This is a genomic window from Martinezella sp. CNPSo 3959, from assembly GCF_057784355.1.
On the sequence record NZ_JBXSOV010000017.1, the window covers coordinates 57,672 to 113,151 of the forward strand.

General features: G+C 59.1%; 56 protein-coding genes (2 of these 56 only partly in view). 30 read left to right on the plus strand and 26 right to left on the minus strand.

The genetic code is table 11. The features are described 5' to 3' along the window. The 4 genes in view from AC13RE_RS25645 to AC13RE_RS25660 are tightly spaced (at most 44 nt apart) and all read right to left on the minus strand, a layout consistent with a single transcriptional unit that may run on beyond the window. Positions 1-1,313: the 5' portion of a SpoIIE family protein phosphatase gene (locus AC13RE_RS25645; RefSeq protein WP_488565023.1), read on the minus strand. The gene continues 1,048 nt to the left of window position 1, outside the view; the window shows 1,313 of its 2,361 coding nt (coding positions 1-1,313); it begins with the start codon at positions 1,311-1,313; its stop codon lies beyond the left edge, outside the window. Further along, complete coding sequence (locus AC13RE_RS25650; RefSeq protein WP_488565024.1) at positions 1,310-2,485, minus strand: methyltransferase domain-containing protein; 1,176 nt, start codon at positions 2,483-2,485, stop codon at positions 1,310-1,312. The genes AC13RE_RS25645 and AC13RE_RS25650 overlap by 4 nt, the downstream gene beginning before the upstream one ends. After that, complete coding sequence (locus AC13RE_RS25655; protein WP_488482086.1) at positions 2,482-2,988, minus strand: ubiquinone biosynthesis methyltransferase UbiE; 507 nt, start codon at positions 2,986-2,988, stop codon at positions 2,482-2,484. Before AC13RE_RS25655 ends, AC13RE_RS25650 begins: the two co-directional genes overlap by 4 nt. Before the next feature lie 44 nt (positions 2,989-3,032). Further along, positions 3,033-4,730, minus strand: a complete 1,698-nt coding sequence (locus AC13RE_RS25660; RefSeq protein WP_488565025.1) for a putative bifunctional diguanylate cyclase/phosphodiesterase — start codon at positions 4,728-4,730, stop codon at positions 3,033-3,035. Positions 4,731-5,290: 560 nt separating this feature from the next. On the opposite strand from AC13RE_RS25660, the gene AC13RE_RS25665 reads away from it, so the two are divergent. From AC13RE_RS25665 to AC13RE_RS25680, 4 genes are all read left to right on the plus strand, one after another. Continuing rightward, positions 5,291-5,965 (plus strand): hypothetical protein, encoded by a 675-nt coding sequence (locus AC13RE_RS25665; RefSeq protein ID WP_488565026.1) that lies wholly within the window; start codon positions 5,291-5,293, stop codon positions 5,963-5,965. A 240-nt stretch (positions 5,966-6,205) separates the two neighbouring features. Next, complete coding sequence (locus AC13RE_RS25670) at positions 6,206-6,934, plus strand: MgtC/SapB family protein (protein WP_132720383.1); 729 nt, start codon at positions 6,206-6,208, stop codon at positions 6,932-6,934. Positions 6,935-7,002: 68 nt separating this feature from the next. After that, entirely contained in the window at positions 7,003-7,551 is a 549-nt protein-coding gene (locus tag AC13RE_RS25675) for a BON domain-containing protein (RefSeq protein ID WP_488565027.1), read from the plus strand. Between the two features lie 9 nt (positions 7,552-7,560). After that, on the plus strand, positions 7,561-7,707 hold the full coding sequence (locus AC13RE_RS25680) for a hypothetical protein (protein WP_165915298.1): 147 nt from the start codon (positions 7,561-7,563) through the stop codon (positions 7,705-7,707). A gap of 10 nt (positions 7,708-7,717) precedes the next feature. Here the strand turns inward: AC13RE_RS25680 and AC13RE_RS25685 are convergent, their stop codons facing one another. Next, on the minus strand, positions 7,718-8,146 hold the full coding sequence (locus AC13RE_RS25685; protein WP_488565028.1) for a hypothetical protein: 429 nt from the start codon (positions 8,144-8,146) through the stop codon (positions 7,718-7,720). A 270-nt stretch (positions 8,147-8,416) separates the two neighbouring features. Between AC13RE_RS25685 and AC13RE_RS25690 the strand changes: the two genes are divergently transcribed. Further along, positions 8,417-8,773, plus strand: coding sequence for a hypothetical protein (locus AC13RE_RS25690; RefSeq protein ID WP_488565029.1), 357 nt, complete (start codon positions 8,417-8,419; stop codon positions 8,771-8,773). Between the two features lie 109 nt (positions 8,774-8,882). Here the strand turns inward: AC13RE_RS25690 and AC13RE_RS25695 are convergent, their stop codons facing one another. Next, positions 8,883-9,140 carry a DUF2934 domain-containing protein gene (locus AC13RE_RS25695; protein ID WP_488565030.1) on the minus strand — a complete coding sequence of 86 codons (258 nt, stop codon included), beginning with the start codon at positions 9,138-9,140 and terminating at the stop codon, positions 8,883-8,885. Positions 9,141-9,281: 141 nt separating this feature from the next. On the opposite strand from AC13RE_RS25695, the gene AC13RE_RS25700 reads away from it, so the two are divergent. Both AC13RE_RS25700 and AC13RE_RS25705 read left to right on the plus strand, forming a co-directional pair. Further along, positions 9,282-9,743 (plus strand): YbhB/YbcL family Raf kinase inhibitor-like protein, encoded by a 462-nt coding sequence (locus AC13RE_RS25700; RefSeq protein WP_132720387.1) that lies wholly within the window; start codon positions 9,282-9,284, stop codon positions 9,741-9,743. A 61-nt stretch (positions 9,744-9,804) separates the two neighbouring features. Further along, on the plus strand, positions 9,805-9,993 hold the full coding sequence (locus AC13RE_RS25705) for a DUF3008 family protein (RefSeq protein WP_488482092.1): 189 nt from the start codon (positions 9,805-9,807) through the stop codon (positions 9,991-9,993). 22 nt (positions 9,994-10,015) lie between these two features. Here the strand turns inward: AC13RE_RS25705 and AC13RE_RS25710 are convergent, their stop codons facing one another. From AC13RE_RS25710 to AC13RE_RS25725, 4 genes are all read right to left on the minus strand, one after another. Next, positions 10,016-12,391: a phosphoketolase family protein gene (locus AC13RE_RS25710; protein ID WP_488565031.1), complete on the minus strand. Its 2,376-nt coding sequence runs from the start codon at positions 12,389-12,391 to the stop codon at positions 10,016-10,018. A 19-nt stretch (positions 12,392-12,410) separates the two neighbouring features. After that, positions 12,411-13,583 carry an acetate/propionate family kinase gene (locus AC13RE_RS25715; RefSeq protein ID WP_488565032.1) on the minus strand — a complete coding sequence of 391 codons (1,173 nt, stop codon included), beginning with the start codon at positions 13,581-13,583 and terminating at the stop codon, positions 12,411-12,413. A gap of 158 nt (positions 13,584-13,741) precedes the next feature. Then, positions 13,742-14,119 carry a hypothetical protein gene (locus AC13RE_RS25720; protein WP_047631528.1) on the minus strand — a complete coding sequence of 126 codons (378 nt, stop codon included), beginning with the start codon at positions 14,117-14,119 and terminating at the stop codon, positions 13,742-13,744. Between the two features lie 184 nt (positions 14,120-14,303). Beyond that, positions 14,304-14,528, minus strand: a complete 225-nt coding sequence (locus AC13RE_RS25725; RefSeq protein ID WP_015343778.1) for a hypothetical protein — start codon at positions 14,526-14,528, stop codon at positions 14,304-14,306. Positions 14,529-14,822: 294 nt separating this feature from the next. On the opposite strand from AC13RE_RS25725, the gene AC13RE_RS25730 reads away from it, so the two are divergent. After that, on the plus strand, positions 14,823-16,463 hold the full coding sequence (locus AC13RE_RS25730; protein WP_488565033.1) for an FAD-binding dehydrogenase: 1,641 nt from the start codon (positions 14,823-14,825) through the stop codon (positions 16,461-16,463). 755 nt (positions 16,464-17,218) lie between these two features. On the opposite strand, the gene AC13RE_RS25735 is transcribed toward AC13RE_RS25730, so the two are convergent. Continuing rightward, on the minus strand, positions 17,219-18,952 hold the full coding sequence (locus tag AC13RE_RS25735; protein WP_488565034.1) for a phospholipase D-like domain-containing protein: 1,734 nt from the start codon (positions 18,950-18,952) through the stop codon (positions 17,219-17,221). Between the two features lie 361 nt (positions 18,953-19,313). Here AC13RE_RS25735 and AC13RE_RS25740 point away from each other — a divergent pair, with 361 nt between their 5' ends. The 10 genes from AC13RE_RS25740 (at position 19,314) to AC13RE_RS25785 (ending at position 29,779) form a co-directional block, all read left to right on the plus strand. Further along, a complete protein-coding gene (locus AC13RE_RS25740; RefSeq protein WP_488565035.1) occupies positions 19,314-20,360 on the plus strand; it encodes a LacI family DNA-binding transcriptional regulator in 1,047 nt (348 codons plus the stop codon). Positions 20,361-20,454: 94 nt separating this feature from the next. Further along, entirely contained in the window at positions 20,455-22,062 is a 1,608-nt protein-coding gene (locus AC13RE_RS25745; RefSeq protein WP_488565036.1) for an ABC transporter substrate-binding protein, read from the plus strand. Between the two features lie 11 nt (positions 22,063-22,073). Next, positions 22,074-23,042 carry an ABC transporter ATP-binding protein gene (locus tag AC13RE_RS25750; RefSeq protein WP_488565037.1) on the plus strand — a complete coding sequence of 323 codons (969 nt, stop codon included), beginning with the start codon at positions 22,074-22,076 and terminating at the stop codon, positions 23,040-23,042. After that, positions 23,035-23,901, plus strand: coding sequence for an ABC transporter ATP-binding protein (locus AC13RE_RS25755; RefSeq protein WP_488565038.1), 867 nt, complete (start codon positions 23,035-23,037; stop codon positions 23,899-23,901). The genes AC13RE_RS25750 and AC13RE_RS25755 overlap by 8 nt, the downstream gene beginning before the upstream one ends. Positions 23,902-23,912: 11 nt before the next feature. Next, positions 23,913-24,839, plus strand: coding sequence for an ABC transporter permease (locus AC13RE_RS25760; RefSeq protein ID WP_488565039.1), 927 nt, complete (start codon positions 23,913-23,915; stop codon positions 24,837-24,839). Positions 24,840-24,863: 24 nt separating this feature from the next. Further along, positions 24,864-25,754 (plus strand): ABC transporter permease, encoded by an 891-nt coding sequence (locus AC13RE_RS25765; protein ID WP_488565040.1) that lies wholly within the window; start codon positions 24,864-24,866, stop codon positions 25,752-25,754. Between the two features lie 38 nt (positions 25,755-25,792). Continuing rightward, the gene (locus AC13RE_RS25770; protein WP_488565041.1) at positions 25,793-26,590 is read left to right on the plus strand and encodes a glycerophosphodiester phosphodiesterase; all 798 of its coding nucleotides are present in this window, start codon (positions 25,793-25,795) and stop codon (positions 26,588-26,590) included. 375 nt (positions 26,591-26,965) lie between these two features. Beyond that, a complete protein-coding gene (locus AC13RE_RS25775; protein ID WP_488565042.1) occupies positions 26,966-27,940 on the plus strand; it encodes a mannonate dehydratase in 975 nt (324 codons plus the stop codon). A 37-nt stretch (positions 27,941-27,977) separates the two neighbouring features. Beyond that, complete coding sequence (kdgD, locus tag AC13RE_RS25780; RefSeq protein WP_488482105.1) at positions 27,978-28,886, plus strand: 5-dehydro-4-deoxyglucarate dehydratase; 909 nt, start codon at positions 27,978-27,980, stop codon at positions 28,884-28,886. Positions 28,887-29,353: 467 nt separating this feature from the next. Continuing rightward, on the plus strand, positions 29,354-29,779 hold the full coding sequence (locus tag AC13RE_RS25785) for a DUF4168 domain-containing protein (RefSeq protein WP_132720400.1): 426 nt from the start codon (positions 29,354-29,356) through the stop codon (positions 29,777-29,779). Positions 29,780-30,002: 223 nt separating this feature from the next. Here the strand turns inward: AC13RE_RS25785 and AC13RE_RS25790 are convergent, their stop codons facing one another. Next, positions 30,003-30,872: an SDR family oxidoreductase gene (locus tag AC13RE_RS25790; protein WP_488565043.1), complete on the minus strand. Its 870-nt coding sequence runs from the start codon at positions 30,870-30,872 to the stop codon at positions 30,003-30,005. 106 nt (positions 30,873-30,978) lie between these two features. On the opposite strand from AC13RE_RS25790, the gene AC13RE_RS25795 reads away from it, so the two are divergent. Next, positions 30,979-31,869, plus strand: coding sequence for a LysR family transcriptional regulator (locus tag AC13RE_RS25795; RefSeq protein WP_488482107.1), 891 nt, complete (start codon positions 30,979-30,981; stop codon positions 31,867-31,869). Positions 31,870-32,104: 235 nt separating this feature from the next. Here AC13RE_RS25795 and AC13RE_RS25800 read toward each other — a convergent pair whose 3' ends face one another. Then, positions 32,105-33,328, minus strand: coding sequence for an MFS transporter (locus AC13RE_RS25800; protein WP_488565044.1), 1,224 nt, complete (start codon positions 33,326-33,328; stop codon positions 32,105-32,107). A 98-nt stretch (positions 33,329-33,426) separates the two neighbouring features. Between AC13RE_RS25800 and AC13RE_RS25805 the strand changes: the two genes are divergently transcribed. Together AC13RE_RS25805 and AC13RE_RS25810 are read left to right on the plus strand one after the other, a co-directional pair. Further along, positions 33,427-34,407, plus strand: a complete 981-nt coding sequence (locus AC13RE_RS25805; RefSeq protein WP_488565070.1) for an AraC family transcriptional regulator — start codon at positions 33,427-33,429, stop codon at positions 34,405-34,407. Between the two features lie 141 nt (positions 34,408-34,548). Then, positions 34,549-35,646 carry a MerR family transcriptional regulator gene (locus AC13RE_RS25810; protein WP_488565045.1) on the plus strand — a complete coding sequence of 366 codons (1,098 nt, stop codon included), beginning with the start codon at positions 34,549-34,551 and terminating at the stop codon, positions 35,644-35,646. 351 nt (positions 35,647-35,997) lie between these two features. On the opposite strand, the gene AC13RE_RS25815 is transcribed toward AC13RE_RS25810, so the two are convergent. After that, the gene (locus tag AC13RE_RS25815) at positions 35,998-36,612 is read right to left on the minus strand and encodes a TetR/AcrR family transcriptional regulator (RefSeq protein WP_488565046.1); all 615 of its coding nucleotides are present in this window, start codon (positions 36,610-36,612) and stop codon (positions 35,998-36,000) included. 101 nt (positions 36,613-36,713) lie between these two features. On the opposite strand from AC13RE_RS25815, the gene AC13RE_RS25820 reads away from it, so the two are divergent. Beyond that, the gene (locus AC13RE_RS25820; protein ID WP_488565047.1) at positions 36,714-38,144 is read left to right on the plus strand and encodes an MFS transporter; all 1,431 of its coding nucleotides are present in this window, start codon (positions 36,714-36,716) and stop codon (positions 38,142-38,144) included. 244 nt (positions 38,145-38,388) lie between these two features. Further along, complete coding sequence (locus tag AC13RE_RS25825) at positions 38,389-38,748, plus strand: hypothetical protein (RefSeq protein ID WP_488565048.1); 360 nt, start codon at positions 38,389-38,391, stop codon at positions 38,746-38,748. A 272-nt stretch (positions 38,749-39,020) separates the two neighbouring features. Here the strand turns inward: AC13RE_RS25825 and AC13RE_RS25830 are convergent, their stop codons facing one another. Next, positions 39,021-39,599 (minus strand): TetR/AcrR family transcriptional regulator, encoded by a 579-nt coding sequence (locus AC13RE_RS25830; protein WP_488565049.1) that lies wholly within the window; start codon positions 39,597-39,599, stop codon positions 39,021-39,023. Between the two features lie 141 nt (positions 39,600-39,740). Between AC13RE_RS25830 and AC13RE_RS25835 the strand changes: the two genes are divergently transcribed. From AC13RE_RS25835 to AC13RE_RS25845, 3 genes are all read left to right on the plus strand, one after another. Next, positions 39,741-40,103, plus strand: a complete 363-nt coding sequence (locus AC13RE_RS25835; RefSeq protein WP_488565050.1) for a DoxX family protein — start codon at positions 39,741-39,743, stop codon at positions 40,101-40,103. A gap of 188 nt (positions 40,104-40,291) precedes the next feature. Next, positions 40,292-40,870, plus strand: a complete 579-nt coding sequence (locus tag AC13RE_RS25840; RefSeq protein ID WP_488565051.1) for a flavodoxin family protein — start codon at positions 40,292-40,294, stop codon at positions 40,868-40,870. A 174-nt stretch (positions 40,871-41,044) separates the two neighbouring features. Next, the gene (locus AC13RE_RS25845; RefSeq protein WP_488565052.1) at positions 41,045-41,689 is read left to right on the plus strand and encodes a glutathione S-transferase family protein; all 645 of its coding nucleotides are present in this window, start codon (positions 41,045-41,047) and stop codon (positions 41,687-41,689) included. Positions 41,690-41,814: 125 nt separating this feature from the next. Here the strand turns inward: AC13RE_RS25845 and AC13RE_RS25850 are convergent, their stop codons facing one another. After that, positions 41,815-42,708: a LysR family transcriptional regulator gene (locus tag AC13RE_RS25850; protein ID WP_488482116.1), complete on the minus strand. Its 894-nt coding sequence runs from the start codon at positions 42,706-42,708 to the stop codon at positions 41,815-41,817. A gap of 110 nt (positions 42,709-42,818) precedes the next feature. Here AC13RE_RS25850 and AC13RE_RS25855 point away from each other — a divergent pair, with 110 nt between their 5' ends. The 4 genes from AC13RE_RS25855 to AC13RE_RS25870 are packed head-to-tail and all read left to right on the plus strand — an operon-like array spanning position 42,819 to position 46,552. Beyond that, on the plus strand, positions 42,819-43,901 hold the full coding sequence (locus AC13RE_RS25855; protein WP_488565053.1) for a 4-oxalomesaconate tautomerase: 1,083 nt from the start codon (positions 42,819-42,821) through the stop codon (positions 43,899-43,901). Positions 43,902-43,948: 47 nt separating this feature from the next. Next, positions 43,949-44,950, plus strand: coding sequence for an ABC transporter substrate-binding protein (locus AC13RE_RS25860; RefSeq protein ID WP_132720409.1), 1,002 nt, complete (start codon positions 43,949-43,951; stop codon positions 44,948-44,950). A gap of 11 nt (positions 44,951-44,961) precedes the next feature. Continuing rightward, positions 44,962-45,795 carry an ABC transporter ATP-binding protein gene (locus tag AC13RE_RS25865; RefSeq protein ID WP_112338120.1) on the plus strand — a complete coding sequence of 278 codons (834 nt, stop codon included), beginning with the start codon at positions 44,962-44,964 and terminating at the stop codon, positions 45,793-45,795. Then, positions 45,779-46,552, plus strand: coding sequence for an ABC transporter permease (locus AC13RE_RS25870; RefSeq protein ID WP_112400135.1), 774 nt, complete (start codon positions 45,779-45,781; stop codon positions 46,550-46,552). The genes AC13RE_RS25865 and AC13RE_RS25870 overlap by 17 nt, the downstream gene beginning before the upstream one ends. Before the next feature lie 110 nt (positions 46,553-46,662). Here the strand turns inward: AC13RE_RS25870 and AC13RE_RS25875 are convergent, their stop codons facing one another. The 10 genes from AC13RE_RS25875 to AC13RE_RS25920 form a co-directional block, all read right to left on the minus strand. After that, positions 46,663-47,574, minus strand: coding sequence for an ABC transporter permease (locus AC13RE_RS25875; protein WP_488565054.1), 912 nt, complete (start codon positions 47,572-47,574; stop codon positions 46,663-46,665). Beyond that, a complete protein-coding gene (locus tag AC13RE_RS25880; protein ID WP_488482120.1) occupies positions 47,571-48,671 on the minus strand; it encodes an ABC transporter permease in 1,101 nt (366 codons plus the stop codon). Before AC13RE_RS25880 ends, AC13RE_RS25875 begins: the two co-directional genes overlap by 4 nt. Further along, positions 48,668-50,191: an ABC transporter ATP-binding protein gene (locus AC13RE_RS25885; RefSeq protein ID WP_488565055.1), complete on the minus strand. Its 1,524-nt coding sequence runs from the start codon at positions 50,189-50,191 to the stop codon at positions 48,668-48,670. The genes AC13RE_RS25880 and AC13RE_RS25885 overlap by 4 nt, the downstream gene beginning before the upstream one ends. Positions 50,192-50,198: 7 nt before the next feature. Next, positions 50,199-51,299 (minus strand): BMP family ABC transporter substrate-binding protein, encoded by a 1,101-nt coding sequence (locus tag AC13RE_RS25890; protein WP_112338127.1) that lies wholly within the window; start codon positions 51,297-51,299, stop codon positions 50,199-50,201. A 21-nt stretch (positions 51,300-51,320) separates the two neighbouring features. Continuing rightward, positions 51,321-52,700 (minus strand): amidohydrolase, encoded by a 1,380-nt coding sequence (locus tag AC13RE_RS25895; RefSeq protein ID WP_488565056.1) that lies wholly within the window; start codon positions 52,698-52,700, stop codon positions 51,321-51,323. Between the two features lie 4 nt (positions 52,701-52,704). Continuing rightward, the gene (locus tag AC13RE_RS25900; protein ID WP_488565057.1) at positions 52,705-53,361 is read right to left on the minus strand and encodes a glutathione S-transferase family protein; all 657 of its coding nucleotides are present in this window, start codon (positions 53,359-53,361) and stop codon (positions 52,705-52,707) included. Further along, positions 53,358-54,203, minus strand: coding sequence for an aromatic ring-hydroxylating oxygenase subunit alpha (locus tag AC13RE_RS25905; RefSeq protein WP_132720418.1), 846 nt, complete (start codon positions 54,201-54,203; stop codon positions 53,358-53,360). Before AC13RE_RS25905 ends, AC13RE_RS25900 begins: the two co-directional genes overlap by 4 nt. Then, complete coding sequence (locus AC13RE_RS25910; RefSeq protein ID WP_132720419.1) at positions 54,200-54,844, minus strand: Rieske (2Fe-2S) protein; 645 nt, start codon at positions 54,842-54,844, stop codon at positions 54,200-54,202. The genes AC13RE_RS25905 and AC13RE_RS25910 overlap by 4 nt, the downstream gene beginning before the upstream one ends. Positions 54,845-54,982: 138 nt before the next feature. Continuing rightward, positions 54,983-55,267, minus strand: coding sequence for an acylphosphatase (locus AC13RE_RS25915; RefSeq protein WP_132720420.1), 285 nt, complete (start codon positions 55,265-55,267; stop codon positions 54,983-54,985). Between the two features lie 119 nt (positions 55,268-55,386). Continuing rightward, on the minus strand, positions 55,387-55,480 hold the end of the coding sequence (locus AC13RE_RS25920; protein WP_488565058.1) for an ABC transporter substrate-binding protein. 1,421 nt of this gene lie beyond the right edge of the window; the window shows 94 of its 1,515 coding nt (coding positions 1,422-1,515); its start codon lies off the right edge, out of view — the gene reads right to left on this strand; its stop codon occupies positions 55,387-55,389.

The following is a 55,480-nucleotide window of genomic DNA, read 5'->3' on the forward strand; positions in this document are numbered from 1 at the left end:
GCCATGATCTGATAGAGCAGAATGCGGTTGGTCGCCCGCGATATTTCATCCTTGGCAGCGATGAGCGAGGCGTAGATCTCGCGCTCGGGCACCACGATTCCGAGCGACATGACCTCGTTCTTGACCGGTCCGTCCACCCAGAGATTGGTCGGGCGCAATTGCTTGACGACCGCGAGATAGGGAACGTCCTCTCCCTGTTCGCGGAGGCTGATGTGCTGGATCACGCCGTCGGCGTCGAGCGGTAGCTTGGTAATGGCCGTTTGCGTGCTGTTGCGCAACGATCGGTCGAGGCCGGTAACCCCCTTGGCGGCGGCATCGTTGGCGGCGCGCAAGCCGATGACCTTTTCCCCTACGGGATTGATTGCGACCACATTCCCATTCGACATGGCGAGAAAGCCGAAGCCGGTTTGAGCGACTTTCACATGTTCCACGATCTCGGCAAGCTGCGTGAGTGTAATATCTGCGCCGGCCGCACCGGCCACCTGATGTCTATCGGGCGTCCAGAGCGGATGGAAAAAGCTGACGATCAGCTTGCCGGTGATAGCGTCGGTATAGGGAGCCGTCTGGGTAATGTAATCGGCAACGGGGCGGGATGAGGGGTTGGAGGCCCATTGCTGCCAGGATTCGTATAGGCCTGGAAAGAAGAATGTCCAAAAATCGGAGCTGTTGTGGCCGGGATAGAGCCGGTCAAAGGTCTGCGCCTGCGTCGTATAGGGAGCAGTCCGGAAAATCGGACGCTCCCTCGGGCCGATATAGTACATCTGCAGCTTCGATGCGCCGTTGTGCAACAGGGAAGGAGCAACCAGATCGAGCACCGCGCTCCATTCTATGTCTGCCTGCACCTGGGGCAGGGGATGATGATCCTTATCAAGCAGGTAACCCCAGACGCTGACGACCGAGGGTGTGCCGGGCAGGTTTTGTGACCACTGGCCGGCTTGGTCGTAGGTCACTGTTACAGCGCCTGGAGACGCTCTGCTCATGGCAGCACCGACATCGACACTCCGCGCCGGATTGTCGATCTGTCCCTGCAGCACGCCTGCCAGCGCCTTCACATCGGAATGGACCTGGTCGATCAGCAAACCGACCTCTGCGGCAGTCGAATCCGCATAGGAGCCGATATAATCCTGGCTCGCTTTCTCAAGACCTTGTCCCACTTCCGTCGTGGCGTTGCGCGATAGGCGCTGGACGTTCCATAAGGCAAGGCCGCCGCTGACGAGCAGGTCGAAGAGAACGGCTCCGCCGACGACGAGGAGAAACTTGGCGCGAAATGAGCGCAGTCCGAGCCGTTGCTTGGCGATTGGCGCGTCCGTCATAGCGGTTTCTGTCCCGAAGAAGCCCAGATCGGCCAGCCGGCATAGCCTCTTGGGTGGAGCGCGGCAAAAATATGATCGGCGAAACCTTGCTTGAATCGCTCGATAAATGCGGCCGAATCCCCTCTTTTGACCGCCATTTCATCGGCATAGACATTCTGCCATGCCGTGATGATGTCAGCGAAATCCTGGGGATCGCCATCGAGATTCGTGACCATGAAGCTTTCCATGCGCACATCCTTGAAGCCGGCATCCAGTAGCATGCGGCGGCCTTTGGGACCCATTTCGACATCCATATCGAAATGCGCGAACAGTTTCGCGACCTCGTTATAGGTCCATTGAATGCTTTCGGCTCTGGGCTCGCCAAGACAATGGGAGTTCTTCTCGTTGGTGATGTAGACCCTGCCGCCTGGCTTGCATATGCGATAGAGTTCGCGAAGCAAAACATCCGGGCGGTCGAAGATCTGCAACGAGTGCCTGCAGGTCACGAAATCGAACTGGTCGCTCTCGAACAGCATCTGGGATGCATCGCCGTAGGTATATTCGATGTCGTGGACATTGAAGTCCTCCGCCACCTTGCGGGCATATTCCAGGCTGGGGATCGAATGGTCGAGGGCAACGATCCGCGCGGGTTTGAAATCCTTCCACAGCAGCATGGCGAAATCGCCGATGCCGCAGCAGATGTCGGCGATATGCAAACCTTCTCGAAGGCCGTGCCGCGGCAATATCTCGCGCTCGTGCCGCCAAGTCATCTTCGTCTGGGTTCGCAGGATCGGGATGAAGCTCTGATTCTCCACGAATGTCTGCCCGGGATAGAAGGCGGAATCATAGATCTCGACGACGATGTTGGGTGACAGATCGCTCAAATGGCGAAACAGTCGCGATGCCCATGCAACGACGCTGGAAGCTACGACCGTTAGTTTGAGATCCGGCCTCGATCGCGTGGCATCGAGCAGGACACGCGTCAGGGCACGGAACGCCGTATTGTTCATGTGGATGACGCGTTTCAGATTGACGTAGCAGACGCCGTTCACCGTTTCGATGCCGTTGCGCAGCAGGGCGAGATCATCGGCAAGCTCGGCAACTGAATGTGGTCTCAGAACTCCGGATAGGGAGAATTCTTGATTGTTGGCATCGAATTGCGCTGTGAAACGGCCAGAGGAGCGGTTGTTCAATTGAGTAGCCTTTCGAGCGCGAGGTCCACCACGAAAGTCGTTGTTCCCTTATCCCGAACGGACAGCTCGATGTTGGCATCGTAATTGACGGCAAGGCCGAGAAGGATCGCCTGCTCGGCACGCGCGGTGTCATCGGTGATGACATCGAGATAGTTTGCGAGCGCCTGGCCGCTTCCAATGCGCTGGACGATGGTTTCATATAAATTGCGCTGCTCGGCCGAGCAGGGAAAGGCCAGTTCGATCCGTTCGATCGAGCCATTCCGGTAGACGCGAAAGGTAAGGGTGCCGCCGCTTTCTCTTGTGTGGAACGACATTTCGAAAAGCTCGTTCAAGGCTGCCGAAAGCAGGTTCGCATGACGGATGGGATCGTGCCGATCGTGGCTGACCATGCGAGCCACGTAAGCGGCACATTGATCGCAATTCGACCAGTCTGCCACAAGGGTCGCCATCTCCATTTCCAGTTCAAGCAATGGCTCGAAAGCCGCGTCCACCTGCACCCGCATGGTATCCTCTAGAGAAATTCCCGAATGAAATGCGCTTCAAAAACTCACGGACTTGCGTGAAATTCGTCGAATGTCGCGGCCGACTGATCGCGTGCACCCTGCCTTATGAAATCATCAAGCTTGTCGGCGCTCAGCGGAGGGCTGATGCTATAGCCTTGCAGGCGGTCGCAGCCCTCCTGCTGGAGCCAGGCCGCCTGTTGCCGCGTCTCGACACCCTCTGCCGTCACCCGCATGCCCAGGCCATGTGCAAGGCCGATGACGGAGCGCACAATGGCCTGGCTTTTGCCGTCCTGCAAAAGATCCCTGATGAAATAGCGATCGATCTTGATCGTATCGAAGGGGAAATTCTTGAGATAGCTGAGCGAGGAATATTCCGTGCCGAAATCATCGAGGGAAATCTGAATGCCAAGCACGTTCAGCGTGTTCAGCGTGTCGAGATTGTTGATGGTCCGCTCCAGAAGCACGCCTTCGGTGATTTCCAGCTCCAGGCGTTCGGCTGGAAATCCGACGATATCCAGCGTTTGAGAAACACGATCGGTGAGGCCCGGCGTCAGGAACTCCGCCGGAGAAAGATTGACGGCAAGCGTATAGTGCTCCGGCCATGCCAAGGCCTCGCGGCAGGCTTCCTCCAGCATCCACTGGCCGATTTCACGCATGAGACCATCGGCTTCGGCCATGGGAATGAAAGCTGCCGGCGGAATGACCCCGAGGGTTGGGTGCCGCCAGCGTAGGAGTGCCTCGAAGCCGACCACATTGGACGGAGGCTCCACCAGCGGCTGATATTCGATGAAGAATTCATCGCGCTGCAGTGCCACGCGCAGGCTGCGCCGCAGCAGCTCTCTTTGTTCGACCACGATCAGCATGGCCGGATCGAACGTCCGCGCCCGCCGACGCCCTTCCTTCTTAGCGGCATAAAGGGCGACATCGGCAGCCTTCATCAGCTGTTCTCCCTCGTTGCCGTCGCGCGGCGCGATTGCGATCCCCACGCTGACGCCGACGAAAAGTGAGATGCCGTTGACCGTGAACGGCTTTTTGAATTCAGTCACCAGCGCGTCTGCCAACCGTTCCGCCTCCAGGGCCCGCTGCGGACCGACCTGGATGATGGCGAATTCATCGCCAGCGAGACGGTAGGCCGTTCCGCCGCGGCCGAGTGCTTTCGTAATCCTCTCGGCAGCGAGTTTCAGTACGATATCGCCGGCTCCGTGGCCAAGTGTGTCGTTGACGGGCTTGAAATCATCGAGGTCGAGCTGCATCAGCGCCGGCCCGATCTTGCCGGTAACCGGAAGCAATTGCGTCAGAGCCGCGCTGAATTGGCGGCGATTGGGCAGTCCGGTCAGGACGTCGTGCGTTGCCTGATGGATGAGCTGTGCTTTTTCATTGTCTTCGGACGATGGGCTTTCATGTGCCCCATTGGTTTCGACGATCAGAAGCCCCACTCGGATGCGGGAGGCGAGCAAGCGGCGCTTTCCCTGCGTCGGATCGTCGAACTGGATCGTGCAAGGTTCGCCTGTGTCTATGACCTTATGAATAAGCTCGGCAAGCGTCGGTTTCGCAAGCGCGGGATAGGCCTCCCACAAGGATACCCCGCTCCGGGGCGCAAGACCGATACGCTCTTTGAATCGCTTCGAGCAATCAAGCAGTTTGAAATCCAGATCCCAAAGCGAGACTGTCGCCTCTAAACCATTATCGGATTCGGACCCGTAGAGAGTTTGCTGCGACCGATCCACTCGGTTCTCGGGCATATGGCCTCGTCCTCCCCAAGCCGGCCGCGCAAAATCCGGGCATTGTATAGTTTGAACTGGTCCGCTCGCATCGGAGCACGCCAATCAATGATCGCAATCTCATCGAGCGTGCGCGCGCAAGTGATAACTTACCAGAAGGCGGCAGCCGCTTTAAGCGAATATATTACGAGATCTTCATATTTAGCAATGATTGCTAAGACATATGCAGTGTAAACGGACTGCCACGACCTCGTTTGTTTCATTTTGAATGCACTGAGATTGTATTGTCGCGGTAAAGGCATTGCAGTGGTTGTGGTGCGTATCGGATGGTCCGATTATACGATCGTTGATTCGCAGACACGAGTGCCGTTAAAGCGACCTCCGCGGTGATCGTCCCGATTTGTGCCATACGCCCGTGACGCAGATCAGGCCGCAATGCATTGATGCCCATTTGGGATGAGGCGGGGGTGGAGATTGCTTCATCAAGCGGTTTGGTGTAGGGCCTAGGCCTTCAATATTCGCGGACGATCGCCATGCTGCGGTGTTGCTCCCAGAGAATGCCAGCCTCTTATTCATAGTGATTGTCCATCAACTGCGCTCCATCATCGGGCACATATCAAAGCATCATGGTTAAACAGACAAAGCCCTTTATTATCGAAGTCAAAACCTCCCGCCGGATGAAAGCAAGATCGGCTGAATCGTCGAGATCCATCTGGGGAGAACTTGCCGCCGACCTCAAGCAGACCTTGGCTTTGCAGCAGGAGACACAAGCAGGTTCGTCCGTGGATGAGGCCCAGAATAAGGACGGTGCGGAGCGCCTGGATATCGATTCCGCGGCTCTAATGGAGCGCGATGAAGCGATAGCGCCGCAGCCCAGCTCTCAGCTTCTTGAAAAATGGCTGTCAAGGAAGGCGGAAAGGCCGAAGGCCGGCTCACAGGATGTGGTTGAGACATTCCTTGCGCGGCTTGATCAGCAAAAGATGCTGCTCGCGGAGTTTCAGTCGGACCCCGATGGTTTCAAGCGCTGGCGTTCGGCATGGTTTCGCAAGGTAGCCAACGGCTTCGGCGTCAGCATCGGCCACGATCTGATCGATGCCGGCGGTGGTCTGCGATATGTCGTCGTCGATACGCTCGAAGATATCTCTCGTTTTCTCGACGACCTCCGTCACCATGCGACAATCGACCTCGATTTTCGACGGGCGCTGGATGCCAACCGAAGACAGCGTGCCGCTCGCCTGTCCTCACGGGCAATGTGATATATTTCGCGATGCGGCAGGGAAAAGCAAAGGCCTGACGCGTGGGAGGCGGCTCGCGGCGAAATCCGGCAGGCGGCCCATGGGCTCCGGCGCTTTTCCCGAGGCGACAATGAAGCCGTAGAGCATCGTGCTGCTTCTATTATGTTTTTCACGCGCACCTTCCATCGAAGGTGGAACGAAATGCCGTTTGCGATGTTCCCCCACTGAAATTTGCTGGTGACGCTCCCTTGGGAGGACATCGTGCCTGACCTGACCGACACTATGCCAATAGACGCGGACTGGCTGGATATCGCCCTCCGTCTGCTGCTGGTCGTCGCAGCCGGAGGGCTGATCGGGATTAATCGGGAAATGGGCGGTCATGCCGCCGGGTTTCGCACGACGATCCTGGTCGGGCTCGCCGCATGCCTGTCGATGATCCAGGCCAATCTGCTTCTATCCACTCTGGGCAAGACGTCGCAATCATTCGCCTCGATGGATGTGCTGCGCTTTCCGCTCGGCGTGCTGACGGGCGTCGGCTTCATCGGCGGTGGCGCCATTCTCAAGCGGGGCGACTTGGTCACCGGCGTAACGACGGCGGCGACCTTGTGGATCATGACGGCAGTCGGCCTGTGCATCGGCGGCGGTCAAGTGATCGTGGGTTCCGCCGGGGCCATTATCGCCTTCATCGTGCTATCGCCTTTCAAACAGTTCGACAGGCTGATGCCACGCAAGCAGAAGGCGCGCCTCGTGATCGAGTTGCCTCGCGATGCAGGCGTTGCGATCGCCGATGCGCAAGCAGCGCTGGAACCGCTCGGATATGCTTTCTCCTTTATTGGCTGCAGGACAGGGCCGAGCGACGCGACAACGCATATTTCCTACGAGGCGCGATGGCGGCAGGCGGGGCCGGATGGCGGTGGTGCGCAACTGCTTGCGTCCCTTGAGGAACATTACAAGGTGGTATCCTTCGAAATGCTGACGACAGGGGCCTGACGCAAGCCCTGAGACCGGAACATTCCGGAGCGGCAAAGGTTAAGCCCTCATCGAACAGGGAGAAAACCATGACCAAAATCAGCGATAGAACAAACGCAAGGGGTTCCCCGCATCGTGGCGATCCGCGCACCGTGCAGGCACTCGACCAGGCAGCCGGTGGGTCCGGGGATATCGAGTCCGAACAGCGGGCAGGAGAAGCCTCGCCAATAGAGCAACGACCCGAAAATGGTACCGACGATGCGCGCTGCGAAGATTCGGCGACATACGATGTATTGCGCAGGCAGATGGCCGACGACATTTCCGGCAAAATTTCGGACGTAAGGGCCGCTTCCGGATCAGAAGAGGCGAGCGGAGATACGCGACCCGAAACCCCTTATGCATCGACGCCGGAGAGAACGGACGTCGAAATACGAACGGAAATCGAGAGCAGGCTGAAAGCCGATCAACTGCTCGACGAGACCAGTATCTTCGTGACCGTCAGTCACGGGCGCGTCGTTATTGAAGGATCCGTTGAAAATCACGAGGCCAAGCAGCGTGCGGAAGCGATATCCCGGCAGGCGGGCGGGATTATCGGGCACGACAGCAACCTTGCCGTCCGCAAATCGCAGCGGGCTTAAGGCTCCCAGATGAGGATGTTGTTGCTCGTCATCTTCGGCCTGATGGTCGCGTCCGTTCTGGCGATTCTCGTCATCAAGCCGTTTACGTCAAGCGACGGCCGAGATAGCGGCGCCGTTAAGAACGGCCCCATCGAGCAGCCCGAACCCAAACCCTGACGGATCATCATCATTTGCCCTGCTGTTGATTGTTCTGCTGTTGTGTGTCGCCAGGCTTGATGACGGGAGTGTTGCCGACCTGCGGCGCAGGCTTTTCCATCTTGCTGTCGCCGACTGCCGGCGGTTTCAGCACACCGTCGCAATCGGAGAGCTTACGACTGGGATTGTTCGCTGCCGGCGGTGCCTGTTCGCCTTGCGCCTGCTGGCCGTCAGTTTGCCGGTTGGTTTCTTCCGCTTTGCAGCGATCATCGTTCGATTGCTGTGCGAAGGCAAAATTCCAGGACATGGCAGCCGTTATCGTCGCAATCAACAGCGCGCGGCCGCTTTTCGTCAGGCTCCGACCATTCCGATGACGCAGTCGATCAGGCTTCGGGCGAGACGACGATGCCGGGGTCGACAATTTCTTCGGCCTCCGGGCGTTGACGATACTTGTGAGCACTTTTTACCCTCCTCAAATGTTGGAGGGGCTGCAGGTCGGATGGATAGGAAGCTCGACTGCCGTTTCGTTGGCTATGGAGAGAAAGCGGAAAAATCTCCATATTCTTCAGCACCATCGCGTCCGCTTGGCACGATCTGCAACCTCATGAGACTAACGCTGGGCTCTGCCTGTTGTTCCGCCTCGACCCAATTCCTTGGCGCTCCTCAATGGAACCATCGCCCGGTGTTTTGGTTAGGTCGATATGCAATTTTTAATAGATGGAGGCTTGCTATGACGTTCGACGAACAGAAGAGGCCCCGGGAACAGACGAAACCACTATCCGCGACTGAAGCCCGGCAGGGCGTTCGGGGAACACATTTGTTCACCGTGCTGGTGACAGCGCTGGTTCTGGCGGCAATCGTATGGGCTGGCGTGGAAATCTGGGGTCGTTACATCGAACCAGGAGCACCTCAGAGTTCGTCACCGACGATCAGCTCCTCCAGCGGACAGCCGCAGGCGGGCACGGTAGACAACACGCCGCCAGCCGGTCAAACGGCCCAGCCAGCTCCGACCGATCGCACGGAAAATAATCAGCAGGGCACGAAGAGCACGCCGGCCCAGCCGAACCGTGACGGAACGCAGAATTAGGGGCGGCTTTTGAATTGCGGATGAAATCGCAGGATCAATGAGTCCGTCGCCAGGTGAGCTCCTGGCGCATCTGCCTGTTGGCCTTATCCAGCAAAAAAGAGGATGTCTATTATCCGGCGCGCCGGGCGCCGGATTGCGTTTTTTGCTCGGGTTCCTGATCGCCGTCATCAGGCTGATGCTTCGCGGGGGCTTTTCTGAATCTTGCGAGTATTTCCTCGCCATCTGCCGATGCGCGCGTCCTCTCCATGATCTCGCGTTCCTTCGCTGCCTGCTCCCAATGATGCTGGCTGCAGCCCCAAGGACGTCCCGCTGCTTCCCAAATCGCATAGGCCCGTCTGCTGATCCACTCGAACCGTTCATCCGCCATCTTTTCCTCCTTCGTAGATCCTCCGAACAACTGGGGCGAGCAATGGTTCCCCTGGGGGGAACAATAGTGATTCTGATGTGTTCCACCTTAGATTCAGAGGTTCACAGGCTCATGAATCAGCGATGATAAAAGGAGGATCGAATGACTTTGACATTGATCAGCAAGGCCTTTGCTGAGGGTACGCCCATACCGCGCAAATATGCCCTGGAAGGGGAAAATATATTCCCGCCTCTTGCCTGGGGCGGCGCGCCGGAGAAAACCCAAAGTTTCGCGCTGATCGTCGAGGATCCGGATGCGCCCAGCGGAACATTCCGTCACTGCGGCATCGCCAATATCCCTGCGCAATGGAGCGCCCTCATTGAAAGCGTAGACACGATGCAGGAGCAGGCGCTGCGTTTCTACAAGAATGATTTCGGCAATGCCCGCTACGATGGTCCGCGGCCCCCGGCGGGCGACCCACCCCATCGGTATATTTTCCGGCTTGCCGCCCTCGATGTACCGAGGGTGACCCTTCCCGAGGCCGCCGGCGCGGAAGCCATGTGGCAGAAGGTGAAGAAACACACGCTTGCAGAAGCAAGCCTTACCGGCAGCTACCAAGCGTAAGTCCCGCCTTGCAAGGGGACACGATCGGCGGCGGCAAATTTCAACCTAAGGAGATGTCATCATGCCAGCAAAGTCGAAATCACAGCAGATGGCTGCCGGTGCGGCGCTCGCCGCCAAACGCGGCGAAAGAAAGAAGAGCGAACTGAAGGGTGCGTCGAAGAGCATGGTCGACTCCATGAGCGAGAAGGAGCTTCACGACATGGCCTCTACCAAGCAAAAGGGAAAGCCGGAGCACGCGTCCAAATCGTAAGGTTGGGCCGTTCAGGCCAGTTCTATCGTTTCCACCGCCAGTCGAGAACTTCCGGCATATCCTCGCCGTGACGCCGGACGTAGTCGTGATGCCTGACGAGCTTTGCCTTCAGGCCATCCACGACCTCCGGTACTTTTTCCGACAGGCCAGGGATACGGTTGATCGCCTCCAAGGCGAGGTGATAGCGATCCAGCTCGTTCAGCACAGTCATATCGAATGGTGTGGTCGTCGTGCCCTCCTCGATAAAGCCGCGAACATGGATGTTGTCGTGGTTGCTCCGACGATAGGTCAGGCGATGAATCAGGTAGGGATAGCCGTGATAGGCTAAGATCACCGGCTTGTCGGTCGTGAAGATCTGATCGAATACCTCATGATCAAGGCCGTGCGGATGCTGTTGCGGGTCCTGCAGGGCCAGAAGATCGACCACGTTGACCGTGCGGATCTTGAGATCGGGGATCGCCTCGTGCAGTAGCATGACGGCGGCGAGCGTTTCCATGGTCGGGACATCGCCTGCGCAGGCCATCACGACGTCGGGGGCGATCGTGTTGTCTTCGTAACTCGCCCAATCCCAGATACCGACGCCGGCCTTACAATGGGCGGCCGCCTCGTCGATGTTGAGCCACTGCGATTCCGGTTGCTTGCCGGCAACGACGACGTTGATCCGGTCGTAGGTCCTGAGGCAGTGATCGCAGACCCACAGCAGCGTATTGGCGTCCGGCGGCAGATAGATGCGCACGATGTCGGCCTTCTTGTTGGCGACGAGATCGACAAAGCCGGGGTCCTGATGGGAAAAGCCGTTATGATCCTGCCGCCAGACATGCGACGTCAAAAGATAGTTCAGCGATGAGATCGGCTTGCGCCACGGCAATTCGCGCGAAACTTTCAGCCATTTGGCGTGCTGGTTGAACATGGAATCAACGATGTGGATGAAAGCCTCGTAACATGAGAACAACCCGTGCCGGCCGGTAAGCAGATAGCCTTCCAGCCAGCCCTGGCATAGATGTTCGCTGAGCACTTCCATCACCCGTCCGTCGCGCGAAAGATGGACGTCGTAATCTTCGATCTCCTCCATCCAGACCCGGTTTGTGGCTTCAAAGACGCTGCCGAGCCGGTTCGATTCCGTCTCGTCGGGACCGAAGATGCGGAAATTCTGCTTGGCCTCATTGAGCTTCAGCATGTCGCGGAGATAGTGACCGAGGATTTCGGTGGACTGCACCTGCTTGCTGCCGCGCTCGCCGATCTCAATGGCATAGTCCTCGATGGAGGGAGCCAGAAGCTCCCGGCGCAGCAGGCCGCCATTGGCGTGGGGATTGGCGCCCATGCGCCTTTCGCCGCGCGGCGCCAGCGCCTGCAGCTCGACCTTCAGTCGCCCTTCGTGATCGAAGAGATCGTCCGGATCATAGCTGCGCATCCAGTCTTCCAGGATCTTTCGATGACCCTCGTCGCCTCGACAATTGGCGACCGGCACCTGATGCGCGCGCCAGAAGCCTTCGACCTTCTTGCCATCGACTTGCTTGGGGCCGGTCCAGCCTTTCGGGCTTCGTAACACGATCATGGGCCAGCGCGGCACCCCTTCGGACGAGATCTTTTCGCGTGCGTTTTTCTGTATGTCGCGGATGCGGTCGAAGACGCGGTCGAATGCGTCGGCCATGGCCTGATGCATGGCGCCGGGCTCATGGCCTTCGACAAAGAAGGGTTCATAGCCATAGCCCCAGAACAGCTTGCGTAGATCGTCATCGCTTGCCCGGCCGAGGATCGTCGGATTGGCGATCTTGTAGCCGTTGAGATGGAGGATGGGCAGGACTGCGCCGTCGCGCGCTGGATTGAGGAACTTGTTGGAATGCCAGCTTGCCGCCAGAGGTCCGGTTTCGGCCTCGCCATCGCCGACCACGCAGGCAACGATCAGATCGGGATTGTCAAAAGCGGCGCCATAGGCATGCACCAGCGCATAGCCGAGCTCGCCGCCCTCATGGATGGAGCCGGGCGTCTCCGGTGCGGCGTGGCTCGGAATGCCGCCGGGGAAGGAAAACTGCTTGAACAGCCTTTGCATTCCCTCCGTCGTCCCGGAAATGTCCGGATAGATTTCGCTGTAAGTGCCCTCGAGGTAGGTATTGGCGACCATGCCGGGGCCGCCATGTCCGGGGCCGCATATGTAGATGACGTCGACATCGCGCGCCTTGATGATGCGGTTAAGGTGGGCATAGATGAAATTCAATCCGGGCGTTGTGCCCCAATGGCCGAGCAGTCTCGGCTTGATATGCTCAGGCTTGAGCGGTTCGCGCAGCAGCGGATTGTCCATCAGATAGATCTGACCGACCGACAGATAATTGGCCGCTTTCCAGTAACGGTCGATCAGGGAGAGTTCTTGGGGCGAAAGCGGTGTGGCAACGGCATTCATCTGCGTCTCCTCGTTTTCGTCACGCGATCAGGGCAACGGCCTCTTCAGCGATCACACGTTCCTCGTCGGTCGGGATCACGAACAGCTTCACGCGGCTGGATGCCGCGTTGATCGAGGTCAAATTGCTGCTGTTTGCATTTTCATCAATCTCGATACCCAACCACTGCAACCTTTGTGCGACGCGCGTCCTGATCTGCGGCTGGTTCTCGCCGATGCCGGCGGTGAAGACGATGGCGTCGAGGCCTTGGATCGTTGTGCATAGCCGCCCGATCTCGCCTGATATGCGCAGGCAGAAAAGATCTATGGCCTCGGCCGCTTCCAAGCTCTCATCATCGAGCAGAGCCCGTGTATCGCCGCTGATGCCCGAGACGCCGAGCAGGCCGCATTGATGGTAGAGGAAATCCTCGATCCGCTCGGGTTGAGGCATTCCCGTCCTCATGAGGTAGAGCAGGGCGCCTGGATCCAGCCAGCCCGGACGCGTTGCCATGGGGATGCCGTCGAGCGCTGAGAAACCCATGCTCGTATCGCGGCTGATGCCGTTTTCCATCGCGCACAGGCTGGCGCCGCTGCCGAGATGGCAGGCGACGACCTTGCCCTTCGCTGCTCCCGGATCGATCTCTCGAAGCTTCGCGGCGATATATTTGTAGGAGAGCCCGTGAAAGCCGTAGCGGCGCACTCCGTCGTCATGCATGGCGCGCGGTATCGCCAGCCGTCGCACGACGTCGGCTTGCGACGAATGAAAGGCCGTGTCGAAGGAGGTGGTCTGAAGAACATCCGGACGCAGCGTTTTCACCGACCGAATGGCACGCAGGGCCTGAGGCTGGTGCAGGGGCGCTAGGGGTACTAGCTTCTCGATCCGCTCGATCGCAGCGTCATCCAAGAGGATAGCCTCTTGAAACATCATGCCGCCGTGGACGACACGATGGGCAACCGCCCGGAGCCTGCCGGGAAGGTGGGCCAGCAAATGATCCAGCGTTTCGGATATGACGGAGACGAACTGCCCGCTATTATCGCCCCGGATCGCCTTCTCGTATCGATCCTGACCTATGGAATAGCGGAGCATCAGCGGGCTCTGATCGAAATCGATCTTGCCGCGGCCGACATTCCTTGGCCCATCGGTCGCCAGCTCGAAGACCCCGATTTTCAAGGTCGAGGAGCCGGCATTGAATGTCAGCAAGACATCGTCGGGCATGTCAGCCTCAAATGAAGAGTATCGACTACCGTAAGTTAGCGCGCTCCAGCCCGGAGGCAACCGGGCATAGGGCCGCATGCCATCCTTATCGACATGGCTCCGCGGCGCGGTACTTCCGTCGCCGCCCGTTCAGAAGGTCCGCCGGCTTCCGCGCGGCGTCAGACCTCCATCACATCTTCGAATGCTTCGGGGAAGCTTTCGCGCGCCACTTTCTCGTTGATGATGAGCATGGCTTCATAGGAGAGCGGATCGAAATCCTTGTCTGCGGGCAGCACCTCGCGCTCGAAGAGCAGGTTAAGCCGTGCAGCGTCGAGATTGCCGCGCTCGAAAGGTTCTGCTCCGAAATAGTGCCAGAGCGCATGCAGGAATGCGGCGTCGATCCGATGTTCCTGCGTTCCCGGCCGCGCGCGGCGTGGCAGTTTCTTGATCGGCGTCACGCCCTTGGGATTTGCGCGGCGAATGGTGAATTGCACGCCCGTACCCGGCATGCCGGAAGGAAAGCCGCGATGTTTCGTCATGTCGGGAAGCTTGCCCATGGCTGCTGCTCCTCTCCTGTTAAGCAATCGGGTATTGCCTTTTCCGATGTCAGGCAAGCCGATGCGGTGGAGAAGGCCGTGTGGGCATCTACTCTGTCGTGATTTCCCTCCGCCAGTCAATTGCGGGGCGAGGCTTTCGTTATGCCGAAGGGGCGCCATTTGCTTCGACCACCCAAGGTAAAGATTACCGCTCGCGAGTAAGGGGCGCCACTTGTGGAGAAGAGTCATGCACCGAAAAGTTCGGTTCCACGTCAACCAAATGATACATCAGCGCGGCGAGCGCGACAAAAAAGACAGTGCCTAGAATGAAACGAAGGAATGTCGGCCACAGGTAAACCATGATGATCGGTGCCAGACGCGCCAACATGAAAAGCCAATCGATAAGCGTGGGCGACTTCTGTTTGTACATGATGTTTCCCTTGAGAGGCTGCCGATGTCGCTCGTCAACTATCTCCGTTCGCTCGGAAGCCCATGCCTGCTGAGGGTTCCTTTCCTGTCGACAGCGGCAACCGCATCAACAAAAAGGGCGATTGATTGCTGTCAGTGTCGGAAGACAACATGAACATCGTGCAGATTTCGTGGAGACGGAATGCAGGCTTGGTGGATCGATTCTGGATGGTCGTCAGCTCTGGTATTCGCTTTACTTTTACGTAAGCGTCATTAAGCTCTCCAATTGATATGCTATTCGCGGAGGGGGAAACGAATGAGCAGTCATGCTGATGTGGTGATCGTTGGAACAGGCTTGTCAGGCCTTGTTGCGGCTTGTGAGCTGCTAGAGCGCGGGAAACGGGTGATCCTTATCGATCAGGAGCCTCGGGCAAGTCTCGGCGGACAGGCCTTCTGGTCGCTTGGCGGGCTGTTCATGATCGATACGCCGGAACAACGGCGGATGCGGATTCGCGATAGTCTCGATCTCGTCCGCCAGGATTGGTTGGGCGCTGCAGCCTTCGACCGACCGGAGGACTTCTGGCCTCGTGCCTGGGCGGAGGCCTACCTCAATTTCGCCGCCGGCGAGATGCGCAGCTGGCTGCATGGGCTCGGCATGCGCTGGTTTCCCGTTGTCGGCTGGGCGGAGCGCGGCGGTGGCCTTGCCGACGGGCACGGCAATTCCGTGCCGCGCTTCCATGTCACCTGGGGCACGGGTCCTGGCGTACTCGATCCTTTCGTGAAGCGAGTGCTGGCGGCGGAGAAGGACGGCAAGATCGAGCTCTTGTTCCGGCGCCGCGTGACACGATTGGTCGGTGATGAAGACGGCATTTTCGGCGTGGAGGGCGAGATCCTGGCGGAGGACAACATCCGCCGCGGTCAGCAATCGAACCGTGATGTTGTCGGCGACTTCCGCATCGAGGGCGCCGTGATCGTGGCGAGCGGCGGCATCGGCGGCAATTCGGAGTTGGTTCGCCGCGCATGGCCGATCGACCGTCTCGGCTCACCTCCTGAACGGATGCTGAGCGGCGTGCCCCATCATGTGGACGGTCTGATGATCGGTCATGCAGAGGCGGCCGGTGCGCGGCCGATCAACGGCGACCGTATGTGGCACTATACCGAAGGTATTGCCAATTGGGACCCGATCTGGCCCAACCACGGCATTCGCATCCTGCCGGGGCCGTCCTCGCTCTGGTTCGACGCAGACGGCAATCGCATGCCGGCACCTTGCCTGCCAGGTTTCGACAGCCTTTCGACGCTGCAGCACATCTGCAAGCTCGGTCATAGCTACAGCTGGTTCGTGACTACGCAGAAAATCGTCAAGAAGGAGTTTGCCCTTTCAGGCTCCGAGCAGAACCCGGATCTTACCGGACGCGATATCGGGCTTCTTCTGCGCAGCCGCCTTGGGCGATCGGCTCCTCCGCCGGTGGAGGCCTTCAAGGCGAAGGGCAGGGATTTTGTCGTTGCCGAAACGCTGGAAGAGCTTGTGGCCGGCATGAATCGTATCGGCGATCGTCCGCTCGATCTTGCCCATCTGCGCAGGCAGATCGAAGCCCGCGACCGTGAATTGGATAACCCCTTTGCCAAGGATGCCCAGATCGTCGCCTTGCGACAGGCGCGCGGCTATCTCGGCGATCGCTTCATGCGCACGGCCCCTCCGCATCGCATATTGGATGCGAAGGCAGGTCCATTGATCGCCGTGCGCCTCCATATTCTGACGCGGAAGTCTCTTGGCGGTCTCGAAACCGATCTGAATAGCCAGGCGCTCGGGCGGAGCGGTGCACTCATCCCGGGATTGTATGCCTGCGGCGAGGCTGCAGGCTTCGGCGGCGGCGGATATCACGGCTACAATGCGTTGGAGGGCACATTCTTGGGAGGATGCATCTTTTCCGGCCGCAATGCGGGGCGGGCGGCATAAGCCGGTCGAAATGGGCGCGGTTTTAGGGGAGGGTGTCCGACGACACTGCGAGGGCATGCAATCTCGCCGGACGCTGCGGTAGTCGGCTCGGGGGTGGCATCCAAGCCGATAGTGAATATCATATCAGCTACCAGAGGTTTATTTAACCTGCCCGAATGGATGGCTGGAGCCTTCGGCGGGCGGGAAGGGTCCGGCAACTGATGCTGCAGCGGCTGGATCATTCGTGCCTCGTATTCGCTCGCGTAGCCTCATGGCCGGCCTATTTTCGCCGGTGGCGCGTCCGCAGAAGGTATAGAAGCATCCTGGCCCGTTCGAAATAGCCGGCTGGCGAAGGCGCGTTACTGTGACCACACGATGGAGCCTGACGAGCCTCGCCGCCGGAAGCAGTCGGTACGGCATCGCCGGCAATCTTATATCCTGCAGGATCCTGTCGTTCGGACGTGAGATGACGCATGTTGGCAAACGCCCCGGGATATGGCGTGGCCATCTCGTCTGGCCGGATGGTATGGCTTTTGAGAATAGGGAAAGCCCACCCCGTGAGTGCCAAAGCGCCGATAAAAATAGGAACGGGAAAAGCATAGCGGAGCAACATTGGGGAATCCAGATTGTTGCCAAGCCACTAGAAGCCGAAGATTGCGTCGGCATTACAAATGCTCGACCGGACCGAGCTACACGGGCAAGGGGATAGCAACTCACTCATCCCGAAGCAATCGGTTGCGATCCGGGATCAGCCTCTACGCGATGTGGGCCAGGCATCAGGCGGTGTCATTCTTGCCGAACCAGAAGTCGAGCTCGCGTATGCGGCGTTTGTCATAGGGCTGATCCGGCGATTTGATCTGCCAGTTGTCGTCATTGGCAAGACCGGTCCACTTGGGCGCACCGCCCTGCTTTTGGACGGATTGCCGCCAACGATACTGGGCATAGATTTCCATGATCTTGCCGGCATATTGGCTGGCAAGATCGCCGTTGCCGGTGATGATTACCAGGTTCTCGTCGTTCACGCCGCTCGCCTTCGGACCCATATTGTGGGAGCCGGTCATGACGATGGGATTGGGACCATATGGATCGACGATGACCACCTTGCTGTGGACCATGGCATGTGCCGTCGGCAGCTTCAGAACTTCCTTCTGCCAATAGGCAAAACGGCCGGGGATAGCGGCGGGCAGCACGACGTCCGCATTGGCATCGATCCGTTCGCCTCTGTTGAACAGCACGACCGGGTTCTTTGCTGTGCCCGGATTCTGGTTGACCACACCCTGAATGTAGAGATCGGGCTTGAACGAAGGGCTCGAGGGAGAGGCAAGCTCGATGATGTCGTTGAGAAGCGTGCCGCGAGGACCTGGATTGAACATGGCAAACAGGATGCCCTGCTGGGCACTGCGGATCAGCTCGCTTGCCTGTTCGAGATCAAGCCCTTCGCGCATGGGCGTGAACCAGACCGTCGTATTCTTGGCTTTCGGCGTTGTTCTGGGCTCGGCATTGCTTTGATAGAGGGCGGGCGGCGAATCATTGCCGTCGGCGGCAAGTGTCTTCCACTGGTCGAGATAGAATTGCGCGACGGCCGGGTTATCGATCAGAAGCGCATTGTTGGCCTGCGTGCAAAGGCCGGTCATCGTCCAGTTCGTGCTGCCGGTCCATACGGCCTGCGGCGATTTATCGGCGCCGCAGATGACCAGGAATTTATTGTGCGCCAGCGCCCGCGGCGCGCTCATGCGATCCCTGACATCGCAGGAAGACAGGTCGGACCGAGCGTCCTCGTTTTCGTCCTCGCCCTTTTTCTTGACGCTGCCATTGCCCAGCACGATATGGGCGCGTTTCTTGAACCCCTGCAGCAGCGGAATGAGCTCAGGATCGTCCAACTCGAACAGGGCGGCATAGATATGGCCGCCATTCGACCTGATATCATTGAGGAGCGAGACCAGCTTGTCGCGGATCGGCCCTGCAAGGAATTGACGGATTGGGTCTTCCGGGTTGGCAATTGCCTTCTTGAGTTTGGTGGTGGGGGCCTCTTCGGGCAATAGGCGGGCAAGCCATTGGCTGGCGACGATGCCTCGGTTGAAATAGCAGCTGACACGGCCGCTGGTTTCGGCCCCGATCTGCACGGCATCGCTCCAGTCCGATACGTGATCGGCCGATTCCTGCAATGCCGTCTCGGGTCCGATCATGGCGGACACCCGGTAGGCGACGACATCGCCCGGATTGACCGCGAAATCGGACCAGAGATATTTCTGGATCGGCCATTCCGTCGTCGGCTTGCGCGTGCCTTCCTCCACGGCCGGCCCGTCGGCAAAGCCGACCCAGCTTGCGACGATCTCCTCATGAAAGCCATCGGCATCGACATCGGAGACCGTATTCGGGCTTTGCGGGCTTCCGGCCGCCCGCTTGATCTTCCGCCGCAGGGCAAAGCCACGGCACTGGTCGATGAAATCGCTGCGCCAGGCGATAAGAGCACTATCGACACCGGGATGCACGATCAGATTTATGTTCATTATCCCTCTCCCTGGATGGTTGCTTCTGTTCGTCTCACTGCGGCGTAGCGGATTTGCGCCGATACCTGACCGCGAAGCCTTAATCGGGCGCGTCTGGTGGTCTGGCCAGTTGAGTGGCTCTATTCTACTTTGCGTCACGGCCGTGACGATCTCATGAATTGCTCTGGGCATCTTAAGGACGGCGCAATGCCATCCTGATTTAGCAGTCTTTGGAACAGCTGTGAAATTCGTGATCCATAGTCGCCTATGAAAATTCCGCTCGAAGTCGAAATGTGATCTTGCGTCTCGAAGCAAGTGGGGCAAGACTTCTGGGACCCCCTTGCGTCGGTGCGGAGCGGCGCGAAAAATTTCGGCAGACTGTATGAAAGCACCCAAAAGAATCGGCATTCTGGACGTCGCCCGGTTGGCCGGCGTGTCGGCTACGACCGTATCGCGTGTCCTGAATGGTCAGGTCGACAGTCGCATCCGCCTGGAGACGCAGGATCGTGTCAGGGAGGCGGCGAGCAGCCTCGGCTACGTTGTCAACCGTCTCGCAACATCGCTCAGAACACATAGGACCGGTGTGTTCGGAGCGATCGTCAACAGCCTGTCGGGTCATTATCAACCGCATTTGACAAGCCGTCTTCAGGCTGTGGCGCAGCGTCGGGGCGTGGAACTGCTGGTCGCGCAAGCCAAGACGGAGGCCGGCGAAATCGCCGGCCAGCTGCGCTTGTTTCAACAGGATTTCTTCGATGGCGTCATTATGGTGAGCGACCTTCCGGGCCAGCAGGCGCTCTGCGATCACCTTGATCTCATAGGTAAGGCGCATGTGACGCTCGGTGCGGGGCTGACGGGTCCGCTTCCTGCGGTTCTAACCGATGATCGGCTTGGCATTAGACTGCTGCTTGATCACCTTGTGGAGCTCGGCCACCGCCGCATTTCCTTCGTCTATCGCGTCAGCCGCAGCGCGCTTCGCGATCGGATGTCGATTTTCCAGGATGCGATTGCCGCCAGTGCTGGCTTGATCGCCGGTGATGTCATCTCCTTTGAGAAGGGCGAGCACGACCGCACGCTTCTTGCCAATCTCCTGGCATCGTCGGAACGCCCGACGGCTCTGATCTGCGGCAGTGACGGGCTTGCCATCGAGGTTGTCGCCTTCGTGCGCGATCTCGGCCTGCAGATCCCCGCAGATATCTCCGTCGTCGGCTATGACAACGTGCCCGACACCGCCTATTGGGCTCCACCGCTGACGACGGTCGCGCAGCCGACGGATGCGCTATGCGAAGCCTCGCTCGATCTTCTGGTTGAGCTTTCAAACCTTCCGATGGACGCACGCGTTGCAAAGCGTCCCATACGGTTCGTTACCCCCGAACTTGTCATACGTGCGTCATCGAGCTCGCCTAGCTTGCGGCCACTTTCCCTTGCGTAAAAGAAAAGACGATCTTGAACGCAAGTGGTCGTATTTCATATGCGCAAACGTTTGTGCAGCGATTTATAAATTGCTTTAACAGGAAAGTGTGCCGATGTCCGATCACCTGCCCAGCGGCTTCAACAGGCCGGTTACCCGCCGCACAACCCTTCTGATGGGAGCCGCGGCCGGCCTCTCGGCTTTTGTCCCGGCGTTGTCGGCCTCGGCTGATGAGAGCACCGACAAAAGGCCTGAACTGCGCATCGCCGTTCAGATGAATCCGGTGTCGCAGGAGCCCGTCGATGCCGCCAGCAACGTCGCCTTCCGCAATAACTTTTCCATCCACGAGACGGTGCTTGCGCTCGACATGCGCGGCGACTTCTCCGTGAAGCCCAATCTCGCGACGTCCTGGACCTGGATTTCGCCGACCGTGCTCGAAATGAAGCTGCGCCCCGGCGTGATCTTCCATGATGGCCGCGAGATGACCGCTGATGACGTCGCCTTCTCCTTCGGGCCTGAGCGACTTTTGAACAAGGACGCGCCGGGCTATCCGACCTATCGCACCAATTTCACCAGCCTCGATCATGTCGAAGTTGTGGATTCGCTGACGGTCCGCTTTGTCACCAAGTTCCAGGACCCGATCTTCCTGCAGCGCCTCGCATCCTATGCGGCTGTCGTCATCAGCAAAGATGCCTGGCAGAAGAACGGCGGCAACTGGACGACCTGGCGGCAGAAGCCGGTCGGCGCCGGCCCCTACAAGGTCGAAAGCTATACGGTTAATGAGAGCGTCGTGCTGGCCGCTCACGATCAGGCCTATCGCGGCAAGCCGGCCGCCAAACGCGTGACCTTGCGCATCGTGCCCGAGGTTTCCTCGCGCATTGCCGGTCTGCTGGCCGGCGACTATGACATTGCAACGGACCTGCCGCCGGATCAGCTCTCGGTCGTCACAGCGAGCACCGATCACGAGATCGTCGGCGGCCCGGTGCCGAACAATCGCATTCTGTTCTTTGACAAGAACAATCCGGCGCTGAAGGACCCGCGCGTTCGCCAGGCACTCATCCTCGCCATCGATCGCCAGGCGATCGTCGACACGATCTGGAACGGTCGCACGAAGGTGCCGAACGGCCTGCAGTTCGAGCTCTACGGTCCGGTCTATCTCAAGGATTATCCTGCCTACAAATATGATCCGGACCAGGCCATGCAGCTCCTGAAGGATGCCGGCTACAATGGCGAGGAAATCGAGATCCGTTCGCAGAACAATTATTACACAGCGGAAAACCCGGTCACGCAGGCCGTTGTTGCAATGTGGCAGGCTGTCGGCGTCAATGCCAAGATGAAGTTCGTCGAATCCGGCAAGCTGTTTGAGAACTCGCCAACCCGCGCGACGGGCAACTGGTCGAGCACCGGCCAGGTCCCCGACCCCTATATCTCGTTCTTCACGCAGTTCAGCTCGGCCGGTAATCTGAGCTCGTTCAAGATCTGGCAGAATGCCGATTTCGATGCCCTCGGCGCCAAGATGGAGCAGGCAGTCGATCCGGCCGATCGCGCCAAGATCTTCCGCGACATGCTGCATCTGATCGAGTGGGAAGATCCGGGCGAGACCGTCCTGCATCAGAATGCCGTCTTCTTCGGCATTCGCAAGGGCATCAAGTGGCAGCCGTTGCCGGCCTTCCAGATGGATCTCGGCGCCGGCAGCCTTGCCTTCGAAGAGCAGAAGAGCTGAGCTGCTTCGCGATGGGCGTTCCCGTTCTTTCCGTCGACAATTTGAGTGTCTCGTTCAGAACGCGCGCCGGGCGGTTTCATCCGGTCAACAACGTGTCTTTCGACCTTGCCGAGGGCGAAATCCTCGGCATCGTCGGCGAGAGCGGATCGGGAAAGAGCCTCACCTGCCTGGCGCTTGCCGGTCTTCTCGGGCCGAGCGCCAGCGCCACGGGCTATATCTCCTTCCAGGATGCGATGTATGACGCGGCTGAGTTCGGCCCGCGGTCGCGGGTAAAGCTACCGCCCATCGGGCTGATCTTTCAGGAGCCCGTCTCCTGCCTCGATCCGGTGCGCACGATCGGCTCACAGATCGCCGAGGCGGCTGTCAGCGCCGGCATGTCCGCAAAGGAAGCCAGGGAAGAAGCGCTCCGGCTTCTGGCGGAAGTCGCCATTCCGCAACCCGAGACGCGTTACAACGCCTATCCCGCGCAATTTTCCGGCGGCATGTGTCAGCGCGTGATGATTGCCACGGCGCTTGCCATGCAGCCGCGACTGATCATCGCCGACGAGCCGACGACGGCGCTGGATGTCACCGTGCAGGCGCAGGTCGTCGCTCTCCTGGTCAAGGCGGTGCGCGAGCGTGGCATCCCCATGATCTTCATCAGCCACGATCTCGATCTCGTCTCGGAGGTTTGTGACCGTATCGCGGTCATGTATGCGGGGTCGCTGGTGGAGATCAATCGCACGGACGATCTATACGACAATCCACGCCATCCCTACACACGGCTGCTGCTGGAGGCCATGCCAGGACGGGGTAAGCCGCTGGAGAGGCTCGCGGATATCCCCGGTGAGTTGAAATTGCACGATGATCTGCCGCAGGCCTGCGCCTTCGCGCCTCGTTGTCCGCGCGCCGAGCCGAATTGCGCAACGATGGTCCCGCCGTTGATTGCCGGTGCGGCAGCACTTGCCTGCTTCAATCCATGGAGCTCCCATAATGCCTGACAAGCAGATGCCACCCGATGCGCAGATTGCTGGTGCGGCACTCGCCGCCCGCGATCTGCAGTTCTCCTATGCGCCGGGCTTTTCCTTTTGGCCGGGACGCGCCAGGGGATTTCATGCCATCAAGGATGTGAGCCTGGAATTGAAGCCCGGCGAGACCCTCGGCCTCGTCGGCGAGTCCGGTTGCGGCAAGTCCACGCTTGCCTCGTTGCTCTGCGGCGATCGTATGCCCACATCAGGCGAAATCACGCTGTTCGGCCAGTCTTTCAAGAGCCTGATGAAGCCGAACCGGCGTGGTCTGGCAAAACATCTGCAGGTCATTTCGCAGGATACGATGGGCGCGCTCGATCCGCGTCGGAGCGTTGGTCATCAGATGGTGGAAACGCTCACCATCCACGGCATAGGCTATCCGTCAAGCCGGCTCGATCGCGCGGCAGAAGTTTTCAAGGCCGTCAGCCTGCCGGTCTCTGCCTTGCAGAAATTTCCCCATCAGCTCTCCGGCGGTCAGCGCCAGCGCGTCGCCATCGCCCGTGCCCTCGTGGTCGAACCGCAAATTCTGCTCTGCGACGAGCCGGTCTCGGCGCTCGACGTTTCCGTGCAGGCGCAGGTACTGAACCTCCTGCTCGAATTGCAGCGGGCACGCGGCCTGTCGCTGCTCTTCATCAGCCATGACGTGCGGGTGGTCCGGCATGTCTCGCATCGTGTCGCGATCATGGAGGCGGGGCAGATCGTGGAAACCGGTCCCACGGAGGAAGTCTTCGCAAACCCGGTCCACCCCTATACCGCAAAACTCCTGTCGGCCGTTCCTCGCGGCCGGCGCAGCAGAGCGCGGCAGGCAGCGGCGATACTCGAAACGCTCTGAAGGAACAGGCAATGCTTCAATCCATCCTGCGGGCGTTTCTGCGAGCACTCGTGACGCTGTTCCTGGCGATGACCTTCACCTTCGTCATCTTGCGCGTCAGCGGCGACCCGCTGCATTCCCTGTTGCCTATCGAGACGCCGCCGGAAGTGGTGGTGCTGATGCGGCAGCAATGGGGTCTCGATCAGCCGCTCTACATCCAGTATTTCGCCTATCTCGGCCACCTTCTACGCGGCGACTTCGGCACATCGCTGCTGAACGGGCAGGATGCCCTTGCGCTGGTCATGTCGAAGGTTCCAGCCACGCTGGAATTGATGGGCGCTGCCTTGATACTGGCGTTCGGCGCCGGCGTGCCTTTCGGCATTCTGGCTGCACGCAACCGCGGCGGCCTGATCGACCGCTTTGTCATGGCGGTTGCGGTGCTGATGCATTCGCTGCCGAATTTTCTGATTGCCATCCTGCTCATTCAGCTTTTCGCCGTCTCCTTGCGGATCTTGCCGAGCGGCGGGGGATCGACGATGGCGCATCTCGTCATGCCCGTTCTGGTCATTGGTCTTTACAATGCCGGCATCATCGCCCGCTTCGTCCGCTCGAGCGTGCTGGAAGTGCTGGGCCAGCGCTTCATATTGGCAGCGCGCGCCAAGCGCATCGGCGAAAGTGCTCTTCTGTGGCGGCATATCATGCCGAATGCGGCCTTGCCGCTTCTGACCATGCTCGGCTTCCTTGTTGGTGGCATGATTGGCGGCGCGGCCGTGGTCGAGAGCGTCTATGCCTGGCCGGGTGTCGGCCGCTTTCTCGTCTCCTCCGTTGCGCAGCGCGATCTGAACATCGTGCAGACCATCGTGCTGCTCATTACCGCGACGATGGTGACTGCCAATCTCCTCATCGATTGTCTCTACATTCTAGCCGATCCGCGTCTGCGGCATCGCGCGTCGGCCTGATTGGCCGCTCGAAAGGTAAAAGCCATGGCTAATGCAGCGACCGGCGCCGATGCTTCCCCGAAGACCAGATCGGAGCGATCTTTTCGGCCCAGGCTTCGGTTCGATCTGATGACGGCCATATGCGCCATTATCCTTGTGGCCTTCATTATAGTTGCGGTCTTTGCAAATGTGCTTGCGCCTCATGGTTTTGCACAGATCGATCTTCATGCCCGCAAGGCGCCGCCGATCCTGTTTGGCGGCTCCTTCAAGCATATTCTCGGCACTGACGAGCTCGGCCGGGATATTCTGAGCCGCATCTTCTACGGCTTGCGCACCAGCCTGCTGATCGCGCTCGGCGCATCGGCGATCAGCCTGACGCTTGGCACCGTGCTGGGGTTGCTTGCCGCGTTCGGCCGAGGATTTGCCGATATGCTGATCCGCGTTGCAGTGGATTTTCAGGCATCGATGCCGTTCCTCATCATCGCGCTCGCCGTCCTCGCCTTCTTTGGCGACAATCTCTGGCTGTTCATGGCATTGCTCGGCCTGTACGGCTGGGAGCGTTACGCGCGATTGGTTCGGACCATGGCCGGGCTGGAACTCGAGCGCGGCTATGTCGCGGCGCTGAGACGAAATGGTGCAGGAACGGGGCGCATCGCCTTCCTGCACGTGCTGCCCAATATCCTCTCCGTCGTCCTCGTCAACCTAACGATCGTCCTGCCGGAGATCCTTTTGCAGGAATCGGCCCTGAGCTTCCTTGGCCTCGGCATCCAGCCGCCGCTCGTCAGCCTTGGCAGCATGGTCGGTGCAGGCCGCGATTATGTGATGACCGAATGGTGGATCGCGATCCTGCCGGGCATCGTGATCTTCATCCTGTCGCTGTCGATCAGCCTGATCGGCGACTATCTGCGCGACGTTCTCGACCCGACACTTCATTAGGTTGCTCCCGTAGAGAACCGACCCCAAGGAGACTTGCATTGCCTTTGCCCCTTCACGCTGCTCGTCATGGTTCGCTCCGCATTGCCGCTCACCGCGGCTTCAGCCGACGCTTCCCGGAAAACACCATTCTCGCCTTCCAGGAGGGTGTGAACGCAGGTGCCAACGAGTGCGAAATCGACCTCATGCTGACCCGCGACGACCAGATCGTCGTGGTCCACGACAGAACGCTCAATCGCACGACGAACGGCTTCGGCTTCGCTGCCGATCATGATCTCCAGCACATTCTTTCGCTCGATGCCGGTGCGAAATTCGATCCGCGTTTCGCCGGGACCCGTGTGCCGACGCTTGCCGATACGCTGCTGTGGGCCAAGCAAACGGATACTCGTCTCGCAATCGAAATGAAGGAACCGGAGCGTGCCGATCGCCTCATCGATCTCATGATCGCGACACTGCGGGAGCTCGATGTTTTTGAGCATGTCGCCATATCCTCCTTCGACCATCTTGACCTGTTGCGCGTGAAGGAGCTCGAGCCGCGCCTGCAGACGGAAGCGATCCTCCACCATCGTCCGGTAGACATTGTCGCCTCGATGCGTGCAGGGGGCATTGACGGCGTTTCGCTGGAACTGAACCGTTTTCATCGCACCGACGCCGAGGCGCTACAAGAAGCCGGCATTGCTGTGCGTTTGAGCCTGCCGTTGCCGGAAAAGCTTGCCATGTTCTGGCAGGGCGGCCGCGATCCGCTTCCTATGATTCGCAGCTGCATTCGGGATCGGTTGGTCGATGCCCTTATCGGCGATGACGTAGATTTCCTCCGCATGCTGGGCGCGAGCGCCTGAGAAGAGGGCATCAAGGGCGGATGGCTATCCGTCACAGGGCGGATAATCTTCTGTTGCTTCCTGATCCGGCACATCACTGTACTGTTCCCCATTTCGGCTTTTTTGCTTGGGTCTATGCAGGTCAAGGCACCCGGCGCGGCATTCCTCACGAAGGAGCGGTTGGGGCCTTGGTCCCTCTATGTCATATTATGACATTAGTGAAATTAGCGCCATTTTAAACTCTTTTGGATTGGCCTGGATCTCCACGGGCCGTGCGCTGAGCCGTAATTTGCAAGCGCGTGTGATGTTCAGTAGCGCCGAGCAATAACGCTCGACACCTCGCAAAATTCATATTATGTCATATGATATAGATCAACCTCATGGGAGAGATGCTCCGTGTATGTGGGAACGCAGGTCGAGGCGCGGGATGATGACGACTATCGCGTTTTCGCTCAATTGGGGGTGAAACATATTTGCGCGGACCCGCCGGGAAAGCCGGAAAGCTGGACCCTTTCCGATCTTGGGCGCGTGCGCGACAAGGTCGAGAGCTTCGGGCTGATTCTGGACATGATCCAGCTTCCCTTGCCGTCTCAGCCGATCGAGAAGGCGACCTATCCCGATATTCTGCTTGCCGGACCGGATCGTGATCGCCAGATCGATGCGGTCTGCAAGCTCATCGAAGATGTGGCGGCCGCGGGAATTCCTGCAGCAAAATACAACCTCAACCTCATCGGCATTCCACGCACGCCGGAAGAACCCGGACGCGGCGGTTCGATGAATGCGAGCTTCCGCTGGGACAAGGCGGACCACCAGGCTGCCCCCGGCCTTGCCGGCGTCCTGTCGGAGGACGAGAATTGGGAGCGCATCGACTATTTCCTCGAGCGCGTCGTGCCCGTGGCGGAGAGCAATCGCGTCCGTCTCGCCTGCCACCCGCATGATCCCTATACGCCGCCAGGCTATAGGGGCGTCACTCGTGTGCTTGGCTCAGTGGAAGGCTTGAAGAAATTCATGCTCATGCGGGAAAGCCCCTATCATGGGCTGAACTTCTGCCAGGGATCGGTCGGCGAGATGCTCGACAATCCGAGGGAGGAGATCGACGACATCATTCGCTGGTTCGGCACGCGCGGCAAACTCTTCAACGTCCATTTCCGCAACATTCGCGGCGGCAAGCTCTCCTTCATGGAGACTTTCCCGGATGAGGGCGACATGGACATGGTTCGTTCCGCGAAGGTCTACAAAGAGGTCGGCTATCAATACATGCTGATGCCCGATCATGTGCCGACCATCAGTGGCCGGGACCCGACCGGCGTCGCTTTCGCCTTCTGCTACGGCTACATCGCCGCCCTCATTCAGTCGCTCGAAGGCGCCTGAGAATCGTTGTCATACCAATCGACGATAGGATTCCAAGATGGACCCGATTGAACTGAAAAAGGCGGTTGGCAGCGGTCTGCTGTCCTTCCCGGTCACCCATTTCGACAGCGATCTCAAATTCGACGAGGCGAAATACCGCCGCCATGTCGAATGGCTGGCAGGCTATGATGCTGCAGCCCTTTTTGCGGCCGGCGGAACAGGTGAATTCTTCTCCCTCAATCCTGCCGAAATCCCGCAGGTTGTCCGCGCCGCGAAGGCATCCGCCGGCAATACGCCGATCATCTCCGGAGCAGGCTACGGCACGTCGCTTGCCGTCGAGATCGCCAAGTCGGCCGAGAAGGCCGGAGCCGATGGGGTGCTGCTTTTGCCGCCCTACCTCATGTCTTCGGAACAGGCGGGTCTCATCGCCCATGTCAAGGCGGTCTGCCAATCCGTGGGGATCGGGGTCATCATCTATAATCGGGACAATGCGGTGCTCAGCGCCGACAGCATCGCGCGGCTTGCCGACGAGTGTCCCAATCTCATCGGCTGCAAGGATGGGGTCGGCGATGTCGATAAGGTGATCGAGATCACGACGACCCTCAAGGACCGTCTTGTCTATGTCGGCGGCATGCCGACCCATGAAGTCTATGCCCAAGCCTATTTCGCTGCCGGTGTCACCACCTATTCCTCCGCCGTCTTCAACTTCATCCCCGCGCTGGCCCAGCGTTTTTACAGTGCGTTGCGGCGCGCAGACCAGGCAACGGTGGACGAAATCCTCACGGGCTTCTTCTTCCCCTTCGTCGCCCTGCGCAATCGAAAGAAAGGCTATGCGGTCTCGATTATCAAGGCCGGCTTGCACGTTCTCGGCAAAGATCCCGGCCCGGTGCGGCCACCATTGACTGATCTGACGCCGGAGGAGCTGTCAGCACTCGCCAAGATTATCGAGATGGCCAAGGCAGCTTAAACCGATAGCGCAATTCCAGGAAAAGTGCGCAGCGGTTTTCCGTTGGTAATTGCGGGAAAAGAGAGAGCGATTCAGAATTTCAGTGAGCTGTATCCCCCGGGCGAACAGTACGCTCCGGGCCGTTCGATCGTTATTCCGTCGCCCTCACCGGCGAGATGGTCACACCATAACTATGGCAACTACGGCCAAGGATCAGTCGCCATCGTGAACTTCGCAGGCTTTCACATCCCGTAACGATGCTTGTCACCTTGGCAAGAAACCCGCGCCGAAGCGGAACTGCTGCCATAAAGCTGCCGTTCTATCGCCAACACGTCGCCGCGCTATGACCTAATAGAAACCGTTTGAGCGCCACATTGCCGCCGGATCGTTCCTGAAACCTAACCGGCGGTGATATCAAAACGATATGTCACCCCTAGCTTTACGCCGTCAAAGAGGTGTTCCCCCCGCACGACTGAAGAGGAATTGAGATGATTGTTCGTCATATCCCCGCTGTATCGCTGACCGCCGCAGTCTTGAGCTTGATGGTTCTCGGCAACCAGGCCTTTGCGCAGCAAGCAACACAAGGGCAGCCACCTGCGCAAGCGCAGCAGCCCGACAGCAATGCTGCTGCTGCACCCGTCAGCGACCAGAAAATAGAGGCCTTTGCCGTCGCCTATCTCCAGGTGGACAAGATCAGGCAGGAATATTCGGCCAAGATCGGCGCAACGCAGGATCCAACTGCGAAGCAACAGCTCCAGACCGAGGCAAGCAAGCAGATGGTGCAAGCCGTCCAGACCTCGCCGGGCATGTCGGTGAACGAATATAACGCAATTCTGACGGCCGCAAAGAGTGATCCGGCGCTTGTGAAGAAAGTCCAGGACAAGATCCAGAAAGCCGAGCCTGCACAGCAATAGGCGGCGCACGATCTCCAGGTAGGTTGATCTCATGCCGCCGCCGCGCCAAGAGCTTCAATCTTGGCGCGGCGGCGGCCGTATTTTATGCCATTGTTTGAAAGCGGTCATTGCGGCTTACCGGGCCGTTGCTTTCAGCACGATTTTGCCGAGAGCTTCACCAGCATAGCGGTAGCTGAATAAATCACGACGGATTTCTAGGCGAAGTTGAGATGAGCAGCTAGGGCTATGCTGCGTTCGCAATCGCCGCTGCGAAGTCGCGATAGTTGTGCAGTGGACGACCCAAAATCGCGGTCAGCCGCTCGACATCGCCGATCTCGGGGATCATGCCGTCGCTGACATATCGTTCCGCCATCAGGCGCATCTCATAGGCGGTCCACTTTGGCATGAAGCTCGCCACGTTCTGCTCGAAGCCGCTCGGATCATCGCCGCCGTAGACAACCGGGCGGCCGAGCAGGTCCGACCAGATCTTGGCTACATCCGGGCCGGTCAGCGTGTCGGGGCCGACGAGGTTGATCGTCTCGATCGGCAGCTTGCCGGGAGCCTCGTCGCGGCGGATCAGCTCGATGGCGGCAACCTCGGCGATATCGCGGGCATCCACCATGGCAATACCCCTGCTGCCGATCGGCATCGGATAGACGCCGTGATTGAGGATGACGTCCTTGATCATCAGTTCATTGTCGATGAAGTAGGTCGCGCGCAGGATGGTGGCACTGAAGCCTATCTGCACGAGCATGCGCTCGGCGCCGAACTTGACGGCGAAATGCGGCACGTTCACCGCGCGATCGGCTTCGAACACAGAGAGATAGACGACGCGTTCGACGCCTGCCTCGCGGGCGATGTTGAGCGTGATGATCGCCTGGGCGAATTCATCGCCGGTAACGGCATTCAGCAGGAAGAGCGTGCTGACGCCATGGAAGGCGCTGCGCAGGGCATCAATGTCGAGCAGGTCGCCTTGGGCAACGTCGACGCCGGCCGGGACATTGGCCTTTGAAGGATCGCGGGTCAGCACGCGGACCTTTGCGCCGCGCTTGACGAGTTGATCGACGACATGGTGGCCGACACGGCCGGTGGCGCCTGTAACGAGAATGGTCATTGTGGTGACTCCGGTTGGGGTGTTCAGTTGACAGTCATCAATTTAATGATCCACATTGATCCCGATAGACGCTCTATTTGGACCCGCTGTCTCACTGGCGAAACATATGGACCTGCTCGCTCTCGCCGATTTCAATCTGGTCGCCCGCCACGGCGGGTTCGGAAGGGCCGCTCGCGCAGCCGGTCGTCCGAAGGCAACCTTGTCACGGCGCGTGGCCGAGCTGGAGGCAAGTCTCGACCTGCGCCTGTTCGAGCGCGGTGCACGGATGCTGAAGCTGACGGAGGAGGGGCGTGCACTCTTCGAGCGAACAGGCGCGCTGCTGACCGAGCTCGACGAAACGGCGAAGGCGATCGCTTCAGGTGGACATAGCCCCCGGGGCCGGTTGAGGATCAGCGCGCCCTTGCTGTTCTCGCAGACGGCGTTGGGAAAGCTTGCAGCAGGATTCGTCCGGAAATATCCCGAAGTTCAGCTTGAGATCACGACGGAAGACCGGGCCGTCGACATGATCGAGGAAGCCTATGATGTGGTCATTCGCGTGAATCCGGAGCCGGATGAAAGTCTTGTCGGCCGCGTCTTCCTGCATGATCGGCTTGTTGTCGTGGCAAGTCCCGACCTGCCGCGTCCAGCGGGCCGCAATGCCGTTCCCGCCGTCAGTCGTGGAGCGATGAACCAGGCCGAATCGTGGGAGGTGACGAGTTCAGCGGAAAAATTCAGCCTTGTGGCAAGGCCAGTCCTGAGTGTCTCCTCCTTCATCATGGTTCGCGATGCCGTCCGCGCTGGCGCGGGTGCGGCGCGTCTACCCCTATCGCTCGCCATTCCGGATCTGGCCATTGGCAGGCTGGTGAGTTGGGGTGAGGTGGAAGGATTTCAGACTGCCCTTTGGGCGCTATACCCGACGCGGCGGCTGCTCAGCGCCCGCGTGTCTGCATTTCTGGACTATCTTAAGGAAGCTTTTCCTCGGGGAACGCCTGAGGAGCTTGCGGCCTATATGGAATGACGGCCTATTGCCGAACCATAAAGCGGGAGCATGGCCTGGTGTTTGTCTGGCTGAGCGCCGATACCGCCGGGCGAAAGGACGTTGATCCAGATTGAAGCTAGCTGGGATCGCTGCAGCGCGAATGAATGCTTTCATTGCTCCGAGCCGTGGCAATCGAGGGCGCTTCCGATCGCTGCCATATCTGCAGTTCGAAAGCTACCCTCGATAATCGGAGCAGACGCTGTGATCTCGCCCGTCAGCTTTGAGCGAGCGCGGTCTGTTTGCCGCCGCGTGCTGCCATCACGATGGTTCCCGCAAGGCATGCCGCCCCAAGGAACGACATGACGCCCAGCGGCCCCTGCAGATCGATCAATACGCCGCCCAGGACCGCTCCGCTCGAAATAGCAACCTGGAAAGCGGTCAGAAGCAATGCTCCTGCGCTTTCAGCTTCGTCGGGAGCAGCCCGCGTGATGTAGCTCTGGATGGAGACGGGGAAGGCGCCGAAGGCGAAACCCCAAATGGCAACTCCGACAATCGCCGCGAGCTCGGATGCGCCCACGGTTACGAAGATAGCGGCGGCAACGGCGATCAGGCTCGATGAGAAGACGGTGCCAACAGCAGCGCTGCGCTCCGCGATCATGCCACCGACAATATTGCCGAAGAAACCACTGACGCCGTAGGCGAGGAGCACCAGCGACACCATCTCGACCTTGAGGTGGGCGATACCTTCCAGATACGGGCGAATATAAGTGAAGCCGGCAAAATGGCCTGCAACGATGAGAAGTGTCGTGATCAGACCCACCCGGATCTTAGGCCGCGTCAGAACGGCGCCGAGCGTTGACAAACCCGCGTGACCTGCCGGTGGTAGCGATGGCACGGTGACAGCCTGGGCAATCAATGCAAGCACGCCGACGGCTCCGGCCAGGACGAAGGAAGCTCTCCATCCAAGAGTCGACCCCACATAGGAGCCGAGCGGGGCTGCCGTGACGGTGGCGAGGGAGACGCCGGTAAAGATCATCGCCATCGCCCGTGGAAGATGTTCGATCGGGACCAGCCGCATTGCAAGCGCGCCGGCCATCGCCCAGAAACCGCCGAGCCCGACACCCAGCAGAACTCGTGATACGAGGAGTGAAATCAAATTGTTGGCGGTTGCCGCCAGGGCGCAGGAAAGGATCAAAAGAGCAGTCAGGCCAAACAGCACGCGGCGCCTATCGAAATTTCGCGTGGCTATGACGATACCGGGGCCTGCAAATGCAGCGACGACAGCCGTTACAGTCACCGTTTGGCCGGTCTCCCCAGCGGAGAGACCAAGATCGGAAGAGATCGGGGTGAGCAGGCTGGCCGGCAGAAATTCCGCCGTAACGAGACCGAAGACGCCGAGCGCCAGGGCGACGACGGCATCCCATCTGGGTCTGCTGGATGTCTCCGCCGTCGGTTGATTGTGAGGAGATGAAATGGGCTTGAAATTGCTCTCTGCCATGGGGGCGGTCCTATATTAAGATGTCTTGGCGCGCATTGATGCCATTGAGCGAAAAGGTAGTCGTGACAGTCTGTACTTTCCATGCTAGGAAATCCGAGATGCTTGACTATTCGTCCAAAGATAATGCCGGCGAGACTCATGATGCCCTGAGCGAGATGCTGAGGGGCTTGCGGCTTGATGGCGTTGAATATAGTCGCTGTCGACTCTCGGAGCCGTGGGCGACCTATTTTGCGCCGCAGTCGTCGGCGAGATTGCATTTCATTTCATCCGGCTCCGCCTGGCTTCAGGCGCCGTCAGGCGATTGGCTTCCGTTGGGAGCCGGCGATGCTGCGCTTCTGCCGCGTGGCAATGCGCATATGATTGCAAGCGAGCCAGGCCTTCCTCCTGTGCCTTTCGAGCAATTTGACCGCAAGGAAGTCTGCCGAGATGTCTTCGATCTCCAGTGCTCCGATGCCTGTGGGGGAACGGTGGCTTTGACTGCAGCGATGCGCTTCAATATTGACAACCTTCATCCGCTGCTGCGATTGATGCCCGACACCATGCTCACCAGCGATCTGGCCAAGAACGAGCCGGCGATTCCGCATTTGCTCGACGCCATGACGCGTGAAGTGCAGATGGATCGGGTTGGCGCGGGAGGCATACTGGCAAGACTTGCCGATGTCTTGACCGCAACATTGATCAGGACGTGGGTCGAACATGGCTGCGGCGATACCACCGGCTGGATTGCCGCGGTGCGCAATCCTGAAATCGGCCGGGTGCTGGCTGCAATTCACCTCGAGCCGGACCGTGACTGGAGCTTGGCGGCACTGGCGAACCTGATGGGCATCTCACGGTCGGGTTTCGCCGAGCGCTTCCTGAAGGTCGTGGGTGAAACGCCGGCGCGCTACGTGGCGAGGGTGCGCATGCATCAAGCTCTTCAATGGCTGCGCAATGGAATGCGCGTGTCCGTGGTCGCACAGAGATTGGGCTACGACGCCGAAGCATCGTTCAGCCGTGCCTTCAAGCGTATTATCGGTGCTCCACCGAGCCAGTTCCGCAATAGCAGCGTAGCTGAAACGAATTCGCACCCTGTGGATTGAAGCTCTCACCGTGCGTGCAGCAAAATAGGTGGCGTGACCGAATTTTGGCCCGAGGTTTTCATTGTTCTTCGATGAGCAAGGAAAAAGCAAAATTGCCTCTTGAGCCGTACCTTACGTCATAGCGTAGAAGAGGTCTCGATCATGAAGGAGACCGCTGTGTGCGCCGAGAGGAATGAAGAGGTATGGCTGACCGCTGCCCAATGTGCCAATCGCATTGGCTTAACGGTCCGTGCGCTCCGACTTTATGAGCAGCGTGGCCTCATACATCCGAGAAGAACGAGAAAGAATTGGCGGCTGTACGGTGCAGATGAGATCGCCCGTTTAAATGAGATTCTGGCTCTCAAACGAGCAGGACTTAGCCTGACGAACGTCGCAAAGCTTTTGGCCGATCATGTCACCGACCTCGATGGCTTGCTGGCCATGCAGCATTCGGCACTGCAGGAGCTGCGGAACCGAACCGAACGCAGTCTCAACATCATTGATACCCTAAGAGTAAAGATTGCCGGGGGTAGGCACCTCTCGGTCGATGAGCTCTTAAAACTCGCAAAGGACACCAATATGACCGAATCTTCCACGGACGAAACAGCATGGCGGCGGTACGAACAGGCGAGACCGCGAACCGAGATTAAAATTGATCCGAATCTGTATGCCGAATATGCGGGATACTACCTCCTGGACAATCTAGGTTATGTCTTCACGCACAGAGACGGTCGACTTTTTACTCAAGTGACTGGCCAGTCTGAAGTTGAAATTTTTCCGGAGGGCATCGATCAATTCTTCTACAAGATTGTACCCGCGCAGATCACGTTTGCTCGCGATCTCAGTGGCGCCATCTCCGGCGTCGTCCTGCATCAACATGGCTATGACCACACCGCCTCCCGTGTGACGGAGGAACTGGTTCAGAGCATTGAGGACAAGCTAGCCGAGCGGATTAAGAACAAGATGCCGCTGGTGAATAGTGAGGTGTTGCTCCTCAAGTCGATTGCGGAGCATCAAAGGGGTGAACCCGACTACGAAAGAATGACTCCGGCACTTGCTGCGGCCACTCGTGAACAGAGCGCCGTGATTCAAGCAGATCTGGAACGATTGGGACCATTGCAAGGCGTATCACTCAAAGGGGTGGGGCCAGGCGGCTGGGATATTTGCGATGTCCGGTTCGAGCATGGGAATATGGAGTGGGGATTTGCCTTGACGTCTGATGGAAAGTTCAATGGCGAATACCTTCGACCGCTGCTGTGAGTAGCGGTTGAAACGGCGGCGCGGCGGCGGGTTCTTCAGGAGGGCTGCATTTTCGGGTGCAAGCTTCGCGAGGTGAACTTCAGATCGCTCTGCACGTTCCGGCAGCTCGCCAAACCGCGCAACGCCTTCGGCGAAAGCATATGGGCGTGCTCGAAAGGGGAGCCGTCTCTTTACAGTGTCGGGACTGGATCTAATTTGCTCCGACTGTGGAATCCCCACGCGAATAATCAACGCGCCGAGCGAATGCTTGTGCGCAGATCTTCAAGAAGACCGCCACAGCCGCCCTCGTCATCGAAGTTGCTCCGCTTACGCGCTCACCATCGAGAATGTGCAATGCCGGCGACGATCGGTTCAGAGATCGTCAGCCTTGGCCAATAACGCGCTCTTCAATGGCAATAGCGCGGGAGACAATGTAGACAGAAGCATGTCTCTTGGCACGCCGTCGGCCGCCTGCACCGATAGGCCGTGAAGAAAAGCGGCGTAGAATTCCGCCAGCGCGCGGGGGTCGGCATCAGGTTTCAACTCGCCGGCCTCCGATGCCATTTTCAGACGCTCGTGTAGGGAGGCAGCGCGGTCCCGCCGGTATCGGCCGAGCCGCGTGCGGACCGCCTGGTTATTGATCGTATAGTTGGTGGCCGCCATCACGATCATGCAGCCGTGCGGGTGATTTGGACGCGTATAGAGCAGGATCGCATCCTGCAGAAGCCGCTCGAAGGCATCGAGAATAGTCGATTCCTCAGCCAGGGCACGGGTGGCAAATCCGCCCTCGCCGGAGGCGTACAGCATGACCGCTTCCTGGAACAGCGCCTCTTTCGATTCGAAAGCGGCATAGATGCGCGCGGACGCTATGCCCATGGCGTCGACGAGGTCGGCCATCGAGACGCCTTCGTAGCCTCGCTCCCAGAAGAGGTCACGGGCTTTGGCCAACGCCTCATCACGATCAAATTCCCGTGGCCGTCCTGCCATGCTTAACCTCAATCTTTGTCATTCAACAAATAATAGCCTTGACTCGACTATGCAAGTCTAACATTATTTGTTGATCGACAAAGAATTGACGGAGAGGGTCAATGGACCACCTTGCAGAAAGACCATCAGTCGGGGCAGGTGCGGCGAATTTCAACCGGGCGGCTGCGCTGGCGCTCCTCGCATTTGCACAGTTAATCATCTCGCTCGATATCAACATCGTCTTCGTCGCCTTGCCCAAAATCGGCGAGAGTCTCAACTTTTCCGGTCAGACGCTGCAATGGGTCGTCAGCGCCTACACAGTCTTCTGCGGCGGTTTTCTGCTCTTCGGTGGGCGTGCGGCGGACCTCATCGGCCAACGCCGATTGTTCATCACGGCGCTCGGGCTCTATGCGATATCCTCACTGGTGGGGGGATTGGCCTGGGAGCCCGCAGTCATCATCGCAGCGCGAGCCGTCCAAGGCATCGGCGGTGCTTTTCTCTTTCCCGCCACTCTCTCCCTCGTCAATCGCCTATTTGCAGAAGGGGCGGCGCGCAACCGGGCTCTGGCGGTCTGGGGCGGGGCGGGTGCCAGCGGTCTTACGATCGGATCGCTCGCTGGCGGTTTTCTAACGAGCGCTTTTGGCTGGCCATCGGTGTTTTTCGTCAATGTCTTCCTTGCCTTGATTGCGATCGTCGCAGCCCTTTTCGTCATCCCGCGAGATCCTCGTGTGTCTCATGGCCGCTCCTTCGACTTGTCGGGAGCGCTGACGGTTACGGGAGGCGCCACTCTGCTGGTGTTCGCACTCGTCCAGGGGCCGGTGTTCGGCTGGAATGCCGCACCTATTCTCTGGGCCTTCGGTCTATCGGCGCTTCTGCTGCTGGCGTTCATGATCATCGAATCGCAAAGCCGCGATCCATTGATGCCTCTCAGGCTGTTCGGCAACCGCATGCTTGTGACGAGCATGGCCATCACCTTTCTCTACATGGGTACGTTTGGAGCCTTGCCCTATTTTCTGACGGTGCTGTTTCAGGATATCCATCACTTCACGGCCTCGGAGACGGGTCTTGCTTTCCTCGTTCCCTCGCTTGCCATTGCCGCCGGTACTCAAATCGGCGAGCGGTATGCGTCGCGCTTTTCGGCACGATCGACATTGATCGCGGGAATGCTGGTAGGGGCGGCGGGTACCGTTATCATGGTGGCCGGGGCGTGGCCCGAAAGCAGCTATGCAGCCATCGTTCCGGGTCTGCTCGTCTCGGGGATCGGTCAGGGCGTCGTATGGACGGCAATGTGGATCATTGCCGGTTCCGGAGTGCCGGATCGCGAACAGGGTGTTGCATCGGGAATGGCGTCGACCACGATGAACATCGGCAACGCCGTTGGCCTTGCTGTCCTCGTTGGTCTTGCCAATGCTTATGCCGGTTTTGCAGGGGGCAAGGTGTCCGCCGGCGATCTCGCGAGCGGTGTTCGTCTCGCCTTTTGGCTTTGCGCGGCGGGCGGCGTCATCGCCACGGTTATTGCCGTAGCAGCGTTGTTCCGACCTCGGCAGTCGTAGTAACGTCCAGCAAGCATCGATTGTATATCGCGGAGAAGCTCTTGCATCTTGTCGCTTGGCGGTTCTTCGGTTCGCCGGCGGCTTTTTTTGGTCATAACCGTATCAGGCTGGCCTCTGCCAACCATCGTCGAATTTTCACCTGCCAGAAGGTCCCATTTGGCAACCATGATCGTAGCAATATATGTGAAATCATCGTTCGTGAGCGGAAGCATGCTTATTTGACTGTCGAGGTGAGGGAGCTCCAATGGCTGAGGCATATTTGGTTTGTGAAGTTCGTTATCACATCGATCGGGACGGCCTGGACGAATTCAAGATCTACGCGCAGACTTGGAAGGAGCTCATCGAGCGTCACGGCGGAAAGCACGACGGATATTTCATTTCCCGACAGGCTCCTATTGGCGCGACCATGAGTTTCCCGGGAGTTGGCCATGAGGACACGTCTGTGGTCGCCGTTGCGCGTTTCACATTTCCTGACGACGCGAGTTATCTGCGATATCGGGAGGAGGTCGGAAGAGATCCCGATGGTATCGAAGCGAATTCGCGATATCGGACAAACCCGCCGTTTAAAAGCTACGAGCGGACATTTCTGGAGCATTTGGTCTGAATAATGAAATCCCCAGCGACTGCTTAGGGCGATCGGACATCTGATGCCCGCAAATCAAGGCCGAGTTTCCATCCTGGGCCACCGGAAATCTAGGCTCCTAGTAATGTTGCTCGGTATCGGGTTCGGGTCATCTCCGATTTGCATATCGATATGCTGAAGGTGAGCTCCGGGAGTTTCAGTAAACCGAGCTCCCGTCAGCAGTGAACAAATTTTGAAGATCGGGGCCCTTCGTTTCCCACTTCCCTGCCGCGACATCCCTTTACTCGCAACATTTATCGCTGGAGCTGACCCGACACCATCCGCATGATGAGGGTGATGCGCTGAGACCGGAAAGCGGGCCTTATTCTGCCGTGGCGCTCAAGCTCCACCAATCCGTGGAGCGCTGCCCAGAAAGTTTCCGTGGCGGTATCTACATCCTGGGCGAAGGGCGCGATCACCGTCGCCATGGCTCCGAAGCCCGCACGGAGCTGCGGTGGCGTATCGGATCTGGCGAAGCGCAGACCGGTGGGAAGGATAAACATCGCCTCGTACATTGCCGGTCGGGCAAAGGCGAAATCGAGATAGGCGGTCGCGACGCTTTCTATTGCCTCTTCGGGCGTGGACGACGGCCGGATCGCGGCGCGAAGTATTCCGGCCAACTCGCCAAATCCTTCGAGCGCGACCGCCCCGACGATTTCATCGCGATTTTGGAAATGCGAATAGAGAACGGGCTGGCTGTATTCGATCTCGTCGGCGAGACGCCGGATCGTGACCGAGGTCCAGCCGTCGCGTTCGGCGATCGTCCTCGCAGCGACAACGATCCTCCGGCCTCGTTCCTCCCTTTCCCGGGCCTTGCGTTCGCTGATACCCACGTCGTCTCCTCGTCTTCATGCACGATTTCTCGACGCTAACGTTATCAAAAAGAACGTCGGTTGAAAAACTAGCAATGCTAGATTATATGACATCGCTATAAGAACTCACCGCGACATGGCTCGCTGGAGAAGAGAATAGTGATGGATCTTCCAGTTCAAATTTTCATGGGCACAACAGTGCTCAACACCGTTCTGGTTTGGCTGTCCGCAGCCGCGTTTCTCGTCGGGGCCATAGTGAACATGAGCGGCCATTCAAAAGTCCGCGCGGGCTTCGTGCAGCTTGGATTTCCATTCTGGTGGTGCTGGGTCACAGGCGCGCTCGAATTCCTAACCGCAGTGCTGCTGGTTACAGCCGGCAGCCGATATATCGGGGTCGCTTTGGGCACCTGCATCATGCTCGCAGCGATCACGGCCATTGTCCGTATCCGGAACTATCGCGAGCTACCGCCGCCAATGCTGTTCCTGCTGTTGCTGATGCTGGCCGGTCTCAGCGGTCATGCTTGAGCATCTCGCCGCACATAAGTTCATCACCCTGAGAACCTCCGCGTAACTGGCTGGCTAAAACTATCCATCGCCAGGTGTCGGGCATCATTCGAACTCGCGCCATCAACCTCTTCTGAAAGAAGGCGCCGTACGGAGCGAAATCGCCTCCGGACTGCGCAAAGCCACGGCCCCAAGGAGGCCAGATCATCGTGTCACATCGCAAAAGCAATACAGCCATCGTCTATCATTCCGGCTACGGTCACACTCAGCGAATGGCGGAAGCCATCGCAGAAGGGGCGGGCGGTACGCTTTACGCCATTGACGCCGACGGCAACCTTTCAGATGAGGCCTGGGCCGCATTGGATGCCGCCGACGCCATCATCTTCGGATCGCCGACCTACATGGGTGGTCCGAGCTGGCAGTTTAAGAAGTTTGCCGACACGTCCTCGAAGGCCTGGTTTGCCAACAAATGGCAAGACAAGGTCTTCGGAGGCTTTACCAACAGCGCCAGCCTGAACGGTGACAAGCTCAACACCCTCGAATATTTCGTTCTTCTGGCGGGACAGCATGGCGGTCTTTGGGTCAGCCTGGGTATGAAGCCGGCCAACGTGAAGGCGTCGAAACGCGACGATGCCAACAGGATGGGATCGTACATTGCGCCCATGGCTCAGTCCGACGCCGATGCAGCCCCGAGCGAAATGTCGGTCGGCGATCTCGCAACCGCCCGCGCCTACGGCGAGCGCGTCGCACGGGTTGCGCTGCGGCTCGCATCGGCTCAGGCGGCCTGATATCGGCGCCGGTTCTCAAGGCGTAAACGGCTGCTGGCTCCCGTGGGCAGGCGGCCGTTTCTTGCATACCGACACCCTCTTCTCCCGTCCCTGAAGGAAAATTTCGTCGACCCGGTGTCGGACGGATCCGGTTTCAATCGTCCCTGGGATAGTACGCCATAAACGGAGAGGACGATGACCAGCAAAATATCGACCATCATTACCGTCTTTGAACGATCGCCAGACCGTGGCCGGGGACTGGCGCGGGACATGCCGGTTCGCTGGGCGCTCGAAGAAGTGGGAGAGCTTTACGAGGTTCGCCTTGTGTCGTTCAAAGCGATGAAGGAGCCCGCACATCGCGCGCGTCAGCCCTTCGGGCAAATCCCGACCTATGAGCGAGGCGATCTCGTTCTCTTCGAGTCGGGGGCGATCGTGTTTCATATCGCAGAGCATTACCTGGGCCTGCTGCCAGTTGACCCAAACGGCCGTGCCCGCGCCGTCGCCTGGATGTTCGCTGCGCTCAATACGGTGGAGCCGCCAATCATCAACCGCGGCGTCCACGAGCCCTGGTACGAGCAGCGCCGTCCGCTCGTTGAAGAAGCCATCCGCGATCGACTGGGTGACCTGTCCGCTCGCCTTGGCGATGCCGACTGGCTCGAGGGCGCATTCAGTGCCGGCGACCTGATGATGGTATCGGTGCTGCGCAGGCTGCACGCATCGGGCATTCTGAACGAATATCCGAATCTCCACGCCTATGTCAGGCGCGGTGAAGCGCGGCCTGCCTTCCAGCGGGCTTTCGACGCCCAGCTGGCGGTTTTCACCTCCACATCGGGCGGTTGATCGCGGTTTGCCGAAAGGCGGTCTGCCATCTTGCGGATCCCCGTTCAGTTAATTGAGCGCTCCGAACGATTTTGAGCTGACGTTGCCTGCCGGAGCGTGTCGTCGGCTGCGCCTGCCGATCAGTTTTATGTCCACGCCCCGATCAGCATGCGCATGAAATGTTCGGCAGCGGGCGACAGCGTTCCGCCCCGACGGCGGACAACGCCGATGGTGCGCGAGATTTCGGGATTTCGGATCGGGCGTGTGACCAGGAACGGGTGCTCCCCCTGCGGGGTCGCCATTTTCGGCAGCACGGAAATCCCGAGCCCTGCCTCCACCAGACCGAGCGATGTGGAAAGATGGGTCACTTCGTAAAACCAGTTGAGCTTGATGTTCGATCTGGCCAGAGCAGCGTCAAGCAACGTCCTGTTCGCGCTGGAGCGATGAACTGTGATCAGCGGGTAGGGTTCAAGATCCTGCCATCGGACCTCTTTCTTTTCCGCTAGCGGATGGTCGCGCTTGGCTGCCAGGACAAATGGATCCTCGGCCAGCCTCTCGAAGACAAGATCGCTGTCAGAGCTTCCCATGATATTGATCCCGAATTCGACCTCGCCGCGTGCCACCGCCTGCAATGCGTCAGTCGCGGTCAGATCGAGAATTCGAAGCCGAATATTCGGATATTCCTGGTTGAACTGGCGAATGACGGAAGGCAGGAAATAAAAGGCTGCCGTCGGCAGGCATGCGATTGTTACCAGCCCTCCGCGCTTGGTTCCCAGTTCCCGCATCGAAAACAGCGAACCGTCGAATTCTTCGAGCATACGCTGCACCAGAGGCACGAGTTCGGTTCCAAGAGCTGTGGCTGCGACATGGCGCGTCGTCCGTTCCAGCAGCGGCGCGCCGATTGCCTGCTCCAGCTTTTGGATGCGCCGGCTCAGCGCCGGTTGCGACATGTTCAGCTGATCGGCCGCGCGATGAAAGCCCTGCAGTTCGACCACGGCAAGGAAGGCTCTAAGGTCAAGGATTTCGCAATTGATGTTCATTCCGTATCAATGCCCTCGATTTTAGCATTTCACATATCAATCATTAATTCCATAATAGCAATAACAAGGCGGATTGATACGATAATCACATTATATGGCGAGAAAAACGCATGAATGATTTGCTCTCCATACCGTGCGTGCTGATGCGGGGCGGCACCTCGAAGGGCCCGTTCTTTCTGGCGTCGGATCTGCCGCAGGACCCGGCGGAGCGGGATCAAGTACTTTTGTCCGTGATGGGCTCCGGGCATCCGCTTCAGATCGATGGTATCGGAGGGGGAAATCCGGTCACCAGCAAAGTTGCCATTTGCGGCCCGGGAACGGTGCCTGGTGCCGACGTGGATTATCTGTTCGCGCAGGTTCGCGTCGACAGGCAGATCGTCGATACCTCACCCAATTGCGGGAACATGCTGGCGGCCGTTGGGCCGTTCGCGATAGAGGCGGGGCTTGTGCCGGTCGCCGGAGAGACCACCCTCGTCAAAATCTTCAACGTCAATACCGGCAAGATGATCGAAGCCGAGGTTCCGACACCGAATGGTGCGGTAGCCTATCTCGGCGACGCTCGGATTGACGGTGTGCCCGGTCAGGCTGCTCCGATCGCGCTCACGTTCAAGGATGCGGCAGGTGCCCGAACGGGCCAGCTCTTCCCAAGCGGCAAATCGATAGAGACGATCGCCGGCATCGATGTGACCTGTATCGATTGCGCGATGCCGATGCTCCTGATTGAGGCGGCCTCGCTTGGCGTGACCGGATACGAGAGCGCTGCTGAACTGAACGGCAATCATTCGCTGATCGAGCGGCTGGAAGATCTTCGCATTCTCGCGGGCGAGAAAATGGGGATGGGTGACGTTCGCAGCCAAGTCACCCCGAAACCGGTTCTCATCTCTCAGGCCAGACACGGCGGCGCATTGAACGTTCGCTACTTCATGCCGAATGAATGCCATCCGTCACTGGCGACAACAGGCGCTGTCGGGATTGCAACGGCCTGTGTGAGCGAAAACACTGTGGCATCCCGCCTTATTGGCGTTCAAACACCGCCCGTCGTGCTTTCCATTGAACATCCGAGCGGCCATCTGGACGTGAAGCTGCAGTTGCGAGATGGAAAGCTCGTCGCCGGAATTCTTCGCACGGCACGCAGGCTGTTCGAAGGCCATGTCTTTGCAAAGCCCGCCAAACCGCTGGTTTGTGCAGCATAATCAAGCAACCCATGGTGCCGGGAGGGCGCCAAGATGGAGGAGATCGAATGAAAAAGCTTATTCTCGCACTCGCTGCGGCGGTAGCGCTGTCCGGAACGGCTTTCGCGGAACCTGTCCGCATCAGCGTTGGTTCCTACAACCTCAACAACCTGCCTTTCCCGGTCGCGCAGGGCTTGGGTCTTTATGAGAAAGAGGGCCTGGAGGTCACCGTCGAAAACTTCGCGTCGGGCGGATCGAAAACCCTGCAGGCGCTGGTTGCCGGCTCGACGGATGTTGCTGTCGGCTTTTACGACCATACGATTCAGATGCAGTCGCAGAACAAGCATGTTGTCGCCTTCGTGGAGCTTGGGCGCAATTCCGGGCTGGTGCTGGCCGGCGGCAAAGACGCGAAATTCGATCCGAAAGATCCGGAGACCATTAAGGGCGCCAAGATCGGAATCACCGCTCCGGGCTCGTCCTCGGACTTCTTCATTCGCTACTATCTTCAGCGGCATAAGCTCTCGGCGAACGACGTTTCGATCATCGGCGTCGGATCGGGCGCCGCGGCAGTGGCAGCGCTTCAGCAGGGCAAGATCGATCTCCTCGTAAATTACGATCCTGCGGCAACGTTTGTGGTCGAGAAGGGTGTCGGAAAGATCCTGATCGATGCTCGCAACGACGATGGTGCTAAGGAAATCTATGGTGGCATCTATCCGACATCGGTGCTCTACGCCACGCAGGACTACATCTCCAAGAATCCGGAGACCATTCAGAAGGTTACAAACGCAACGGTAAAGGCGCTTCAATGGATGAAGACGCACAGCGCCGCAGAGATCGTCGAAAAGCTTCCGCCGGAATTCATTTCGGGCGACAAGGAGACGTATATCAAGGCAGTTGAAAACGCGCGGCAGATCTTTTCCACGGATGGGCTGCTGGACGAAAAAGATATCAAGACGCCTCTCGATGTCCTGACGTCGTTCAACGACAAGGTCAAGGCTGCCAAGATCGACCTTTCCAAGACCTATACCAACGAATTTGTAGCGAAGGTGCCGGCGACGGCATCGAACTAAGGGAGGTTAAGATGTCCGTGACAGCCTTAAAGCCGGCAGCACAGACACCGCATGCGGCGGCGTCGCCCAAAGCGATGGTGGCAATCGAAAATGTCACCATGGCCTTTGGCTCCTTCGTCGCGGTCCAGGATGTGAATCTGGCGGTGGCCGATGGCGAATTCGTCGCTATCGTCGGGCCGACGGGCTGTGGCAAAAGTACGATCCTGAATGCGATTGCAGGTCTTTTGAAGCCGGCAAAGGGCTCGGTCTCCATCGATGGCAGCGTGGTCTCCGGCATCCAGAATAATATCGGCTATCTGTTTCAGCAGGATGCTCTGCTTCCATGGAAAACCGCGATCGAAAATGTGGAACTGGGGCCGATGTTCCAAGGCGTCGGCGCGGGCGAGCGCCGGGAGCGAGCCCTCAAATGGCTGGCGAAGGTCGGGCTTAAAGGCTTCGAGGATCGCTATCCGCATCAGCTTTCGGGCGGCCAGCGTAAGCGTGTGCAAATGGCGCAGGCGCTGATAACGGGGCCGAAGGTTATCCTCATGGACGAACCTTTCTCCGCGCTCGACATTCATACCCGGCATCTGATGCAGAATGAACTGCTTCGGCTATGGCAGGAAGAGCAGCGGGCTGTGGTTCTGATTACGCATGATCTTGAGGAAGCGATTGCTCTGGGCGATCGTGTTGTGGTTCTGGCCTCGGGTCCCCGGTCGCGCGTCATCGACAGTTTCCCTGTCGATCTGGAGCGGCCTCGCGATGTCGCGGAGATCAAGCTCGATCCCCGCTTTACCGAACTCTATCGCAATATCTGGGCTTCCCTGCGCGGTGAAGTGGAGAAAAGCTATGAACGCCATGACTGAGAGACTTACCCAACTGGCATTGCTGCTGGTCATTGTCGGCGGTTGGGAGATCGGCGTGAACCTGGGCGTGATCGATGTCTTCTTCTTTCCCTCGCCTGTCGATATTCTGAAACAGGTATTCACATGGGTCACCGATCCCGGCTTCTTCAAGCATGTGACCATTACCCTCACGGAAACGGTGCTCGGCTACATCATCGGCACGGCTCTTGGCGTTGCTGCAGGCGTATGGCTCGGACTATCCCGCTCCGCAGCGCGAATCCTCGATCCGTTCATCAAAGGCCTGAACGCCATTCCGCGTGTGGTTCTTGCCCCGATCTTTGTCTTGTGGCTCGGCCTGGGCCTTTGGTCCAAGGTGGCTCTCGCCGTCACGCTCGTGTTCTTTGTAACCTTTTTCAACGCGATGCAGGGTGTGCGTGAAGTCAACCCCGTGGTGCTGTCCAATGCCCGCATTCTTGGGGCGAAGAAATCCGAACTGCTGCGCCATGTCTATTTCCCGGCTGCGGCGAGCTGGATCCTTTCATCGCTTCGGACATCCGTTGGTTTTGCGGTTGTTGGCGCCATCATCGGTGAATATCTGGGTGCATCGGCCGGTCTGGGTTACCTCATCGCGCAGGCTGAAGGGAACTTCGATGCCGTCGGCGTCTTTGCCGGGATCTTCATCCTGGCAGTGTTCGTCCTGCTGATCGATCTCGTCCTGGATTTCGTCGAGGCTCGTCTGATCAAGTGGCGTCCACGGGCGGCGGAACGTACCACCTGATTGTGCAAAGATAGTCGGAGCGTTCACGCATTTCTTCGAATTGCGTGAACGCTCTTTGGTTCTATGCGCATCCGGCCGGAAAGCCGGTGCGCATTTTTTCTGGAATTGCTTTAACGCTCAAATGGCTCGCCAAGGGAGGCGACACCGTTGAGCTTGAGCAGGCCACGGTCTGCCGAGATGATGCCGAGGACGATAATCGTCACGAGATAAGGTAGGCATGACAAGAGTTGTGAGGGGACCGCAAATCCGGTCGCCTGGGCGGCAAGTCCCATAAGCGATACCGCACCAAACAGGCAGGCGCCCAGGAAGATCCTCCCCGTCAGCCAGGTTCCAAATACGACGAGAGCAATAGCAATCCAGCCGCGCCCGGCGATCATGCCGTCCGCCCAGAGCGGTGTATAGATCGTGGAAGCGTAAGCGCCGGCGAAGCCTGCCATTATGCCGCCGAAGGCAACCGCGGCGAAACGGATTGCAATAATGGGATAGCCGATCGCATGCGCGGCCTTCGGGTTTTCACCGACCGCGCGCAGCACCAGGCCAACCTTGCCGTAGGCAAACAGCGCCCATATGGCGATCGTCACGACAAGCGAGATCCAGACGACGATATCTTGATTGAAGAGACCGCCGATACCCGGAATGTCCGACAGCCCGGGGATCGCGATCTTCGGCAGCGTCGTGACGGTCAGGCTCTCATAACTCTTGCCGAACAGCGCCGAGAGGCCTTGGCCGAAAATCCCAAGAGCAAGGCCGGCCGCAACCTGGTTCGCGTTGAAACCCAGGATGATCCCGGCAAAGATCATCGAAAGGAGAGCGCTTCCTAGGCCCGCGGCGAGGAAGGCGAGAAAATGGCCGCCGCCGTGATAAACGACAATGAAGGCGATGGCGGCACCAAGCGCCATCAGCCCTTCGACACCGAGGTTGAGGACACCGGCACGCTCTGCGACAAGCTCGCCCAGGGCTGCCAGCAGAAACGGTGTTGCAGCTGCCAGCATGCCCGCAAGAATGAACTCGACAGCACTCATGATGTGCTCCGTACGGATGTGGGGCGCCATACGATACGATAGCGCACGAAGGCCATGGCGATCAGATAGATGAGAAGCAGGCTGCCCTGGAATACGCGGACCGCAGCAATGGGCAAATTGGCGGAAACCATGGCATTGTCGCCGCCGATATAGAGAGCTGCCATGACGATCGAGGAAATGACGATGCCGATCGGATTGAGACCGCCAAGGTAAGCGACGATGATTGCGGCGTAGCCATATCCGGTCGAGATCGAACGCTGTAGCTGGCCAAGCGGGCCTGCGACCTCGGCAGCACCGGCAAGACCGGCCGCTGCTCCGCCAATGATCAGCGAGAGCCAGATTGCCCAGCTCTCCTTGAAGCCGGCATAGCTTGCCGCCCGGGGCGCCAGTCCGCCGACCTGCAATTTATAGCCGGCGAAGCTCTTCTGCATGAAGATCCATGCGGCAATCGACAGAGCAAGGGCAAACACGAATGAAACATTGACGCGTGTTCCCTCAAAGAGGATAGGCACCATGGCATCGTATTGGAACATGACCGACTGCGGGAAGTTGAAGCCGTTCGGATCTTTCCATGGCCCGAGAAGCAGATAATTGAGCAATTGCGCGGCGACGAAGCTCAGCATCAGCGAGACGAGGATCTCGTTGGCATTGAGCCTGACACGCCAGAAGGCGGTGAGAGACGCCCATAGAGCGCCGCCGAGCGTGCCGAGCAGCAGCATCGCCGGCCACATCCATTGGCCCGTTGCCTGCGGCATCCAGATGGGTATGGAGGACGCGAAGATTGCCCCGAGAATGAACTGGCCCTCGGCACCGATGTTGAAGACCTTCGTTCGAAAGCCGATCGCCAGACCCTGTGCGATCAGAAGCAGCGGACCGGTCTTCAGCAGTACCTCCGAGAATGATGCCCACGAGACGAACGGCTCGATCAGCATGGCGTAGATCACCGCTGCCGGGTCGCGACCCATCGCAATGTAGAGGCCAAGATTGAGGGCGATGGTCACGACGAGGGCAATCGGCGGTGCGAGCAATTTCGCAGTCAGCGAGGCTCGTTCCCGTCGGACCAGGGTGGGCAGGGCGGCGGAGAAGGAACTGCTCATGCGGGCGCTTTCTCGCGTTGGGGCTGTACGCCGATCATGTATCGACCGATCTCTTCCGGGTGGGTGTCGCGCGTGACGAGCGGCGGGCTTAACCTGCCGTGATAAAGGACCTGGATAAAATCACTGAGTTCGAACAGCTCCTCGAGTTCTTCCGATATGACGAGAATGGCCATGCCCTGATTGCGCAGCTCGATCAGCCGCTTGCGAATAGCGGAGGCCGCGCCCACGTCGACGCCCCAGGTTGGTTGAGCCAGGAACAGCAGTTTCGGCGCCAGCATGATTTCGCGCCCGACAATGAACTTCTGCAGGTTTCCGCCGGAAAGCGAGCCCGCTTCCGCATCCGGGCTGGGCGTGCGCACGTCATAATCCCGGATGCATTCGTTTGCGAAGTCAGTCGCCGTGCCGCTGTCGAGGAGGCCATGTTTCACGAACCCTAACGGATGCGCCGTTAGCAGACCATTGAGGGTCAGCGACATTTCGGGGACGGCGCCATGACCCAGCCGGTCTTCCGGGACAAAGGCAAAGCCGAGCTTCCGGCGGCTCGCCGCATCGAGACTACCCACGTCGTGTCCCATCATGAAGATCTGGTCGCGCTTGTCCCGCGGCAGGGTCGTTTCCCCCGAAATCAGCGCGGCCAGTTCCTTTTGTCCATTGCCGGAAATGCCGGCAATGCCCAGAATCTCGCCGCTGCGCACACTCAGGCTGATGGTGGATAGCGGCATGCCAAAAGGATCGTCGGGTTGGTAATCGAGGCCAATGAGTTCCAGGCGCTTTTCGCCTTCAGCCATGGGCAATGCAGGGATTGCTTCCGGCATGTCGCGGCCGATCATCATGCGGGCGAGATCATGGGCGTCATGCTCGCGCGGATCCACATGCCCGGTCACATGGCCGGCACGCAGGATGGTGGCGCGGTCACACAGGGACTGGATCTCCTCCAGCTTGTGCGAGATGAAGAGGATCGAGACGCCGCCGTCGCGCAGGCGGCGCAGCGTCTCGAACAGCTTCCCGACAGCCTGCGGCGGCAGCACCGATGTCGGCTCGTCGAGGATCAGCAGCTTCGGATCGGTCATCAGGCATCGGATGATTTCCACCCGCTGCCGCTCGCCAACTGACAGTTCGTGCACATGGGCGAGCGGATCGACTTCGAGACCGAATTCATCCCCCAATTTGCGGATGCGCTGCGCAAGTTCGGCTCTGCGGCCGGCCACGATCAAGCGAATGTTCTCGACGACCGTCAGGTTCTCGAACAATGAGAAGTGCTGAAAGACCATCCCGATGCCGGTACGCCTCGCCTCCGCTGGGGAGGCAAGGCTGAGAGGCTGCCCATGCCAGGCGATAGTCCCTTCGTCCGGTTGTTCGACACCGTAGATCAGCTTCATCAGGGTCGATTTGCCGGCGCCGTTTTCTCCGAGGATGGCATGGATCGAGCCCTTGGCCACGTCCAGGTCGATATGCTTGTTAGCATGGACCTGGCCGTAGCTTTTAGAGATGCCGCGCAGCGACAGCAGCGGAATGGTCATGACGTGATTACTTCGGCAAAGGCGTCTTCACACCTTTGACATGCCAGTCCATCGCGACGATCTGGGCATCCGTCAATGTCGCGCCCGAAGCAGCTCCCTCGCTGCCGTCGGCCTTGGTGATCGGGCCGGTAAACGGCGAGAAGCTGCCGCTTGCGATCTTGCCTTCGGTTTCTTTGATCTTCGCCATGGTATCGGCCGGGATTGCCGTGCTCCAGTCGACGACCTGGACGACCTTCTCCGCGACGCCGAGAAACGCGTTGGCGCCTTTGAACGTGCCGGCGAGATGGGCATCGACCGATGCCTTGAAGAAGGGCGACCAATCTGTGGACACGCAGCCGAGATAGGTTTTCGGCGCATATTTCTTCATCGAGGAGTTCAGGTTGAAGGCGTAGACGCCGGCTTCCTCGCAGGCCGATATGACCGAAGGCGTATCCTGCGCGTTCGAGAAGATCACGTCGCAGCCCTGCGAGATCAAGGCCTTGGCCGCTTCCTGTTCCTTGGCCGGATCGAACCAGGAATTGACCCAGACGACCGATACCTCGATGTCGGGCTTCACCGCCTGCGCTCCGAGCGTGAAGGCGTTTACCGACGTGATCAGTTCAGGAATCGCGAAGGCGGAGACCGAACCGAGCTTGCCCGTCTTGGAGACGGCGGCTGCCGCCATGCCAAGCAGGTAAGTTCCTTGAAAATACTTGGCGGCGAAGGGGGAAAAATTCGGCGCGACCTGGAAGCCGGAGGCATGAAGGACGCTGACCTTCGGATTGCGGCGAGCAACCTGAAGCGCACCGTTCTGATAGCCGAACGAGCCGGCGATCAGGAAATGGTTTCCATCGGCGACCGTCTTGTTCATGATGCGGTCCGCATCCGGACCTTCGGCAATGTTCTCGATCACCGTCACCTTGACCTTGTCGCCATAGGCGGCCTTGATCGGATCAAGGCCCGCGGCCAGCGCATGGCCCCAGCCGACATCGCCGATCGGCGAGGGCACGACGAGCGTGATGCCCAGCGGTTCGTTTGCGGCAAAGGCAGAGCGGCCGGTAAAGGCCGTTGCGAGCCCTGCAACAGCCGCGCTCTTCATCAATGTTCTGCGGGTCAGATTCTTCTGCATCCCAGTTCCCCTTTTGGTTTTTCAGAATTCTACTGTTGCAAGTGCGGCCTCGGCCGCGGCAAACAGCGCAGCCTCGTCCAGTCCGGTAAATTCACCGCCCTGCCAGACGATGCGTCCGTTGATCATGGTCAGATCGGTGGGCATGCCGATCCCGACCTTGGCAATCAGGCTCAGCGGGTCATGCCGAGTTCCGACATAGTCCATCCGTCGCGTATCGATGGCGAAGAGGTCGGCTGCCATGCCCGGGGCGAGACGCCCGATATCCGTGCGTCCCAGCAAGCTTGCGCCTCCGCTTGTCGCATAGCGCAGAAAATCGAGCGGGGCGGGGACCGAGTGCTGACGCGTCGAGGCCGTCAGGCACTGCAGCATATAGGCGGAATGGATGCAGTGCATGAGGTTGGAATTGTCGTTCGATGCCGCTCCATCGCAGCCGAGGCCGATGCGCAAGCCGAAGGCCTGCATCGCCGGAATATCCGTCACTTCGGCGCCGACGAGGTAGACCGGCTCCGGACAATGGGAGACGCCGGTGCCGCTCGCCGCCATCTTGCGCAACTCGTCATGCGTCAGTTCCCAGCAATGGGCGTAGAATGCATCAGGGCCGGCAAAGCCCAATTCGGTGCAGTAATCGACCGTGCGCATGCCGTGCCGCGCCTCGATGACCGGGCTTTCGCCTTCGCCGACATGCGTGTGCATCTGCACGCCGCGATCGCGCGCCAGCGCAACCGACTCGACGAAGGTTTCGCGATAGCAATTGACCGGCTGGCAAGGCGCGACCACCACCTGGCGCATGCTGAAGGGGCCGGCATCGTGATAGCTGTCGATCAGCCGCGCGCAATCGGCAATGAATTCATCCGTGGTTTCGAGCATGGCGTCCGGGATCGTCGACCCCTCGGATTTCGGCAGGGTATTGCCGCCGCGGCCTGCATGAAAACGCATGCCAAGAAGGTCGGCTGCCTCGAACTGGCGGTCGATCAGACGCTTTCCGGCATGGCGGGGGAAGCAATATTGATGGTCGAAGGCGGTGGTGCAGCCGTGCTTGATCATCTCGGCCATGGCGGTGACCGAGGAATGATAGAAGCAATCCTCTGTCAGCCGCGAGAAGATCGGATAGATGCGGTCGAGCCATTCGATGACGGAGAGCTTCGTCCAGTCGAGATCCGCCCGATTGCGCACGAAGCACTGAAAGAAGTGGTGATGGGTGTTGACGAGCCCCGGATAGACGAACCAGCCGGTAGCATCCTGAATGATCGTGCCCTCCGGCAGGGCGTTCAGCGAGAGGTTTTCGCCGATCACCTGGATCGCCGGGCCGTTGGTGAGCAGGTCGACGTTTCGGCGCACGCTCGGTCCCTTGCCCTCATCGACGATCACAGCCGCGCAATTTTTCAGGAGATAGCCGGTCATTCCATCACGTCTCCGCCGCCGGGTGCGGATCGGGTTTCAGCTCGTGCAGGCGGTGAATGCCGGGCATTTCGATGAAACCGGGCAGGCTGCGGATGGCGCGCATCCAGAGCCGGATCAACGGGTAGGGGTCAAGCGAGATGCCGCCGTCGGGCGCAAGCGCGACATAGGGAAAGCAGGCGATATCGGCGATGGTCGCCCGGCTTCCTGCGAGGAATTGCATGCCGCGCTCGCCCTGCTCGAAGAGGCCAGCTTCGAGTTCGCGCAATGCCGCAATCCCCTGAGCCTGTAGAAGTTTAATGTCACCCGGTCGCAGGAGCATTTCGTGGAGCCGTGCGCCACCAAGATTGGCGGTCAGGCGATGCGAGAAGGAGAGCCATTGCTGTACGCGCGCCGTCTCCTGCGGCGAATCCTGCCCCAGCCATTCAGGCGCAGAATTGGCAGCGAGATAGGCAAGCATGGCGGAGGATTCGGTGAGCACGAGATCGCCATCTTCGAGGATCGGGATGGAGCCTGCCGGATTGAGCGCCAGAAGCTCCGGCCCGCGATGCTCCGCGCCGGGATGGAAGTCGACGGGCCGGATGTCGAGCTTGATACCCAGGATCGCGGCCATCAGCCGTACCTTGTAGCAACTCGGCGATAGAACATAATCGTAGAGCTTCATTGTGCGACCAACTGTGCGCCGTAGGTATAATTATGGCGCTTGAGCCATCGCCGGTAGGCGACCGAGGTGAGGTCGGCCCTTGTCGGGATTTCCATGCCGGGATCGAGCGGAAGAAGCGCGGGTATCTGGTTTTCGAGGATCGAGCGGTCCTGCAGGAAGATCGTCTGCTGAAAGTGGATGAGGTCCGTCATCGGCGTTTCATCATCGAAGAGCGCCATCCACGGCCACACGTCGCAGAGGTCTTCGGCAAGAGGCTGGACGAACAAGGTTATGACGTCCCATTCGCTGGGGCGCGGAGGGCATGTCTTGTAGAGGACGGAACAGGTCGGGGCCGGCACGCGGTACATATATTCGGTGGTAATGCCGCCGGTCGCGGACTTTGCAGCCTGCGGCTGGTAGAATTTTACTTGCGTTGCCCAGACTTCATCGACACCCTCGCGGATCTCGACCTTGTAGTTTTCGACTTCCGTATGCGGTTCCGCACCGAGGATGTCGGTGTGGACGAAGGGAAAATGCGCGATGTCGAGAAAGTTCTCTACGGCGCGAAGCGGCGAGCAGCGCACACGGACCACGCCGACATCGACGAAGCGCCGGCCCGGCTGATCGGCCTCCGGAATGGCGAAAAGCTCCTTCTCCGGGTTCCCGAGGGAGGACCAGACATGGCCATACCGCACGCGGACGGGGAGGGCTCTTCCCTCGGCAGTCATCACCTGCGCATTGCCATGCCGATCGCGCGCGACCTCGATCGCCTCGCCCATTAGCCAAGTCTTGCTTCCCTTCTCGCTGAGCTGGCTGAAGAGGCCGACAGGATACCATTCATCGATCATGGCGCCGCCTTTCATTCCGTGATTTCCCTATGGCGCTCTTCCGCCGCACGGCGGATGGATTCGACAATCCGGGATGCCGCAATGCGGTCTGCCGGGCTGCGATCCCTGTCGACCATGAGAAGAACGAGCGTATGCTTTTCCTGTAGCGCCAGCAGCAACCCGATCCAGGGAAATTCCGGCAGGCGGATCAGTCCCCTCGCGTCGACCTTCGCCCCTGTTGCGGCCTCGATTGCCGCGACATCCGCTTCCACGCTCAGAGAGCGTAAAGGGACAAGCTCGTCAAGCTGTGGAGGCTGTGTTGCCGGCGGTGCGACGGCTGCCCATAAGATGCCGCCCGCTTCTTCGATCTGCTGGACGGCGACGCGGATGGTTTCCGGGGGAACCAGATCCGGATGGGCGGGAATGCGAATACATCCGCCTGACAGCGAATAGCTCCATCCGTGATAGATGCAGGAGAGCGCTTCGCCGCGAACGAAACCATGCGATAATCTCATTCCGCGATGCGGACAGCGATCGGAAGATGCAGTTGCGCGGCCCGATTGACTGCGCCATAGGGCAATCGGGCCAACCGATGTCCAGGCCGGTATGACGGTTCCTGGCGGCAGATCAGAGGAAAGGGCGACTGGCGCCCAGGATCCGATCCCATCAAATGGCATAGCCTTAACTCTCTTAATTTCACCAATGGCTTAGCGCCGCTGGTCATGGGCAGGCGCCGATGCCTGCATCCCGTACCGCTCAAAGGTTTTGCATAAATAATTCGCATTGGCAACAATGATTAAATAAAAGGCAATAGATCAGGAATTTCTAAGATGCGATGGCTGCGGCTCATTTATGACCCTGCGCTGGATTTCCTCCACCCAGACATCGATCGGACCGAGTGAGCAGCCCATTTCCAGCATGTCGATCAGTTCCACAGGCCCGGTGACCTCAAGTTCGATCCGGTCTGCATCGGACTGGAAAAACGTCTGCGAAAGCCCGAGCTTATTGGCGTGACGCCGGATCCAGGGGACGAACGAGGCTACGTTAAGATCGCCGAGTATCGTCATGCGCTCCCGAAATTCACCTTGCGGCACGTGCATTCGCCAATGATCCTTGCCTTGCATCAAGATGACAGAATAACCGCTTCGTGGGTTTGCGAAAGGGGCATCTTACAAAGCAATGCTCCGCCGCCCCTGTGGACGGCGGAGCTGGGACCATGTCAATTTTTGACCGTATCTTCCAGGAAGAAGCGGCCGAGCGGATTTTGATGGAAATTGTCGACGTTCTTGCGCGCAACGTTGATATAGGGGCTG

What these genes read in the sequence shown, in the direction of transcription:
- AC13RE_RS25915 (WP_132720420.1), bottom strand. Translation starts at nt 55,267, where the DNA reads ATGCACGTGCCGCAAGGTGAATTTCGGGAGCGCATGACGATACTCGGC.
- AC13RE_RS25845 (WP_488565052.1), top strand. Translation starts at nt 41,045, where the DNA reads ATGACCAGCAAAATATCGACCATCATTACCGTCTTTGAACGATCGCCA.
- AC13RE_RS25760 (WP_488565039.1), top strand. Translation starts at nt 23,913, where the DNA reads ATGCTTCAATCCATCCTGCGGGCGTTTCTGCGAGCACTCGTGACGCTG.
- AC13RE_RS25740 (WP_488565035.1), top strand. Translation starts at nt 19,314, where the DNA reads ATGAAAGCACCCAAAAGAATCGGCATTCTGGACGTCGCCCGGTTGGCC.
- AC13RE_RS25680 (WP_165915298.1), top strand. Translation starts at nt 7,561, where the DNA reads ATGAGGATGTTGTTGCTCGTCATCTTCGGCCTGATGGTCGCGTCCGTT.
- AC13RE_RS25690 (WP_488565029.1), top strand. Translation starts at nt 8,417, where the DNA reads ATGACGTTCGACGAACAGAAGAGGCCCCGGGAACAGACGAAACCACTA.
- AC13RE_RS25895 (WP_488565056.1), bottom strand. Translation starts at nt 52,700, where the DNA reads ATGACCGGCTATCTCCTGAAAAATTGCGCGGCTGTGATCGTCGATGAG.
- AC13RE_RS25890 (WP_112338127.1), bottom strand. Translation starts at nt 51,299, where the DNA reads ATGCAGAAGAATCTGACCCGCAGAACATTGATGAAGAGCGCGGCTGTT.
- AC13RE_RS25875 (WP_488565054.1), bottom strand. Translation starts at nt 47,574, where the DNA reads ATGAGTGCTGTCGAGTTCATTCTTGCGGGCATGCTGGCAGCTGCAACA.
- AC13RE_RS25735 (WP_488565034.1), bottom strand. Translation starts at nt 18,952, where the DNA reads ATGAACATAAATCTGATCGTGCATCCCGGTGTCGATAGTGCTCTTATC.
- AC13RE_RS25820 (WP_488565047.1), top strand. Translation starts at nt 36,714, where the DNA reads ATGGACCACCTTGCAGAAAGACCATCAGTCGGGGCAGGTGCGGCGAAT.
- AC13RE_RS25860 (WP_132720409.1), top strand. Translation starts at nt 43,949, where the DNA reads ATGAAAAAGCTTATTCTCGCACTCGCTGCGGCGGTAGCGCTGTCCGGA.
- AC13RE_RS25835 (WP_488565050.1), top strand. Translation starts at nt 39,741, where the DNA reads ATGGATCTTCCAGTTCAAATTTTCATGGGCACAACAGTGCTCAACACC.
- AC13RE_RS25795 (WP_488482107.1), top strand. Translation starts at nt 30,979, where the DNA reads ATGGACCTGCTCGCTCTCGCCGATTTCAATCTGGTCGCCCGCCACGGC.
- AC13RE_RS25675 (WP_488565027.1), top strand. Translation starts at nt 7,003, where the DNA reads ATGACCAAAATCAGCGATAGAACAAACGCAAGGGGTTCCCCGCATCGT.
- kdgD (WP_488482105.1), top strand. Translation starts at nt 27,978, where the DNA reads ATGGACCCGATTGAACTGAAAAAGGCGGTTGGCAGCGGTCTGCTGTCC.
- AC13RE_RS25870 (WP_112400135.1), top strand. Translation starts at nt 45,779, where the DNA reads ATGAACGCCATGACTGAGAGACTTACCCAACTGGCATTGCTGCTGGTC.
- AC13RE_RS25805 (WP_488565070.1), top strand. Translation starts at nt 33,427, where the DNA reads ATGCTTGACTATTCGTCCAAAGATAATGCCGGCGAGACTCATGATGCC.
- AC13RE_RS25745 (WP_488565036.1), top strand. Translation starts at nt 20,455, where the DNA reads ATGTCCGATCACCTGCCCAGCGGCTTCAACAGGCCGGTTACCCGCCGC.
- AC13RE_RS25660 (WP_488565025.1), bottom strand. Translation starts at nt 4,730, where the DNA reads ATGCCCGAGAACCGAGTGGATCGGTCGCAGCAAACTCTCTACGGGTCC.
- AC13RE_RS25720 (WP_047631528.1), bottom strand. Translation starts at nt 14,119, where the DNA reads ATGGGCAAGCTTCCCGACATGACGAAACATCGCGGCTTTCCTTCCGGC.
- AC13RE_RS25815 (WP_488565046.1), bottom strand. Translation starts at nt 36,612, where the DNA reads ATGGCAGGACGGCCACGGGAATTTGATCGTGATGAGGCGTTGGCCAAA.
- AC13RE_RS25655 (WP_488482086.1), bottom strand. Translation starts at nt 2,988, where the DNA reads ATGCGGGTGCAGGTGGACGCGGCTTTCGAGCCATTGCTTGAACTGGAA.
- AC13RE_RS25750 (WP_488565037.1), top strand. Translation starts at nt 22,074, where the DNA reads ATGGGCGTTCCCGTTCTTTCCGTCGACAATTTGAGTGTCTCGTTCAGA.
- AC13RE_RS25905 (WP_132720418.1), bottom strand. Translation starts at nt 54,203, where the DNA reads ATGAAAGGCGGCGCCATGATCGATGAATGGTATCCTGTCGGCCTCTTC.
- AC13RE_RS25855 (WP_488565053.1), top strand. Translation starts at nt 42,819, where the DNA reads ATGAATGATTTGCTCTCCATACCGTGCGTGCTGATGCGGGGCGGCACC.
- AC13RE_RS25825 (WP_488565048.1), top strand. Translation starts at nt 38,389, where the DNA reads ATGGCTGAGGCATATTTGGTTTGTGAAGTTCGTTATCACATCGATCGG.
- AC13RE_RS25725 (WP_015343778.1), bottom strand. Translation starts at nt 14,528, where the DNA reads ATGTACAAACAGAAGTCGCCCACGCTTATCGATTGGCTTTTCATGTTG.
- AC13RE_RS25785 (WP_132720400.1), top strand. Translation starts at nt 29,354, where the DNA reads ATGATTGTTCGTCATATCCCCGCTGTATCGCTGACCGCCGCAGTCTTG.
- AC13RE_RS25865 (WP_112338120.1), top strand. Translation starts at nt 44,962, where the DNA reads ATGTCCGTGACAGCCTTAAAGCCGGCAGCACAGACACCGCATGCGGCG.
- AC13RE_RS25880 (WP_488482120.1), bottom strand. Translation starts at nt 48,671, where the DNA reads ATGAGCAGTTCCTTCTCCGCCGCCCTGCCCACCCTGGTCCGACGGGAA.
- AC13RE_RS25885 (WP_488565055.1), bottom strand. Translation starts at nt 50,191, where the DNA reads ATGACCATTCCGCTGCTGTCGCTGCGCGGCATCTCTAAAAGCTACGGC.
- AC13RE_RS25850 (WP_488482116.1), bottom strand. Translation starts at nt 42,708, where the DNA reads ATGAACATCAATTGCGAAATCCTTGACCTTAGAGCCTTCCTTGCCGTG.
- AC13RE_RS25710 (WP_488565031.1), bottom strand. Translation starts at nt 12,391, where the DNA reads ATGAATGCCGTTGCCACACCGCTTTCGCCCCAAGAACTCTCCCTGATC.
- AC13RE_RS25790 (WP_488565043.1), bottom strand. Translation starts at nt 30,872, where the DNA reads ATGACCATTCTCGTTACAGGCGCCACCGGCCGTGTCGGCCACCATGTC.
- AC13RE_RS25700 (WP_132720387.1), top strand. Translation starts at nt 9,282, where the DNA reads ATGACTTTGACATTGATCAGCAAGGCCTTTGCTGAGGGTACGCCCATA.
- AC13RE_RS25810 (WP_488565045.1), top strand. Translation starts at nt 34,549, where the DNA reads ATGAAGGAGACCGCTGTGTGCGCCGAGAGGAATGAAGAGGTATGGCTG.
- AC13RE_RS25755 (WP_488565038.1), top strand. Translation starts at nt 23,035, where the DNA reads ATGCCTGACAAGCAGATGCCACCCGATGCGCAGATTGCTGGTGCGGCA.
- AC13RE_RS25705 (WP_488482092.1), top strand. Translation starts at nt 9,805, where the DNA reads ATGCCAGCAAAGTCGAAATCACAGCAGATGGCTGCCGGTGCGGCGCTC.
- AC13RE_RS25765 (WP_488565040.1), top strand. Translation starts at nt 24,864, where the DNA reads ATGGCTAATGCAGCGACCGGCGCCGATGCTTCCCCGAAGACCAGATCG.
- AC13RE_RS25730 (WP_488565033.1), top strand. Translation starts at nt 14,823, where the DNA reads ATGAGCAGTCATGCTGATGTGGTGATCGTTGGAACAGGCTTGTCAGGC.
- AC13RE_RS25715 (WP_488565032.1), bottom strand. Translation starts at nt 13,583, where the DNA reads ATGCCCGACGATGTCTTGCTGACATTCAATGCCGGCTCCTCGACCTTG.
- AC13RE_RS25910 (WP_132720419.1), bottom strand. Translation starts at nt 54,844, where the DNA reads ATGCCATTTGATGGGATCGGATCCTGGGCGCCAGTCGCCCTTTCCTCT.
- AC13RE_RS25695 (WP_488565030.1), bottom strand. Translation starts at nt 9,140, where the DNA reads ATGGCGGATGAACGGTTCGAGTGGATCAGCAGACGGGCCTATGCGATT.
- AC13RE_RS25800 (WP_488565044.1), bottom strand. Translation starts at nt 33,328, where the DNA reads ATGGCAGAGAGCAATTTCAAGCCCATTTCATCTCCTCACAATCAACCG.
- AC13RE_RS25900 (WP_488565057.1), bottom strand. Translation starts at nt 53,361, where the DNA reads ATGAAGCTCTACGATTATGTTCTATCGCCGAGTTGCTACAAGGTACGG.